The following is a 57671-nucleotide window of genomic DNA, read 5'->3' as shown; positions in this document are numbered from 1 at the left end:
AACTGTTGACAAGGCGGATGCGATAGTCATTACCGCTCAGCATGATGCTATTCCATCTATGTTTCCGAATGAGCAGCAAACACTCGCTTATTTCAAAAAAATGCCTTCAACATCTGTTGCAACCGTTGCAATGGCTTATCCGGAAGAAGCTGTTCAGCTGCCCGCAGATGGAACGGGGTTTGTTGTTTCGAGAAACAGCGGCTATACGATTACTGCTTGTACATGGACCAACAAAAAATGGCCGCATACTGCTCCGAAGGGCAAAACGCTGCTAAGAGCGTATGTTGGAAAAGCAGGAGATGAAGCGGTTGTTGACCAGCCGGATGATGTGATCATTCAAACCGTTTTGGATGACTTAAATCGATTGATGCCGGTAAAAGGAGAACCGATTTTTTCTATTGTTACAAGATTGAAGGAAGCAATGCCTCAATACATTGTCGGACACCTTGACAACATAAGAAATATAAAAAGTATTATGGGACAAAAATACCCCGGAATATATTTAACGGGTGCCTCTTTTGAAGGATTGGGGATCCCGGACTGCATTGATCAAGGTAAAAAAGCGGTGAAAGATGTTCTTCAATTTTTACATTTGGGACAAGCTTAAAAGGCAGGCTTGTCTCTTATTTTTTCAGAGGAGGCATCCATTTTAGCAAGTTTTGACGCTTCCGACTTCTGATCTTTAAAACGCCTTGGTTGGTTCCCATTGTTTAAAGTCCGACAATTCAAATTGAAGAAAATATATATTTGTTGAACAAGTTAGCATTTCTGTTTTTTTTAGAAAAAGCGATCTGGAAAGATATAAAAAATTCATTGCACATCTGTTGACCATTGATCTATAATCAAAAGAAAATCAAGGGATCCCAAAGTTTTTGGAGGAATGAAAGTGGCTACAATTGAAGATGTGGCAAAACTGGCTGGTTTATCGAAAACGACAGTTTCAAGGGTGATAAATAATCAGCCTTACGTATCGGAGGAAAAAAAACAATTAGTGCTAGAAGCAATGAAGCAATTAGGGTATGTACCTAATTCTTCAGCTAGAAGTTTAAGAAATCAAAAAACTGAAATTATTGCTGTCATTATTCCTAGGGTTATGAACCCGTTTTTTGGACAATTTGTTGAATCGCTGGAAATCGTTGCGTCTCAATACCATTATCAATTGATTGTTTGTCAAACGTTATATTCAGCAAAAAAAGAATTAGACTATTTAAACTTGTTAAAAACGAAACAAGTAGATGGAGTGATTATGACGACATTGCTAAATGGCTGGGAGGCTGTTGAGCCGTTTTTAGAATACGGTCCGATTATTTTATGCAACGAATTCGATGAACAGGCAAATGTCCCGATGATTCATATGGATCAAAACTACGGAGGGTATGTTGCAACTAAGCATTTAATCGATCAAGGATACAATAAAATTGCTTTTTGCTGTGGAAATGTAAACAGTAATGTTTCGAGAGCTAGGGAAGAAGGTTTTCGAAAAGCACTTCGTGAAGCGGGATTGTACCTTCCTGAGCAATATATTTTCCGAAATGTATTTACATTTGAAGACGGAAAAAATGTCTTGAGGAAAATGATGGAGATGGTTGAAGCTCCAACGGCGGTCTTCACAGGTTCTGATGAAGTGGCAGCCGGGATGATTTCTGAGTCAAAGAGACTTGGCGTCCGTGTCCCGGAAGAATTAGCGGTCGTCGGGTTTGACAATCAGGCTATAACTGAACTGATGGAGCCTATGATTACGACGGTTAATCAGCCGGTGAAAGAAATGGGTCATTTAGCAATGGAAGTGATGATGGAAAAAATAAAAACGAGACGGTATAAAGAAAGAGAGGTGCATCTTTTGCCTCTTACATTAATTGTAAGGGATTCTTCAAAGCTAGCCAATTACAATGTGTATTAGTACAGGTTAAGAGAAGAGAAAAAATATTCAGGCAATTCTTTTTAGAATTGCCTGAATAAATTTATTTTACATGTAAGCAATGATTGCATTTGTTCCCGTAGCATTCGTGCTGTTCTTCAATTTCTTTTCCGCATTCAATACATTTTTTTCTTGGCAAGTTTCTAAAAAATTCAGTGATTTTTTGTCCTAACATTTATTATCCCCCCGTGCTGTTGTTATTAACATTGTATTATAACAGAATGAAAAATGTCAATACTGTTTTAAAACATTTTTTCTTATTGAGGAGGATAAGGGTGATGAAAGTAACAGTTGTAGGGTTCTGGGGAGGCTATCCAGAAGCGAATGAGGCTACATCAGGCTATTTATTTCAGGAAAAGGGGTTTAACCTGTTAGTTGATTGCGGAAGTGCTGTATTATCACAGCTGCAAAATTTTGTATCACTTTCAGATTTAGATGCTGTGATCCTTTCTCATTATCATCATGATCATATTGCAGATATTGGACCGCTGCAATATGCAAGACAAATTACCGGCATGTTGCAAAAATCAAACAAAATTTTGCCCATTTACGGACATAGCCTTGATACAAAAGAATTTGACAGACTCACACATTTGAATGTGACAAAAGGAATTTCATACGATCCTGATCAATCGATTTCGATCGGTCCGTTTACGATTACATTTTTAAAAACAGATCATCCTGTTGACTGTTTTGCCATGAGATTTACTTCAGGACATAAAACGGTTGTATACACGGCAGATTCAAGCTTTAAAAATGAATTCATTCCATTCAGCCAAAATGCGGACTTGCTTATATGCGAATGCAATATGTATGCGAATGAAGACGGCAAAAAGTTTGGGCATATGAATTCCCACGAAGCTGCGACAATTGCTAAGGAAGCAAATGTAAAAGAACTTTTGCTGACTCATTTGCCTCATAAAGGCAATCATGAAGAATTGATAGAAGAAGCTAAAACGATTTTTAATGGATCGATCAAGCTGGCGAAAACAGGGTTGTCGTTACATATTGATTAAAGAGAAATTATATTAGCAAAATTATGGGACAGCCTTTTGCCGAACATTTCATAAACTTAAAGCTACTTGCAAACTTCATTTTGACAGAATAGTGTTCCATTTTCTGTAAGGGTGCAGTATGTTGGCATCCTTATTTTTTTGGAAAATTCGTCAGAAAATAATTGAAAATCAAAAATATATTGTTATAATTTAAAGCATAAAAGTAAAAAAGGGGGAAGAAAATTTTGAAAACTAGGATAGGAGCAATCGGAGGAATTTTTTTGATGGCGCTCCTCGTGCTGTCAGGTTGTGGAAGCAGCAAAGGGTCCAGCAGCGAAAGCAATAGTGAAGAAGGAAAGAAAGAAACATTTAAAATTGGTATCACTCAATTTGTAGCGCACCCGTCGCTGGATGAGGCATTGAAGGGATTTCAACAAGCAATTAAAGATAAAGGGTTAAATGTAGATTATGATATTCAAAACGCTCAAGGGGATCAATCGAATACCCAAACGATTGCGAATAACTTCGTCGGAGATAACGTCGATTTAATTTTTGCGAATGCAACGCCTAGTGCACTTGCTGCAGCAAATGCTACAAAGGATATTCCAATTGTATTTACATCCGTAACAGATCCTGTCGGCGCCGGGCTTGTGAAAGAGATGGAAAATCCAGGAGGGAATGTAACAGGAACTACTGATACCCATCCTGATGCCATACCGAAAACGGTGAAATTTATTGATCAATATTTAGATGGCAAAAGAATAGGAATGATCTATAATTCAGGCGAACAAAACTCTGTTGCGCAAATTGACCTTGTTAAAAAAGCGACAGAAGGAACGGATTTGAAAATTGTCGAAGCTTCTGTTTCTACTTCAGCTGAAGTGAAACAAGCTGCTGAATCTCTTGTCGGCAAAGTCGATTGCTTTTACATTATCACTGACAATACCGTTGTTTCTGCGCTTGATTCGGTTATTTCCGTTGCAAATGAAAACGATATCCCGCTGTTTGTCGGTGAATTAGATTCAGTCAAAAAAGGCGGTTTTGCTGCGTACGGATTTGAATATTATGACATTGGCTATGAAGCAGGAGAAATGGCTGCAAAAATTTTAACAGAAGGGAAAAAGCCGTCTGAACTGCCTGTTCAATATCCGCAAAACTTAAAGCTTCTTATTAATAAAAAAGCAGCAGCTGAGATGAACGTTAAGATTTTAGACGAGTGGAGCAAAGAAGCAGAGTTTATTGAGTAATTTGGAAGGGTGTTTACATGCTGACAGCAGTATATGGCTCACTTGAGGCGGGACTTATTTACGCAATAATGGCTCTCGGAGTCTATTTATCTTTTAGAATATTAGATTTTCCAGATTTAACGGTTGACGGTAGCTTCGTTACTGGAGCTGCCGTCGCAGCCGTCATGATCATAGACGGAGCTCATCCTGTTATGGCGACGATTGCCGGAATGATTGTCGGCTTTCTAGCTGGGATCTTAACGGGAATTTTGCATTCGTATGGGAAAATTAATCCGTTGTTATCCGGTATATTAATGATGATCGCTCTTTATTCCATTAATTTGCGAATTATGGGAAAATCGAATGTTTCGCTTTTACAGGAGGAAACGCTTTTCTCAAAGCTGGCCGATGCGCTGGCACCGATCGATCAAGCCGTTAAGAGCGTCATTTCTTTTTCCCCGACCACATGGTCAGTCATCATTTCAATGGTGTTATTGGTCGCTTTTTTAAAGCTCATCCTTGATTACTTCTTAAAAACGGAAATCGGACTTGCTATAAGAGCTGTCGGAGATAACGAAGAAATGATTAAAAGTTTTTCGGCGAATACAAACTTTCTTAAAGTATTAGGATTAGGATTGTCAAATGGTTTGGTTGCTTTGTCAGGTGCACTTGTCGCCCAATATAATGGCTTCAGCGATGCCAATATGGGAATTGGAATGATTGTGATCGGGCTTGCTTCCGTTATTATTGGAGAGGCAATTGTCGGCAGCAAGACGATTGTTCGGGCTACCTTAGCTGTTATAATCGGTGCTGTCATTTATCGTTTCATAGTCGCCTTTGCATTTAGATTTAACTTTTTTGAAACAGGCGATATAAAATTAATTACAGCTTGTATCGTCATTTTGGCGTTAATCATCCCGCGATATTTTGAAAAACGGCGTGAGAAAAAAAGAAAATTGGCAAGAAAGCGGGGTGAACAAGTTGCTTCAGCTAAAACACATTCATAAAGTGTTTAACGAAGGGTCATTGGATGAAAAAATCGCCTTAGATGGAATTCATTTAGAGGTCGAAAAAGGCGATTTTATTACGATTATTGGCAGCAACGGCGCAGGGAAATCGACTTTGCTGAACATCATAGCTGGAAAGCTGTTTCCCGATGAGGGGGAAGTCTGGCTTGACGGCGTAAATATAACAACACTTCCTGAGCATAAACGATCAAAATATATCGGCAGAGTGTTTCAAAATCCGTTGTCAGGCACATCGCCGACGTTGACCATTGAAGAAAATTTGGCGATCGCTTACGGCCGTGTTCATAAACGAACTTTGGCCAGAGGTGTAACGAATAAGCGGAAAAATTATTTTAAGGAGCAGCTGTCGCTTTTAGGGCTTGGATTAGAAAACCGTTTAAATGCGAAAGTAGGATTGCTGTCAGGCGGGGAAAGACAGGCGTTGTCGCTTTTGATGGCAACATTTACGAAACCGAAAATATTATTGCTTGATGAGCATACAGCCGCATTAGATCCCGCACGCGCAGAGGTCGTCCTGTCGCTTACGAAAAAATTTATTGAAGAATATAATTTAACAACGATTATGATTACACATAATATGCAGCAGGCGATTGATCTAGGAAACAGATTGCTGATGATGAATCGCGGAAAAATCATTTTTGAGGCATCTGCTGAAGAAAAAGTAAAACTGACCATTCCGAAATTAATGGACGAATTTGCCAAAATTCAAGATGCAGTATCTGACCGGGTGCTCTTAAGCTGATATTCACCTCTTTCCATTCAGGGGAGAGGTTTTTAAGTGCAATTTTGTTCAATATATAAAACAAATGTATGAATAAACAAAACATAAAAAAGGAGGAAAACATGAAGCCGATTCAGCAAATTATTGGGGAAAATTTTTGTAAAATCCGAAAAAGGATGGCGCTAAGCCTCGACAAGGTGTCTGAAAAGACAGGCGTTTCCAAAGCGATTCTGGCACAAATTGAAAGAGGGGAAGCGAATCCGACTGTTACCACGCTGTGGAAAATAGCGAACGGACTTCATGTATCATTTTCCGCTTTGATGAAGGAGGAGGCGCCAAGCGTTCAAAAAATATCTTTATCAAACATACCGGCTATATCTGATGATGATGAAAGGTATAAAGTATACCCGATGTTTACGTTTGAAATCGGCAAGCCGTTTGAGGTGTTTGAAGCACATTTAGAGCCTGGACATGTCCATCAATCGGATGAACATGCGCGCGGGGTGCAAGAAATTTTGATCATTCAAAAGGGAGCTTTAGAAATTGTAATTGATGGATGTTCTTATGTTGTTCGCGAAGGGGAAGCGATCCGATTTGCAGCGGACAAAAAGCATGATTATAAAAATATAACGGATCAAAAAGTTAAATATTATGTGATCATTTATTATCCGGAAAACTAGAAATGGAGGTGATTCCGATTGCATTCGACAGCATTGGCAAAATATAAATCGGAATTAATCCAAGGCATTCAAGCAGGAATCAGCATTGCCATCGGCTATTTCCCCGTTGCCATCGCTTTCGGCCTTCTTGCTGAAAGAACGGGACTTTCGATTGCGGAAACGGTGATGATGAGTGCAATCGTTTTTGCAGGAGCGGCTCAATATATGTCATTAAGCCTAATTGCTGCGCATGTTGGTGCTTGGGAAATTATTATGACAACTTTCATTGTAAACATCCGCCATTTCCTTATGTCAGCATCATTAAATGAGAAAGTGGAGAAAGACTCCATTTGGATAAAAGCTCTGTACGGCTTTGGTGTAACAGATGAAACATATGCAGTTGCGGCTGTCAGACAGGAAATGGTCACAGCACCATATATGTTTGGACTATGCTTGATGGCATATAGCAGCTGGGTGATCAATTCTGGAATCGGTTATATAGTTGGAGAAAATTTGCCCGCTTTCTTACAGGAAAGCATGGGAATTGCTCTATATGCCCTATTCATCGGCTTATTGGTTCCTTCATTAAAAAAACATCGGAAAATTATCGTACTAGCTTTATTATCTGCAGTGATAAATTCCGTTTTATTGACGACCGGACGGCTGTCTATAGGCTGGTCTATTGCATTGTCGTCCTTATTTTCCTCCGTTGTTGTGGAATGTATCTTTAGAAAATTAGAGGTGCAGCAAGATGAATAGCCAAATATTTTGGTTGATTATCGGAATGGGCGTTGTGACATACATACCGCGAATGCTTCCTTTTGTTGTCTTCAGTCAATTACATCTCCCTCCGTTTTGGCAAAATGTATTAAAAAATGTACCATATGCAACATTAGGTGCATTGATCGTGCCTTCGGTCTTTTTTATTCACGAGGATTTCCTGTTTGGAGCAGTCGGTGCATTTACAGCGTTCATTGCTGCTTATTTCGGAGCCAACGTCTTTTTTGTAGTTATGTGTTCAATTGCCGTTTTATCTTTTTACAGCTTCTTTTTCTAAATATTTTGGAAAAGCAGTTCTATTACGATGTTTTTTTATCTAAACTACTAAAGGAGGGAGTTAAGCTCAAGGGGGTATTCGGCTTGAAAAAGAGTCTTCTAACGATCATTTTATTATATGCAGTTTACGGTTTGGTTTTATACTTCTATTTATTCTTCTGGACGGGTTATGAGCTGCCGAAGGGAATTGAAGGTACTGCTGCTGATCCGAAAACGTTTTTAACGGCAGAGGAGCTGCAGCTGTCAGAAAATTATTCGCAATTGAAAAATTTGGTATTTTTCATATCCATTCCGTTAGAGTGGATCATCTTTTTTATTGTGCTAAGCTTTGGGATTTCAAAAACATTTCAGCAATGGGCGGAAACAGCATCCCGTTTTTTTATAGTCCAAACAGCTTTATACTATTTTTGGCTGTCATTGCTTGTCACTTTACTAACATTACCTGTCAGCTGGCTGAACTACAAACTGTCAAAGGATTTTCAAATCTCGACCCAGACGTTGAACTCGTGGCTGAAGGATGAAGTGACCGATTTTCTTGTGAATTATGTTTTAATGGCGGTTGTCGTCACGTTTCTATACATCATTATTCGAAAATTTGAAAAGCGCTGGTGGCTTTGGGCATGGTTTGCATCGATACCATTCACATTGTTTATAATGTTTATTCAGCCGGTAATCATTGATCCGCTGTACAACGATTTTTACCCGTTGAAAAATAAAAAGCTGGAGGAAGAAATTTTACAGCTAGCTTCCAAAGCAGATATTCCCGCGGAGCATGTGTATGAAGTGGATATGTCCACCAAAACAAATGCGTTGAACGCCTATGTGACAGGAATAGGATCAAATTCGAGAATCGTTTTGTGGGATACGACGTTAAATAAATTAAGCGAAGATGAAATATTATTCATTATGGCTCATGAGATGGGACATTATGTGATGAAGCACATCTATATCGGAATAGCCGGGTATTTGCTTCTTTCCTTGGCAGGTTTATATATCATTCATCGGTTAATGATTTTTTGTACAAATCGATGGGGAAAAAGGCTGAACATTCAATCTATACGTGAATTGTCGTCGCTTCCTCTATTTCTTTTGCTGCTGGGGATGTTATCGTTCGCTTCAAGCCCTATATCCGGCATAGTATCAAGGTATCAAGAGAAACAGGCGGATTTATATGCAATTGAAATGACAAAAAACGAGGAAGCGGCTGTAAAAACATTTCAACATTTGGCGAAATTTAGCCGCAGCGAAATAAATCCGCCGAAAATAGTGAAATTTTTACGTTACGATCATCCGCCTCTGATTGAACGAATTATGTATATCGAAAATATAAAAAATAAAGAATAAACTCCTTGTTTATACAGGGAGTCTTATTTATTTTTAAATCTGTGATTTTAGCAATATAATATTAATGTTTGTCATTGCTTTTTAAACTTCCAAAAAGTATTTTTATTGATAAAATATAGGATGAGATTAGAATGAATGAAAGAGTGATCATAGATGAGCTGGTTGTCAAAACTGTTGCGGTTGTTTTTCGATAATCAGGAAGAAGAATATGAAAGAAAGATAGATAAAAACAATTCTACTGAAAAAATAAAAGATCAATCATTAACTGACGATAGATTAGAGATGCAAGCTAGAGTTACATATCAATATCCGAAAGGAAACTTTCGGTTTCCGCTAATATCCGATGATGAAACATTGCGAGAAACGAGACGCCCAGCGGATGCGGCAAAATCAAAAGCAAAAACATCTTCTGAACGCAAGCAGTCTCGACTGAATAGTGCACAAGGCGTACAAAAGGAAAGAAAATCTTTTCAGCCAACGGAAATCCCTTCACCGATTTTTGGATTTGGACCAAGGAATAGAGATGATTTATTTTTCAAAAAAATTGAAGAGCGATATCAGCAACAGACGGACATAGACGTACATGATATTTTCATCAATGATCTGGAAAAACAAAAAGAAGTGCAAAGGGAGTTTGCTGCAGCAGAAGAAATAGAAATAAATGAAATGATAGAATATGAAAACGATTATGAAAAAGAAATATCAAAAACACAAGATCACGAAGCTGAGGATTCATATTTTGAAATAACAGTACCGCCTTCGGAGGATAAACAGCGGGAAGCTGAGGAAGCTCAATCGGTCGAGGCTTCAAAGCTGGAGATGGATTCAAAGCAAGAGACGAATCTAAAACAGTGGACAGGTCTAAACCAGGAGACGGAATCAAAGCAAGAGACGAATCTAAAACAGTGGACGGATCTAAACCAGGAGATGGAATCAAAGCAAGAAACGAATCTAAAACAGTGGACGGATCTAAACCAGGAGACGGGATCAAAGCAAGAGACGAATCTAAAACAGTGGACAGGTCTAAATCAGGAGACGGATCTAAAACAAGAGACAGTTCTAAAGCAGGGGACGAATCTAAAACAGGAGACAGATCTAAAACAAGGAACAGATCTAAATCAGGAGGAGGGTCCAAAACAGGAGACGAGCCTAAAACAGGAAGCGGATCCAAAGCATTTAGAGAAAAAGTCCGATGACAGACGAAAGCCTGTTTCCAGAGGAAAGCTTTCATCAAATCAAAACGAAAAGACAATTATTCCATATAATGTCATTATGTTTGGGCAAGATAAACGAAAGCTTGAAGTAAAGGAAAAACGGCAAAATTATTTGTTTCCGCCGCTCACCCTCCTGAACGTTCAGCCGTTTGAGGAAGAAGCGGATGATCAGTGGATAGAAAAGCAAAAGAATTTGCTCGATCTTACGCTGCAAAATTTTCATGTCAATGCAAAAGTGGTCAATGTGTCACAAGGACCTTCCGTCACGAGGTTTGAGGTTCACCCTGAACCCGGCGTAAAAGTGAGCAAGATAACTAACTTGATAGACGATATTAAATTAAGCTTGTCTGCAAAAGACATCCGGATTGAGGCTCCGATACCGGGGAAAAACACAATAGGGATTGAGGTGCCAAACCGGAAAAGCAAAACGGTTTTTTTAAGAGAGATTTTACGGTCGAAAGCTTTTCAAGCCAACCGCTCTCCGTTAACGGTTGCTCTGGGCCTCAGCATTTCAGGGGAGCCGATTGTGACGGATTTGAAAAAAATGCCGCATGGTTTGATTGCGGGAGCTACAGGGTCAGGAAAAAGCGTTTGTATCAATACGATTTTAGTCAGCCTGCTCTATAAAGCAACTCCAAATGATGTGAAAATGCTCCTCATTGATCCAAAAATGGTGGAGCTTGCACCGTATAACCGCATACCTCATCTCGTCAGCCCTGTTATTACGGATGTAAAAGCAGCTACTGCTGCACTGAAATGGGCGGTAGATGAAATGGAAAGAAGGTATGAATTATTTGCCCATGTAGGCGTTCGAGATATCGAGAAATTTAATGAACGGGTCGGCGACAAGGAAAAGGAGAAACGATTGCCGTACATCGTGATTGTGATTGACGAGCTCGCTGATTTAATGATGGTTTCGCCGAACGATGTGGAGGAGGCGATTTGCCGGATTGCCCAAAAAGCGAGAGCTTGCGGCATCCATTTATTAATTGCCACACAAAGACCGTCTGTTGATGTTATAACCGGTTTAATAAAGGCGAATATTCCTACAAGAATAGCATTTTCCGTATCATCGCAAATAGATTCAAGAACGATTCTTGATACTTCCGGTGCAGAAAGACTCCTAGGAAGAGGAGACATGCTGTTTTTAGAAAACGGTTCTGCAAAACCGGTAAGAGTTCAAGGAACTTTTGTTTCTGATGATGAAATTGATCGCGTCGTTCACCATGTAAAAAACCAGATGGCGCCCAATTATTTGTTTAAACAAGAGGAATTGCTTGCGAAAACAAATTTCCAAGCAGAAGAAGATGATCTTTTTTATGAAGCCTGCGAGTTTGTTGTAGAGCAGGGGCATGCTTCGGCTTCAAGCCTTCAACGCCGTTTTCGAATCGGTTATAATAGAGCGGCCAGATTGATTGATTTAATGGAGGAGCAGGGGATCATTTCCCCGCCGAAAGGAAGCAAGCCGCGAGACGTGCTAGTGTCAGAAGAACAATTGAAAACAATAAAAGAGAGTAGTTGAGATGTACTGAACATGATATTATTAAAATGTTGGGCTGATTTTGGCAATGCCGATTTAAAACGATATACGTTGCTTTCAATTAGGAAACACTAAAAGTATACAATATTGCGTTATGAAGCTTGCAGGAAATAAATATTATAGTTGCAAAACTAGTCATTCGTCATATATTATTTTACAGATAGACGATTGTTGGAGGTTCTTATATGACTGCTTATCATTTTGTTGGCATAAAAGGAACAGGGATGAGTGCTTTAGCTCAAATCCTTCATGATATGAATGAAAATGTACAAGGATCTGATATTGAAAAATATATTTTTACACAAAAAGGCTTGGAGGAACGGGGAATTCAAATATTTCCTTTTTCGAAAAATAACATTCACCCTGGTTTAACTGTAATAGCTGGTAATGCTTTTCCAGATACACACGAGGAGATTGAAGAAGCAAAGAGACTTCAATTGCCGGTTTACCGCTATCACAAATTTTTAGGGGAATTGATGAACAAATTCACAAGCATAGCGGTAACTGGCGTGCACGGTAAAACATCTACAACCGGTTTACTGTCTCATGTTATGCAAGGTGCTTTTCCTACCTCATACTTGATTGGAGACGGAACGGGAAAAGGAGTTCAAAACAGCAAATATTTTGTCTTTGAAGCATGTGAATACCGGCGCCATTTTCTATCCTATCATCCGGATTATGCGATTATGACGAACATTGATTTTGACCACCCTGATTATTATCGTGATCTGGATGATGTTTTTTCAGCATTTCAGCAAATGGCTTTACAAGTGAAAAAAGGAATTATCGCTTGCGGAGATGATGAGCGTTTACAGGAAATACAAGCGAAAGTTCCGGTATTATATTACGGTTTTCATGAGGAAAACGATTTTCAAGCGAGAAATGTGGTGAAAAGCACAACGGGAACTGTATTTGATGTATATATTCGGAATACGTTTTACGGCACGTTTGAAATTCCTGCATTCGGGGATCACAACGTTCTAAATGCGCTGGCGGTTATTACGTTATGCCAATACGAAAATATTGGAATTGATGTTATTCAGGAGCGCGTCAAAACGTTTAAAGGCGTAAAAAGAAGATTCAGCGCCAAAAATTTCGGAGGACAAGTGCTGATTGACGATTACGCCCATCATCCTACGGAAATAAAAGCAACAATTGAAGCTGCGCGGCAAAAATATCCTGACCGGGAAATTGTTGCTGTTTTTCAGCCTCATACCTTTTCAAGAACACAGTCATTTCTTAATGAGTTTGCGGATAGTTTAAAAAGCGCCGACAAAGTATACTTATGCGAAATTTTTGGCTCTGCCCGTGAAAACATAGGGAACCTCACGATTAAAGATTTGCAGGCGCAAATTGAACATTCAGAGTTAATCGATGAGACGAACATTAAAGTTTTGAAAAAGCATGAAAGCAGCGTTATTTTATTCATGGGTGCAGGAGATATTCAAAAATATCAAGATGCCTATGAAAAGCTGTGTGTTTAAAACAAAACGACTGTAACAAAAAATGTTACAGTCGTTTTGTTTTTATAGCGAAGAATGCACTATTTTAAATTCTCAGGATTTAGCTGCTCCAATTCCGGAATGACAAACAGTCCGTCTTTTCGGATCAATACGTCGTCAAAATAAATTTCTCCGCCTCCATATTCCGGACGCTGAATGACGACCAAATCCCAGTGGATATTGGAATGGTTGCCATTATACGCTTCATCGTAGCATTGCCCTGGTGTAAAGTGGAAGCTTCCAGCGATTTTTTCGTCAAACAGAATGTCCTGCATCGGGTGAAGGATGTATGGATTGACACCGATGGCGAATTCACCGATATATCTTGCTCCTTCATCTGTATCCAAAATGCTGTTTAATCGTTTTGTATCATTAGCTGACGCATCAATGATTTTTCCGTCTTTAAATGTTAACCGAACATTTTCAAATGTAAATCCTTGGTACGGAGAAGGCGTATTAAACGTAATGGTACCGTTCACAGAATTTTTAACAGGCGCTGTAAATACTTCACCGTCAGGAATATTCATGCGTCCTGCACATTTAATCGCAGGAATATCTTTGATTGAAAAAGTCAAATCAGTGCCAGGACCTTTAATATGTACTTTGTCAGTTTTGTTCATCAGTTCAACAAGCGCATCCATCGCTTTATCCATTTTTTCGTAATCAAGAGTGCAGACATTAAAATAAAAGTCTTCAAACGCTTCTGTGCTCATTTTTGCAAGCTGTGCCATGGATTCATTCGGGTATCTGAGAACCACCCATTTTGTTTTCGGAACGCGGATTTCACGATGCACCTTTTGCCCGATTGTTCTGCCTTCCAGCTTCATTTTTTCTTCTGGAACGTCAGCAAATTCATTAATGTTTTTGCCTGATCTGAGGCCTATGTATGCGTCCATTTCTTTCATGACATTTGCTTCGAAATCAGCCATCATTTCGAATTGTTCTTCTTGTCCTCCAAGCAATAAAGCTCGGTTTATTTGATGATCTTTAATGGAAACAAACGGATGCCCGCCAGCTTTGTAAGCCTCGCGGATGAGAGCAATCACAAGCTCCTTCTCAAGACCAAAGTTTTCAATAAGCACTTTTTCGCCTTTTTGCAGTTGGCATGAATAATGAATTAAAATTTTTGCCAATTTTTCGATTCTTGGATCTTTCAACTTGCCGGCCTCCTTTTTTTTCGTTATACAATAATATTGTAGCGTTTCCTGATTGGATTTAAAACTTGTTCTATTTTTGATATGATCGAAAGGATTCAATTGACAAAATGTCGAATAGATAAATGATTGCAGATTTTATGTTTGCATTCCGAAAAATTAGGGAATTGTATTATTGGTTTTACTTGGAGGTGCAGCAGTTGGAATTCATATTATATGCAAGCATTGCGCTAATAGCCGTAGCTTTTACAGTGTTAGTTGTTTATTTAGCCAAAACATTAAAATCTCTGCGCATTACACTCGATCAAGTAGCCGGGACGCTTGCGGGCCTTGAAAAGCAGGTGGAGGGCATTACAAAAGAAACAACAGATTTGCTTCATAAAACAAACCAATTGGCGGAAGACATTCAGAAAAAATCTGAGAAGGTCAACTCAGTGGTGGATGCCGTAAAAGAGATTGGAACATCCATTCAACAATTTAATCGGTCTATGAAAAAAGTTTCAGCGAGTGTAACTGGACAATTGGAAAAAAATGAAGAAAAAGTTGCTCAAGCCATCCAGTGGACAAATGCTGTGATGGAATTGATTGATAAAGTAAAGCAGAGAAAACGATCAAAGAAGCAAACTGATTAATTAATTTTACTTAAAAAACAGGAGGCGCAAACATGTCAAAAAAAAGCACGAATAAAAAAGGGTTCATAATAGGTTCTATTATAGGCGCTGTTGTTGGGGCAGCTTCCGCATTATTGCTTACGCCAAAGTCAGGAAAAGAGCTTCGCGAAAATTTTAATGGTCAGGCGGGAAAAGTGAAGGAAAAAACATCAAAAATTACAAGCGAAGCATATGAAAAAGGAGTACAGTTTATCAGCTTGGCAAAAGAAAAATCACAAAATATTCAACAGAAAATCCAAGAGCAGTCTGAGGGCTTGGTAAAAAAAATAAAGGAACGAAGCAATGAAAATGAAATTTCTGAAAAAGAAAATCCTTCAGAATCCGCTGACACCGAGCTTGACGACGAACAAAGTCAGAAAACAGAAAATTTGACTGACACTTCACAAGCCTCAGATGAAGAGCTTCAAAGCGAAAACAATAAAGAAACAAAGTCATAGGTTTGGCAAGACAATCATCATCGGCAAACAAGCCGATGATTTTCGTTTACAGGAAAATAGGCAGCGAATAGAGGAAAAGAGCGTGAAAATTTTCATGGGGAATATTTTTCGAACAGTGTTACAAGTCCATCAGCCGGCAAGGTTTTCAAGAATTTTAAGCTTTTGCTGCTGATTGCCAAAGCCCAAATCATTTAGTTTACATGTACAAGAATTGTCCGATTCCATAACTGAAACATAATATAAATGAAACATAAATCCCCCAAAAATTGTATAATAATTTTATCTGGCATGATGATCATTGGGAAATGACTTGTGAAGAACTGAAGAAAATATTTTGAAAAAAATAAACACTTTACCGCTTAAAAGCGTTTAATCGATAAAGAAATTTTTAGTGACATTTCAAGGAATATGGTTTATAATAAACCCTAATTAAAATCAAATGCTTAAAATTTTGACGGATGTGAAAGGGTGGAAAAAATGAGCAATACAGAATTAGAAGCGCTTAGGGAACGGGTTGATGAAATCAATTTGCAAATTTTAAAATTAATTAACGAGCGAGGCAAGCTTGTTCAAGAAATTGGGAAAGCGAAAGAAGCGCAAGGAGTTAACCGATATGATCCTGTCCGTGAACGAAAAATGCTCGATTTGATAAAAGAACATAATAATGGTCCATTTGAAGATTCCACTTTACAGCATATTTTTAAGGAAATATTTAAAGCGGCATTAGAGCTTCAAGAGGACGATCATCGCAAAGCATTGTTAGTATCAAGAAAGAAAAAGAAAGAGAATACAATCGTTGACGTCAAAGGCGAAAAAATCGGAGATGGCAGCCAATACTTTGTTGTCGGTCCTTGTGCGGTAGAAAGCTATGAGCAAGTAGCTGCTGTTGCGGAAGCAGCGAAGAAACAAGGCTTGAAGCTTCTAAGAGGCGGTGCATTTAAACCTAGAACATCACCATATGATTTCCAAGGTTTAGGCATTGAAGGCTTAAAAATTTTAAAAAGAATTGCTGATGAGTTTGATATGGCAGTTATTAGTGAAATTGTGTCGCCTCAAGATATTGATGTGGCCCTTGATTACATCGATGTCATCCAAATCGGGGCACGGAACATGCAAAACTTTGAATTGTTAAAAGCAGCAGGATCTGTTCGCAAGCCTGTATTGTTAAAACGCGGTCTTTCTGCAACGTTATCAGAATTTATGAATGCTGCGGAATACATTATTTCTCGAGGTAACGATCAAATCATTCTTTGTGAACGCGGAATTCGCACGTATGAACGCGCTACAAGAAACACGCTGGACATTACAGCAGTTCCGATTTTAAAACAGGAAACACATTTGCCTGTATTAGTTGATGTCACTCATTCAACAGGCCGGAAAGACCTTCTAATTCCTGCTGCAAAAGCTGCTCTTGCTATTGGGGCAGACGGTATTATGGCTGAAGTTCATCCGGATCCGGAAGTAGCTTTGTCAGATTCTGCGCAGCAAATGAATATTGAGCAATTCAATCAGTTTATTTCTGAATTAAGACCATTAGCGAAAGTAAATGCCTAATTGAATATCGTCTATTTTTAAAAAAGGAGCCTTTTAAGGTTCCTTTTTTTGCGTAGATCGTTTACATTATTTAATGAAGGATATACTTTAATGAACATATTTTTTTAACGAAAAAGGTAAAAATATAAGAAAACACGCCAAGCACATTGCGGACGAATGCTTTGTATCGTATGATAAGAGTTATACGGAAGAGACTGTACTTATTTGATATAGATCATTTAGATGAGGAGTGTTGATCATGAATAATGTGACGATATATGATGTTGCACGTGAAGCGAACGTTTCAATGGCGACAGTTTCACGAGTTGTAAACGGCAACCCGAATGTAAAGCCGACAACTAGAAAGAAAGTATTGGAAGCGATTGAGCGTCTCGGCTATCGGCCAAATGCGGTCGCAAGAGGGCTGGCTAGCAAAAAGACGACGACTGTAGGTGTTGTTATACCGGATGTATCAAGCACATTTTATTCAGAATTGGCTCGCGGGATTGAAGACATCGCAACGATGTATAAATATAATATTATTTTAAGCAATTCTGACCAAAATAAAGAAAAAGAATTGCATTTGCTTAACACCCTTTTAGGGAAACAAGTGGATGGAATTGTATTTATGAGCGGCAATATTACAGAGGAGCATGTGGAAGAATTTAAACGTTCACCGGTTCCTATTGTGCTTGCATCAACTTTTGATGAGAACAATGAACTGCCTTCTGTTAATATCAATTATGAACAGGCAGCCTATGATGCGGTTAAGTTTTTAATCGATAAAGGACACAAACATATTGCCTATGTATCCGGGCCGATGGAAGAGCCTGTGAATAAAGTGAAAAAACTTAAAGGATACATACGTGCACTTGAAGAGGCAGGGATCAAATACGATGAACAATTTGTAGTAGAAGGAGATTATTCCTACGAATCCGGGATTGAAGCATTTGACAAAGTGTTGGAGCTGTCGCCAAAACCGACTGCAATCTTTGTTGGAACGGACGAAATGGCATTGGGCGTGATTCATGCCGCTCAAGATAAAGGCTATGAAATTCCGAAAGATTTTGATGTCATCGGCTTTGACAATACTCGTTTGGCGACTATGGTTCGTCCGCGATTAACAACCGTTGTCCAACCGTCTTACGATATCGGTGCGGTTGCGATGCGCCTGTTAACAAAATTGATGAACAAAGAGGAAGTAGATAATCATATTGTTGAACTCCCGCATCGTATTGAAATTCGGCAATCGACAAAATCATAATCTTTTTAAGCTGAAGAAAAAACGGCCAAGCTTTTTTAAAAAGTTTGGCCGTTAACATTTTTTTTTGCATTATATTCCCTTTGCTGCCGGATGAATTGCAGAGCCAATTCAAGAGTGTGATTGTTTTTTTCTTCAATTTCTTTTTTCCTTGGAATCGGTTGATATAACGGATCGGGATCTTCCCATGTTGGGATTAATTCAACGGGAGATTTCTCCTGCCATTTTTCCAGCCATTCTTTCGGAAGAGCCCCTTGTGCTTTGCAGCTTAAATTTTTCATCTCCAGCCAAATGAGCGACCAAGCTCTTGGAACAACCCGCCAAATATCGTAGCCTCCTCCGCCGACAGCTATCCATTTTCCATCGCAGTAGCTATGGGCAATTTCATGTGCAAGCTTCGGAATTTCCCGGTAAATATTGATGCTGGCGTGAAGATGAGTTAGTGGATCAAAATAGTGGGCATCAGCTCCGTTTTGAGTGACGATGACATCAGGCTTAAAGTACTCTGCAACTTCTGTAACGGCCTCTTTGTAAACTTTTAGCCATGATTCATCTTCGGTAAATGCATCTAACGGAATATTAAAGGCAAAACCGTATCCAGAACCTTGTCCCCGCTCATGAACTGTTCCTGTCCCAGGAAATAAATATCGCCCAGTTTCATGAATAGATAGTGTGCAAACGTTTGGCTCATCATAAAACGACCATTGAACACCATCTCCGTGATGCGCATCCGTGTCAATGTACAGCACCCTTGCCCCATATTTTTCGATAATATATTTAATCGCCACTGCGCTGTCATTATATATACAAAATCCAGACGCTTTCCCCCTGAAGCCGTGATGAAGACCTCCGCCTAAATTTAAAGCATGCTTCGATTTTTCCATCATGACATGATCAACTGCTGTTAATGTCGCGCCAACAATAAGAGAACTGGCCTGATGCATGTTTTGAAAAATAGGTGTATCTTCCGTACCAAGTCCGTAGTTTAAAGCTTCATGCTCAGACAGCTTTCCTTCCCCTGCCTGTTTTACTGCACGAATATAGCTGGCATCATGAATAAGCTCCAGCTCCTCATCTGTTGCAAATCTTGGTTCAACTATTTCATCATCTTCAAGCGCTTTCAATTTTTTTAGCAAATCAACTGTTAATTCTACTCGCAGCTGGTTGAATGGGTGCTTATTACTAAATTTATAATTTAAAAATAAAGGGGAATAAATAAACACGCTGTCTTTCATGTTATTCCCCCATCATATGAGGCCATACAACGGTATAACCTTTTTTCTCAAGCTCAGTAATAAGCCCCATTGGATTCATCGTCTGCACCCGAAAAACTAGTGTTTTGAATTTTTCGTTTTCTTCTGGATACACAAAAACGCTGGAAATGTTTACTTTTGCATTATGAAATACTGTTGCGACTTCTGAAAGCATTCCGGTTATATTGGGAACTCTTACTTCAATTCGGGAGCTGGGCTGATGGGATCCAGTCAACTTTACAAACGTATGCAAAACATCTGTTTTGGTAATAATTCCGACAAGCTTTCCATTTGTAGTAATGGGGAGGCAGCTGATTTTATGCTCATAAAAAATCGTAGCAGCATCTTCAACAAAATCAAGAGGGTGTCCGGTTATGACATCGGTTTTCATAATGTCTTTAACTGGCTTGTATAAAAGCGCATCCAATTTTTCATTTTTACTTAATATAGAAGGAGCAGCATCGCGAATATCTCTGTCTGATATAATGCCAATAAGGGTATTCTCTTCGCTGATGATCGGAATATGCTTGATTCTAGCTTTTTTAATTAAGTTTATAGCATCTTGGATCGAGTGATCCGGAGAAAGCGTGAGTACGTTTTTTTGCATGATTTTTTCAATAATCATGTTATCCATCCCCTTTCCAAGAATAGCATGGCGATTAATACAAAAATCTGTTTGTAAACCTTAATTGGTCGAATTTCTGAATCGATTCGTTATCTACCCTTTTTCCAATACGAACCATTAGACAGTTTGCAGGATGAGAGCAAATTTCTGGATCATCTGTTGCATACCATTCAAGACCGCCTGCATTCATCATTTTTTCCATCATTTTTCTATACTCCCATACATTTAAGCCAGTTCCCTTTAAATCCCAATGCCAATAATATTCCGTTGTAATAATGATGTAATCTTCCATTGCATCATCCATCATCGAAACAATCAATAAATTTTTTCCGATTTCACATCCGCGAAATTCTGGAATCACTTCAATGGCTCCTAGCTCAATTAAATTTTCCATCTTTCCTTCAGACCATCGTTCTAGAGGATCAGGGTATAAAAATGTAACATACCCGATGATTGTTTCGTCTTTTCTGGCAATAATAATCCGTCCTTCAGGAAGCTTGGCAATTTCTACAAGCGCTTTGTGCTGCCTTGGTGCAGGACGGAAAGCTGTTAAATCCTCATGAAATTTATAGCCTGCCAGTTTATCGGGGGGAATTGGCCCTTCGACAATCACCGTTCCATTTGGAGTTTCAATTTCTTTGGCATGATATGTTTTTTTATGTTCCATTCATTACACCGCCTACCAATCTAATAACCTATTCATATTATACAGGAATTGTCGAACATAATCGGATTTGTTTTGTAAAAAATTTTTACAAAATTGCGAAATGGAATAAAAAGTTATATAATGATAAACAAATATACTAATTTTTAGGGGGGTACTTCGATGAAAGTGGAAGCGCTACCAGCAATAAAAGGAAACCACAACTTAGCAAACTATGAGGAAGCATATGCAAGCTTTGACTGGAAAGAAGTAGAGGAGAATTTTTCATGGAGTAAAACTGGGAAAATCAATGCGGCTTATGAGGCGATTGACCGTCATGCAGATGGGGCCAAAAAAAATAAAGTCGCACTTTATTATCGCGATGCGAATCGTGACGAAAAGTATACGTTTGAAGAGATGAAAGAGCTCTCCAATAAAGCTGCGAATGTTTTAAAACAGTATACCGACCTTCAAAAAGGTGATCGGGTTTTCGTATTTATGCCTAGAAGTCCAGAGCTTTATTTTGTCATTTTGGGCGCAATTAAACTGGGAGCTATTGTAGGCCCTTTATTTGAAGCGTTTATGGAGAGCGCGGTAAAGGATCGTTTGGAAGATAGTGAGGCAAAAGTGATTGTAACAACAAAAGAGCTGCTGCCAAGAGTTCCAATTGATGAATTGCCTGCGCTCAAACATGTGGTGGTTGTTGGAGAAGATGTAAAAGAAGAAGGAAAAATAATCGATTTCTTTGCTCATTTTGAAAATGCAAGCAAAGATTTGGAAATTGAATGGGTGGATCGGAGAGACGGACTTCTTTTGCTTTATACTTCCGGATCAACAGGAAAACCGAAAGGCGTTCTCCATGTCCATAATGCGATGATTCAGCATTATCAAACAGCAAAATGGGTTCTTGACTTGAAGGAAGAAGATATTTATTGGTGTACGGCAGACCCTGGATGGGTAACCGGGACAGTTTATGGTATTTTTGGTCCGTGGCTCCTAGGTGTTACAAATGTTATTGTTGGAGGCAGATTCAGCCCTGATTATTGGTATGAAACAATCGAAAAATACGGTGTCACTGTCTGGTACAGCGCTCCAACAGCGTTTCGGATGCTGATGAGTGCAGGAGACGAATTGGTGAAAAAATATAATTTAAGCTCTCTGCGCCATATTTTAAGTGTCGGAGAACCTTTAAATCCTGAAGTTATTCGCTGGGGAATGAAAGTATTTAATAAGCGCATTCATGATACTTGGTGGATGACGGAAACAGGCGGGCATCTTATTTGCAACTATCCGTGTATGGATATCCGGCCTGGATCAATGGGCAAGCCGATCCCCGGCGTAAAAGCAGCAATTATTGACGATCATGGAAATGAATTGCCTCCAAACCGAATGGGGAATCTAGCAATTAAAAAAGGCTGGCCTTCCATGATGCAAGCAATTTGGAATAATCCTGAAAAATATGAATCTTATTTTATCGGCGACTGGTATGTATCTGGGGACTCCGCTTATATGGATGAAGATGGATATTTTTGGTTCCAGGGACGGGTTGATGACGTCATTATGACTTCCGGCGAACGGGTCGGACCGTTCGAAGTAGAAAGCAAGCTTGTTGAACATCCTGCTGTAGCGGAAGCTGGAGTTATCGGCAAGCCGGACCCTGTTCGAGGAGAAATTATTAAAGCGTTCGTTGCATTGCGCAGCGGCTATGAAGCATCAGAAGATTTGAAAGAGGATATTCGCCAGTTTGTTAAAAAAGGGCTGGCAGCACATGCAGCGCCACGGGAAATAGAATTTTGCGAAAAACTGCCGAAAACTCGAAGCGGAAAAATTATGCGCCGCGTTTTGAAAGCATGGGAGCTTAACTTGCCAACAGGTGACTTGTCGACGTTGGAAGATTAAAAATAATAGAAGCCGTAAGTCTAGTAAATAGGCTTGCGGCTTTGTTATTGGCGGTTCAGGCATTAATAATAGATTGATAAAATAAACGCTAAAAATGGAAATAGGAGAGAGGCTTATGGAATCATCCCTTTTATTGAAAGAATTGCGAACGAAAGAGGAAATTTTAGAAGGATTTTCAGTGATGAAACATTTGTGGACTCATCTTGATGAACAATCATTTCTTGAATTGGTGCTTGAAGCTAAACAAAAGGAAGGATATCAATTAGTTGCTCTTTACGATCATAATAAAATGGTTGCCATCATCGGATTTATGCCAATGATCACTTTATACTACGGGCGTTTCTTTTGGGTTTGTGATTTAGTGACATTGCCTGAAGAACGATCAAAAGGATACGGTGAAAAGCTTTTAACGTATGTTCATCAATATGCTGTAGAAAATGGCTATAATATTGTTTCTTTATCTTCCGGCTTGCAGCGCGTTGACGCACACCGCTTCTATGAAGAAAAAATGCGATACAATAAAGTAAGCTATGTTTTCTTAAAAAAGCTGCCGTCACACTAGCCAGTAAAAGATAAAAAGGACCACGTGCGGTCCTTTTTAAATATTTATTGGGTGAAAGCAAGTTTTGCTGGGCTGTTTTTTCTGTTTCGTCTACTTTATTGATCGTTTAATGCATCTTTTCCATTCGCCTATTGTCTTGCATTTGCCGTCTGCTTCGGTTTTTGCTGCGGCTCTGTTTTTCCAGATTGCGCCGTTTTTACAATGGCTGAAGGAGGAGACGCTTTTCCTGCCACATCAACTGCAACGACGTAATAGGAGGCAGGAGATTTTCCGACTGAGATGCTTAAGTTATTTTTTGCAGGTATACTGGCAATTTTTTTGAAACTATTTGAATTAGATGGAGCTGCATAAACCCTGTACCCGATAACATCATATTCACCGCTTTTGCTCCAGGATAATGTTGTTCCGCTAAGCTTTACAGCGGGCACTTTAGAAGGAGCTTTGCCATTATCCTGAAGAACCCTATTGCCGGTCAACGTCAAAGCCTCTAAATTAACTCCGCTAGGCAGAAGTTTAGTCAATTGGGACACGTCTGAAATCCCAAGATTATTCAATACTTCTTTTTTCAGCAGAGGCCCTTCCTGGACGAATTCAGCCGGTGCATTTGCCGGCACTTGATAGGCTACGTTGTCTACTAAAACAAATTTGCCGTACGCCAAGCTTTTATCCACTTTATTCGGCAGAAATTTAGCGTTATACAAGTCAGTTTGAACGAGTCCAGCTTTCTTACATAATTCAGAAGGCAGATCCCCAGAGAGGGCGCAATACGATCTTGAAACAATTCCTTTAGGCATTTTAAAGGAAGTGTTAGGATCTATTAAGTCAGGTTTGACGCTGTATGCGGCGTTCATTAATTTTGCCCAAAGCAATATATTTCTATTACTGTAGGTCAAACCTTTGTAGGTCGTTTCCAGCCTTTTCGGCGTGTCATAACCGATCCATGTGCCGAAGGATACATTAGGATTTACAGCAACAAACCATGCATCCCGATAATCCTGCCCAGTTCCTGTTTTTCCAGCCCAATCAGATTGAAATGATAGATACCTTTTTAAAGAGGAAGCCGTTCCGCTTTGAATGACATCCCGCATCATATCAATCATTAAATAGGCTGTTTGAGGGGAAAAGACCTTCTCTTTCTTGCTGTTATGTTGATATATAACTTTTCCGTCTTGTGTTTCAATTTTTTCAATCATGTAGGCGTCGACAAATTCACCGTTATTGGCAAATGTTGAAAAGGCGTTTACGTTTTCCTCCACGGTTACTCCGTAAGTCATTGCCCCAAGAGCGAGGGAGAATGAACTGTAATCTTCTTGAGCAAGTGAACTAAATCCCATTTTTTCTAAATAGGATACCGGATTTTGCGAAATAATTTTTGCATAGGTTTTTACCGCCGGAATGTTATATGAATGTTTCAATGCTGTTCGAATACTTGTTAATCCGTGATAGCCGCCTCCATAGTTTTTCGGCTGATATTTCCCGATTGAAAATGGAAGATCTGCCACAACAGTTCCCGGCTGGACGATGCCCATTTCCATCGCGGGTGCATAGACAGCGAGCGGTTTCATTGTTGAACCGTTTGGTCTTAATGCTCTTGTAGCATGGTTTGTCTGCTCCCTGTTATGATCACGGCCGCCAACAAAGGAGATAATTTTTCCAGTTTTGTTTTCGATTAAAACAGCGCCGACTTCAACCGGTTCCTCGATGGTTACGGTCTTGCCTGTTTCAGGATCTTTTTTCTTTTCAAGCTTTGGACTTCCGTAATACTTGTAGTTTTTGACAACCTCTTGCATTTTGTCATAAATTTTCTTGTCAATGGTCGTATGAATGTTGTAGCCGTTTTGTCTCATGTCTTGATCGGCCAGCGCCATGTATCGATTAAACAGCTCTTTATTATTTTTTCGGAGATCCTCCAGCTTGTGACCGTCTTTTTTCGCTAGCTGCTCAGCCAGTATATCCTTCACTCTTTTTTCAACTTCGTATATAATCCAAGGATATTGCTCAATATCAGGTTTTTTCTTTTTGGCTAAATGAGCCTTTAAATCAAACTTAAGTGCTTCTTCATATTCTTTTTTTGTAATATATCCTTCTGCAAACATTTTTCTTAGGACGGTTTTCATTCGGTTTATACCAGGCTGTAAATCTTCTTTTACTTCTCCGTCCTTTGTGAACGGTGTATAAGCAAAAGGATTTTGAGGGAGACCAGCGATAAAAGCTGCCTGCGGTATCGATAAGTCTTTCGCATCTATGCCAAAAATCCCCTGCGCTGCAGCCTGCACGCCTGCAATGTTTCTTCCGGAGCTGTTTCGTCCAAATGATGATACATTTAAATAGGCTTCTAATATTTGATCTTTCGTAAAATATTTTTCTAATCTCAATGCTAGCAGGATTTCTTTTGCTTTTCTTTCAAATGACACTTCGTTGGTCAATATTTGGTTTTTAATTAATTGCTGTGTGAGGGTGCTTCCGCCGGTTCTGACAGAAGAGTTTGAGAACTCCTGGAAAATCGCCCGCATGATCGCCTTTGGGACAATCCCTTTATGCTCGTAAAAATATTCGTCCTCCACTGCAACAATTGCATGTTTTAAATGCTCGGAAATTTGATCAATTTTGATTTTTTCACGTTCAAGATCTGTGCGAATTTTCCCTAAATAGACATTGTCTGCAAAGTACACTTTCGTTGTTTCAGAATAATCGTAAATGTCTTTTTCCAATTCTTTTTCGGAACGGATCGGCTCATCTTTTACAAGCGATGCAAAATAACCAGCTCCTAATCCTCCGATAAAGGAGAAGCCTATTAAACCGATAACTAATAGTAAAAGAAATAAGTTCCATGTTACGTTATAGGCAATGACCATTTTTTGCTGGTGCTTATGATAAAAGGAGCTTACCTTCCTAAAAAATTCGTACCATTTCTCCATTTTTCATCATCCCTCTACAAAATCTAGTTTATTATAGCATATTTTTTTCTCCGGTTGACGCCCTCTGTTCTAATCTTAGTTGACAAAGGATGTCAATTATGCTAAAAATGTTTATTAATGAAAAAAATACTTGAGCGTTGATTGGAGAAAGTAGCAGGCATTTCCCTGTTTCAGAGAGCTGATGGCCGGTGCGAATCAGCACATAAATGCTTTGTGAATTACCTCCATGAGCATTCTTTGTGAAAGTGAAGTAGCAAAGGACGGTTTTAGCCGTTATCAGAATGAGTGAAGAACATGCAAATGTTCTTAAGCAGGGTGGTACCGCGTAATTATACGTCCCTTCATGAAGGGGCGTTTTTTATTTGGATAAAATTTGAAAAGGAGTGGGTTTGATGAATGCTTTGCTAGAAGATTTAAAATATCGCGGACTCATTAATCAAGTAACGGATGAAGAAGGATTAGATAAATTGTTGTCAGAGGAACAGGTGAAGCTGTACTGCGGTTTTGACCCGACGGCAGACAGCCTTCATATCGGGCATTTGCTGCCGATTTTAACGTTAAAAAGATTTCAAGAGGCAGGTCATCAACCGATTGCTCTTGTTGGCGGCGCAACAGGCTTGATCGGCGATCCAAGCGGAAAAAAACAGGAAAGAACATTAAATGAAAAAGAAACGGTGAAGCAGTGGTCAGAACGCATTAAGGAACAGCTTTCCCGCTTTTTGGATTTTGAAAAAGAAGGGAATCCGGCCATTTTGGCCAACAACTACGATTGGATCGGGCCATTGGATGTCATCACATTTTTGCGCGATATCGGCAAAAGCTTTGGCATAAACTATATGCTGGCGAAAGAAACCGTGCAGTCAAGAATTGAAACGGGCATTTCCTTTACGGAATTCAGCTACATGATTTTGCAATCGTACGATTTTTTAAAGCTGTACCAAACCTATGATTGCCGCTTGCAAATCGGCGGAAGCGACCAATGGGGAAATATTACGTCAGGACTTGAACTAATTCGAAAAACGGAAGAAAATGCGAAAGCATACGGTCTTACACTCCAGCTCGTCACGAAAGCCGACGGCACAAAATTCGGCAAAACGGAAGGAGGAGCCATCTGGCTCGATAAAGAAAAAACATCGCCTTACGAATTTTATCAATTTTGGATCAATACCGATGACCGGGATGTCATCAAATATTTAAAATATTTTACTTTCTTATCAAAAGAAGAAATTGAACAATTGGCAGAAGAAGTGAAAAATACTCCTGAAAAACGGTCTGCGCAAAAAGCGTTAGCGGAAGAAGTGACAAAGCTTGTCCATGGCGAAGAAGCACTCAAACAGGCAGTCAAAATTTCCGAAGCGCTGTTCAGCGGCAATATAAAAGCTTTAACAGCAGAAGAAATAAAACAAGGCTTTAAAGATGTGCCTTCGTATGAAACGACCGAAAATGAAATCGGATTAGTCGATTTATTGGTTCAGGCGAAAATTTCTCCATCGAAACGGCAGGCAAGAGAAGACATCGGAAACGGTGCGATTTACATTAACGGCGAACGGGTGCAGGAGCTTGATTATATTGTGTCTGAAAAAGACATCATCGAAGGTCAATTTGCTGTGATCCGCCGGGGCAAAAAGAAATATTTCTTAATTCATTTCAAATAATCATATGCCTCTGCTCACACTTTAGGGGCCTATTAAAATCAATTGGAAAATATACGGGCGAGTGATTCTAAACGACCACCGCTCATACCCGTATTCTATTAAATAAGTCAAAAGCACCCCCCTTCAATTGAATGGAATTAATTTATTCATTGAAGGGGGGTTTTTTCGTACAAAAGAAGCAAAATTTGTCGAAAAATACAGAATTTTGTATGTCAAAAAATGTACCTAAATCTAGTTTTTATAAAGTATACCTGAATCCGTGATGAATTGAAATCGACTTTGATTTTGTTGTAATTTTGATGGATTGATAATCCATAAAACCCTTTTTATGCTTATGACCTATGTCATCTCTATTTCCGAAAATGGAACAAATCTCTTTTTTAGGTATACGAACCAAAAAAATAGACAAAAAAGCACAGGGAGTGACGTTGGACATCAGTGCCCGAACATTCGTTCGTTATCTTACCTCTCTCCATTTCTGATAGACGTTCAGTAGGGGCTCGCTATAGCCACTCCTTCGCGTCAGTTTCATCCAGATCTGTCGTGATCGACGGACGAGTCGCCCTGCCATCGTGATCACCGTCTGAATAATCGTCTTGATGCGGCGGCGTTTCACTTTGTGGTGCAACGGATGTCTCGGATCGCTTAATAGATCTTGTCCAATCAGACGAAGAAGATTGTAAACGAAGGCTCCCATGACCAACACGAGCGCATTCGTTTTCATCTTCCCAGATGGAAGCCGCTCTAAATCTAAGTCGCTCTTCAGTTCGCTATGAAACTGTTCGCATGTCGCATGGTCATGATACAACGCGAGCACATCGCTCATTCGAACATGCTCGTATCCTTTGAGCCGCACCCAATAGCTTTCCACTTCATAATCAGGAACGAGCATCAGCTGTCCATTGCGTTCCATCGTCCGTTCCGTCACTTGGGTGACTTGAACGTACGTATACGTGTTTCCATCGATCGCTGCCTTCTGTGGAAGGCATAGCTCATAGGTTTGTACTCCTTCGCTTTGTCCATCATCGACACGTTTGCCCTTTTGCGAAGCGATCTGGAACCAAAGCGCTTTCGATTCTCGGCGTAAGTTTCGCTTGATGACAAAGTCCACGTCTTCCTTTAGGCATACGTGCACATTCGCTTCTGCATCGTTTCCTGCATCCATGCGAACAAGCAGACGAGATGAAGTCAGTTGACGAGCTCGACGGATAGCGGTGACTAAAAACGAGGGCATGTTGTCTTGCACATGTTGTTTCCCTGGACGCAACTCGGCATGAACGAGATACCCTTCCTTCCCTGCATACGCAAACAACGGTGTAAAACCGTCAAATCCTTTATACGTTCGACTGACTCCTTCTTTTTTCGTATCGGAGTTGTCAAATGGGGAACCATCTATATCAAGGGGAAGCCATGTCGTCTTTCCTTTGGTCCAACAAGGGGACAAAGTGGCATGTCGTTGAATCAACAGACGTATGGACTCCTCCCAAAGAATCGTTTCGGTCATCGGAAGACAAGCGAGCTGATCGAGTCGTTGTCGCAAGGTTGGAGAGGAAGGCACGTGCTGAATCCCCATCGATGCCGAAAAGATATCGTCCTGACGATACGCTTCGATATGATCGAAATCCGTTTTTCCTGTGGCAAGCAAGCCAATCATCGAGCGAATGACATCGCTATGGGAAATGTGCACTTCTCGACGAACCGTTGGAAGCCGAAGTGCGTTTACCCGTTTATCCAGTTTCGTTCGATGGAGTAAGTAGCCAACGAGAGCAAGCCCAGCACTTGGGGTAATCGCTTCATCTGTCAATACAAACCGAATCGGGAAATCTTTCATCACATCACCTACTTGATGAAGAATCGTCAACGTCGTTTTCCCTTATCGTATCAACGGTTTGCGACCATTGTAAAGATGTTTTGTCACGGATTCAGGGTATAATCAATTTAACAAATTATTGAAAAGGAGGAATTATATGAAAATTAGTCGTTTAAAAAAATGGTTGATATGGGCAATTGTGAATCTGTTATTTTTCTCATCCGTTCCTTTAGACGTTTTCGCAGAAACCATTCATTCTAAAGACAACAACTCTACTGAAAGTCATTTACCGTCAAAAGTCCCGACCCCTAAAATTAACCTTAAACGAGGGGAAATCATTGAGGAACGGACAGAGAATACAAAAGTTTTTTACAATGGTGATGGCACATTTACCAAAAAGATTTATTTTGAGCCGATCCATATAAGGAAAAAGAAGGGGAAGCCATTTGAGGAAATTTCTCTAAATCTAAAATCGATAAATTTCTATTTCATCAACATTTATGAAGAAGATACGAAACTTTATTTACTTTCCATATAAACATAAACAGTGTTTCGTTTTCTTTTTCAAAATAAAGTTACAATCCATCCGAAATGATGTAAACGATCAGTAAATGTCACCTTATGATTTTGTGTCCATATTAAATTTTGGAATGTGTTATGGCCAAATCAGAGAATACCTATCTTTTTCTTTTGGTCTAGCAAAATGCTTTACACAAAGTTTTAAACATTATTTGTTATTTAATAAAAATATTTACATATTTGGAAAAATAATTATAATTATTTTTGAAAGTGCTATGATGGAATATTTTAATAAATAAATTGTGTAATTCTGATTTGTAAGTGTAATACTATAGCATTCTAGCAGACAACTGTATAAGTTAATTTTATTAATGTAATTAATCTGACTTGCTTTATGTCATTATATTTGCGTTAGGTCTGCTCAACTATTTTATATAATTGAGCGGATCCGCATCTTATTTTTGAGTGCCTCCACATAATTTATAGATTAATGAATAACGAATGAATTGAATATAATGGAGAAAGTTTTGATTAGACAACTTACAGGTGTTAGTTTAAGCACTGCAGGGGTTATTCTGGATTATTTGGATTGGATTTCTTACGCATCATTATTACTGACTCTAACTGGACTTGGAGCTACTGCATCAGCAGCAGTTTGGTCTTATCGTGCTACAATTTTGGCACTATCCAGATCGGGTAAAAGAGCAGCAGCAAAAGCACTTTAATGGAAATATAGTAAAGAAGGTAGTGTGTGGGGCACTAACTTCTTTATATGAAGGGGATAAATATGTTGCTTATATTAAAACGTCAAGGATTAATCAATACGCTTTCTTTTTTTCTATTGTCTCTGATATTGGTTGCCAATACTTTTTTTTCAATCAGGCAATTTGGGATCATTGAACAATTTAACGAAATCCAAAAAAACTTACCTTTATTTACCGAAGCATTTGTTATTGTCTTTATAACTTCGGTGCAATTGATAGCGGGTATAACAGTTGTAATAATGGAAACACTATTTGTTACTTTTGTAGCAAATTTCATGACTAAAAAGAAATTAAAATTTAGCAACTATATATTTCCAATCCTTTTAGCGAATATCTTTTCAACACTATTAAATATGACTATTATTAAGGCTATCGGTCTTAATGATATGCAAAACATTCCATGGCTGATCTGGTCGCCAGTCTCACAAATATTGTTGGCAGTTTTTATTTATATATTTTTTTCGATTATTGATAAGTCTATATCGAACAACGTAAAAATCAAATTAGGGGTTCTTATATTTTCGGTATTGTATGGTGTGCCACTTATTATACATACATTGATAAATGCTACATTTTTTCAATAATTTGGGAAAGGTGTAAAAGAATATGGAAAAATATTTTAAGTTGAAGATGATGGTCGTATTCGCCATTTCAGTTATTTTTTTATTGGTAGGCGTTATCACATTGATAAGAATCATCGGGAAAATGTTAGGGAATTGAGGACAGATGAAGTATTTCAAATATAAACGTTTAATAAAAAAAAGAAAAGCAATTTCCAATATAGAGATTTTCTACAGATCTATTTTCAATGAGTTTTCTGAAGCAGATAAAAAAATATTGCTGTCTGTATTATACAAAATAAATCAGGTTATTAATTTTATTTCAAAAATAGCACCAATTTTTGTTTACTCGCTCATTTATTATTTTCATTCCTATTTAGAACCTTTTATAAATCCTTTGTATGTCGCAACAATCTATTTAATTTTTAGCCTTTGGTCCACAGATATCAATAATGATGATTATGATCCTCAGGAAATGGAAAATGTTTCCGAATGGATGTATAAAGCCCGAAAAAATAAATTCAAGTTGCTAATCCTGGAAAGATTGGCATTAACATTTGGAACAAGCATTCTTTTTTACTGCATTTTTATCTTTATTTATATGGAAAAAATGAATGTTAGCTACGTAATAATCTTTTTATATGAGGTTTTCGGAATCATTGCTGCCATTCTTACAATTCTTTTAAAATTCTATTGGAGTAATCATCAGATTTTATTTTTATTTTTTCACGGTCCAAACGATATGAAGCGGAAAGAACATTTCATAAGATATCAATATGATTCGCAATTAGATAAGTACCTGATTGCTTTGTCCCGGTCCGTTCAAAATAGAACCTACTATTTATATATATTTTATATTTATCTATTCGCAGCAATTTTACCATTTATAATATGGTTTATAACTTATCATTTTGGTGTTCATAAGTTTATTATCCTAACTGTTTATTTAGCAGTTGAAAGCGTGATGATCAGTTTTATATCCCAGGGAATCATAAATAGTTCAAAGATGTTAAATAACTCAAATTTAAGTGATTACTATTATATAAAGAAGTTTGATAAGAAAAAATACTATGAGAATTTACTTTCTAAATTTCTTTCCAGAAAACTCTTTGTTATCCTGCTCAGCTATTATCTTGGTTTACTCGTACTTTACGGATTTTCGTCCGTTACTGCCATCATTGGATTATGTTCAACCGTTATCTACTTCAGCACAATACAGATCATTACAAAAAGAGTCTTTCGATTTAAAAAATTATCATTAGAAGAAATCAAAGACAATTTTTTTATTTATTTTTTCAATCCAATAGAAGATCTGTTTATAATTGGATTTCCTTTAATTATTAGCAGTGCTGTCGCTATTTATTCGATAAAATCAGGAAGTGTCTATCATATAATCATTTGCTTTTTTATATACTCTATTTTTTTATTATTTTATAACTTTCTTAAAGAGAGGTAAAAAATGCTTGAGTTAATAAACATTAAGAAAAGATATGGAGATTCAGCTTATATTTTTGATGGTATAAATTTGAAAATTGATAAAAAAAGTATTGTGGAATTACTGGGTGAAAATGGTATCGGTAAATCAACTTTACTGAATACCATTGGCGGAATGACCAAATTCGAGGGTGACATCAAGTTAAATGGAATTTCATTAAATGACAATTTCAAAAAGTATATGGAAGGAGTTTCATTAATTGGTAATACACCTTTTTTATATGAATATTTAACTCCTTCCGAAACTATAGATATGATCTTGTCCTTCTTGAATAAAAAAAGATTAGACGAGACTCTTGGTGCTCTCATGGAAGAAATTGGGCTCCATAAATATAAAGATACACTAACACGGGAACTATCATTGGGTACAAGACAAAAACTGTCATTAATACTTGCACTTCTTTCTTCGCCTGATTTGATTCTGCTTGATGAACCTTTTGTAAATTTAGATGTTCGTTCTAGAAAAGTCATTCTCGATTTTTTGAAGAATTACGTCGTTCAAAACAAAGCAATTTTAATTTATGCAACTCATTCAACAGACATATATTTATCTGATTTTTCAAATAAAACGATAAGGTTAAGAAGAGATGATCTGTTTGATAAGGTGGTATTAGAGAGTGGTACCCGTGAAATTTAAAATATTTAGTATTTGTTTTTTAGTTAGTTCGTTAACGGGAATCATATTTTTCTTTTTAGGTTTTTTGTTATTACCTAATGAGCAGTTTAACCCGGACTTGCATCCTTCTTTTAAAAAGATTTTTTTTACGAACTTTGAAATACATATTCATACCATTTTTTTCTCAATCATTAGTTTCGGATTGTTTTCTTTGATTTTTCTCTTCCAGCAGTTTTTTTATTTAGGATTTATTTTCCATAGCTTGGTAGAAAAAACTAGCTTAAAAACAGCATATTCCTTTTTCGCCGGGCATGGAATAATCGAAGTTATAAATATGTTTTTTACGGCATCAATAGGTTTATATGTTACTGTAAACATTTTTAATATGATAAAAAAAAAGGAATTTGGTAGGAAGTCATTTATCAGTTTGGGAAAAAATCTTTTTATACTTTTGATCATAGATGTATTGCTTTTATTAATTGCCGCACTGTTGGAAACATATTTATCTCCGTTATTAGTCGATAAAAGTAATATAAATCATCTTTACCATCATTAAATTGGCATTGGTAACATCAAAGATTTCGTATGAACCTTCATATGCAAGCAACTGGTATTGAGGGAAGAGGCAAAGGTGGCGCGACTTTCCTAAACCAAGAATATTTTAGTGGAATGAGAAGATCCATCTGGCTCCTCAGTTGGATGCTAGGGAACTGTGCAGCCTGTGCTTCATTGGCAATTGCGAGAATGTCATCCTGCCTGCTCCTCGGCACAGGGAAAACCCATTTAGCAACATGTCTGCACCCAGTTTTAACATTAACTTCCTTATATCTTTTGAACCTTTGCATTTGTAGTATGTCATCAACGGTGATAAAATCCCCAATAACAGCGGTTTAAAATTCCCCAAAAATGACAGATAATCGTTTCAAAACGACATCTTGGATGAGGGGAGAAACGATGCTGAAGATTGGGGAGTTTTTTATGATTCGAGAGTTGTATCAGAACTTTAGGTAACGAATTGAGAGATATTGTAAATGAAGAGTTTTTGGAAAAAGGATTAAATGATGATGAACCAAATGAGCTGGGGATAAAATTAGAGAGATTAATAGACGAAATTGGAAGGTGTTTTATGTAAGTATGTCTGTTTAAAAGGTGAAATTTCTCAGATTTACGATTTATAATCGTGAATAATCCTTAGAAGACAAATTCTCTTGAGGTTTTTCGATTAGGGTAATAGGTATGTGTCGAAAGAAAACGTGGCATGAGACTGTGGATCATAATGGTAGAATTAGACAGGTTAGACCTGATACTAAATTTACTGGTGGTGCCAAGGTTCACTATCGTTTTGATAAGAATGGGAACTATATTGGAAAGTGGTGAAAAAATGAGACAACCAACAAAAGAGGAAGTGGTTGATAAACTGAAAATGATTTTACAAGGAAAGCTAACAAGAGAGGAAACAGCAGATTGGGTTTCAGAATATGTCATGCAGGATGAGCCAAATATATCAGATGAAACTGTTTGGGAACTTTTACAAATTGTTTCCGGAGTTGATTTAAAAGATGATCCGGATGAATACCTACATGTAGATCAAGACATTATGGATTGGATAACCAAGTATAGCGATTAAAAATGTTAAAAAACCTTGATTGGCTATGCGCCTTTCAAGGTTTTTATGTGCGCCCGGCATGGGTGTAATCTCTAGGGTGAAAGTCCCGAGCCACGAAGGCAGAAGTAGTGGTTAGCCTAACGCAAGCTCAAGTTTGACACCATTTCACTACATGTGGATAACTAAAGGTGATTATACCAATAGTTATCCACTTTTTTTATCGAAAATATAATCATTATGTAGTGTTATGTGGATAACTTTTGTATATCCAATAATATGTAATATATGTTATACTATTAGTGCTATGTATATTCGAATTAATAAGCAAAAAAATAAAAATGGTTCTGTTCGTCAATATCTACAAATATGTCGTACATTTCGTGTAGACAATAAAGTTCGGCAACAAACGCTTTGTAATCTAGGGAGGTTAGAACATTTATTAGAGAATGGCTCTGTCGATAACATAATCGAGGGATTAGCCAAATTTTCAGAGCGTTACTTTGACCGAATTCACGGGCAAGGGTCTTCCTCTTCTGTCTCCGTGCTTTGGACAAAAGAGTTTGGGCCGGTTTATCTGTTCCGAAAGGTATGGGAAAAGTTAGGGCTTGGTCGGCTATTACGTAAAATCATGGATGATTCCGAGGCTGCTTCTCAGTATGACGAAGCCATTTTTGCCATGGTGTTAAACCGTCTCATGGATCCCAATAGTAAGCATTATATCTTCAAACAATGGATCGACACGATTTATGCAGAAGGTCTTTCAGACATCCAACTCCATCACTACTATCGTGCATTAGACTTCTTAAGTGAACAAAAAGAAAAAATTGAGGAACAACTTTATGGACATTTAACCGATTTAACCTCATTAGAAGTAGATATCGTGTTTTACGACACGACAAGCACCTATTTCGAAGGAGAGGAAGCAGACGAACTGCTGGCTCACTATGGTTACTCCAAAGATCATCGTGGAGATCGAAAACAAGTCGTGATTGGCTTATTAATGACCAAAACAGGGATTCCGATTGGGCATCAAGTCTTCCCTGGAAACATGCATGATACGAAGACATTTGGCATGGTGGTTGGAGACCTGAAGAAGCGCTATCCTATTCAGAAAGTCATTCTAGTGGGAGACCGCGGAATGGTTAGTGAAGCCAACTTAGATCAAATTCGTGAACTGGGCATGGAATATATTGTGGGTGTCAAATTACGAAAGTCGAAGAAAGCCCAAGAGCTATTATCCATCCGTGGGCCATATAAGAAGGTTCTTCCGAATCTAAAAGTGAAGTCAAAGAAAATCGATGGCGAAACGTATGTACTCTGTTACAATCCGGACGCTGAAGAACGTGATCGAGCGAGTCGTCAAGTCGTGTTAGAAAACCTTCAATCGAAGCTTGATGAACTCGGTCCATCTGGACTCGTCAAAAACCGTGCGTATTCCAAGTTTTTAACGATAGAAAAAGCATCGGCCAAAATTGATGAAGAGAAGGTATCCAATGACGAAAAGTTTGACGGAAAGTACGCCATTCGGACCAACTCGTCATTAACGGATGAAGAGGCAGCACTTGCCTATAAAGAGTTGTGGAGAGTGGAACAAGCCTTTCGTAACCTGAAGTCGAATCTAGAACTTCGCCCGATGTACCATCGAGTGGAATCTCGTATTCGAGGCCATATCATGGTTTGTTTCCTTGCGCTTGTCATGGAATCCTTTTTGGCCTATAAGCTAAAAGAAATAGGATGCCAAACAAGTGTAAAGGATATTTTGCATGATGTAAGCCAGATGAAGGCCTCGAAAATACGCGTGAATGGTGAAGAGCAAATCGTTCGTACAGAATTACAAGGTCAAGCAAATCTAGCATTTGAAGCACTTGTCACACAAGCGCCTCCTAGAGTATTAGAAAAAAACACGTGCCACTAACAAGTGTAGTGGTACGTGTTGTGGGTAAAGTCCAAAACACCAGTATTTTCGGGCTTTTCTTTAGTGTACTCTGTCAAACTTGAGGCAAGGGTGTCCGTGGTGACGCGGAATCTGAAGGAAGCGAGCGGCGAACTTTAAGGTCTCTCGGAACACGAACTTCATATAAGGCTAGGTATCATTGGATGAGTTTGCATAACAAAACAAAGTCCTTTCTGCCAAAGGTGATATAGAGTAAATGAAGCAGATAGATGGAAGGAAAGATTACACTCTTACCCGGGGATGATGCTAGTATAGTTTCATGGACACCCTTTAGTGAAATATAATATTAACGAAGGGATGTGTCCTGATATGGGTAACACAAGCGAAAAACGTAAAAGTTATCATGCTGAATTTAAGGAAATGGTGGTTGAGCTTTATCAAACTGGAACACCAGTAAAACAGATCTGCAGCGAATATGGCCTGTCTGAAACGACAATCTACAAATGGATCAGAAAACAAAAACCGGTTAAGCTGGATGACGGGGGCTCTTTTACCCCGGAAGAATTTCTGAACCTGCAAAAAGAATTGCACCGGCTGAAAGAGGAAAACGAAATCTTAAAAAAAGCTATGGCCATATTCGCAAAGAAGTAGATCAAACCACTGTTATATCCATGATTGACGAGATAAGAGCCAAACACCATTATGACCTTAAAACCATGTGTACGGTCCTTGGCGTGCCGAGAAGTACTGATATTAGGTCAATAAAGTAGACACAAAAATTTATAGATTTTTTTCGCAGCTACCGCGCTATCGCTTGGTGGCCTTTTAAAAATAATTACGACGTTGTCCTAATTATTTTTAAAAGGTAAATTTTCGGGTCTAACTATTCTATTAATATGTTCATTAAGCTCCCTTTTTATAGTACATACGTTCGTATTCAGGTGGCGAAAAATACTCTGTTGCGGAGTGAATACGTTTATTATTGTAAAATATTTCTATATACTCAAATATGCTCTTTTTTGCTTCCTCCCTTGTTTTATAACGAGTCTGATAGATTAGTTCTTTTTTTATAACCCCATGAAATGATTCAATACAAGCGTTGTCATAACAATTTCCTTTGCGGCTCATGCTACATTTCATTCCGTATTCCATTAGCTTAGCTTGATAGTCATTTGAAGCATATTGACTCCCTCGATCAGAATGATGGAGGATAGAACCCTGTGGTTGTTGACGCTGATAGGCTTGCTTTAAAGCACTTAACACTAGCTCCTTTTTCATGGAACAGTCTATATGCCAGCCGACTATTTTCCTTGAATACAAATCCATCATACTAGCTAGATAAAGCCAACCTTCATCCGTTGGAATGTAGGTAATATCAGCTACCCATACTTCATTTGGCTTCATAACAGTAACATGTTGGTTTAAGACATTTTCCTGGACCGGATGGTTATGTTTTGAGTTAGTGGGAGCCTTATGCTTTTTCACGGTACGAGGCTTCATTCCCTCTTTGTTCATTATGCGGAAAACCGTCTTCTGTGAAACCTTAATGCCTTCATGATTAAGCTTTTTGGCAACCTTTGGACTCCCATACAGTTGGCGAGATTCGATATACACACGACGCACTTCCTGCGTCAATTCTTCTCGACGCTCTTGTCTAGCACTTTTGGGACGATCACGCCATTTATAATAACCGCTTCGAGAAACTTTCAATACTTCGCACATCTTCTCCAATCGGTAATCGAAGCGATGCTCATGGATAAATGAATATTTTACCGTTGGTCTTTCGCGAAGAAGTGCATCGCCTTTTTTAAGATGGAGTTTTCCTCCTCCAGATCCCGAATACGTTTCTTCAGTTCACGAACTTCGTGGTCTTCGGATCGAAACGTTTGGGTTTCTGTTATTTCAGGTTCTTGCTTATATTTTTTCATCCAGCCGTGAAGAGTATTTTCGTTAATTTTGAGCTCACGAGCCACTTGTGCAACGGATTTCGCTTCCTCCAAAATATAACGAACAGTTTGACGCTTAAAGTCTTCCTCGTACCGCCTTTGTTTTTTTGTCATGTAGACACCTCATTTTTCAGTCTATTATTACTATAATAATCTGTGTCTACTTTTTAGTCTAACATCAGGAACGAGTTTTGTAGGTTCAGGCAACATCAAACCACAAAATCAAGAAATCATCGAATTACGCCTGTCGCAATCAAGAGTTGGAGGAGGAATTAGCCATCCTAAAAAAGGCGTTAGGCATCTTCACCAGAAACCAGAAGTCATTTACGCCTTCATTTTTCAACACCGAAATGAATTTCTTGTTGTGAAGATGTGTCAAGTGCTCGGTGTTTCAAGAAGTGAGGATTACGCCTGGCTTAAGCGGGCGAAAAGTAAACAGAAAGAACAAAAAGAACAACTCACTCAACAGATTCGAAATGAGTATCTAAAGTCCCGTAAGATTTATGGAAGTCCGAAAATTACGCAAGAACTACGTAAACAAGGGATTCGTGTGTCCCAAAAGACAGTAGCCCGAATCATGAGTGAAGAAGGATTGAGATCGATTACTGTGCGTAAATACAAAGCAACGACTAATAGTAATCATCCTTACAACGTATATGTCAATCTATTGGAACAAAACTTTCAAGCAACTGCTCCGAATGAAGTATGGATGGCCGATATCACGTATATTCCTACTGATGAAGGATGGTTATATTTAGCGAGTATCATGGATTTGTATACACGAAAAATCGTAGGTTGGTATATCGATACACGAATGACCAAAGAGTTAGTCATTAAAGCGTTACAACGGGCTTTAAACAGCGAAAAACCAATGGAACGAGTGATTCATCACCCGGATCGTGGGAGCCAATATGCTTCGAATAACTATCAGCAGCTTTTACAGGAACATCATTTTCAAGTGAGCATGTCGAGACGTGGGAACTGTTACGACAACGCTTGTATGGAGTCGTTTCATAGCTTAATCAAAAAAGAGTGTATCTATCCGAATCGATTCCATACGCGGAAAGAAGCGAAACAAGCCATTTTTGAGTACATCGAATCCTTCTACAACCGAAAAAGAAGTCATTCCGCTCTTGGCTATGTATCGCCATGTGAATTTGAAGAAACATACTACGCTAATCAGAGAAAAGTAGCTGCATAGGTTCAGCTATTTCTCTCTGTTTAACGTGTCCGTTTTCTTGACATAACACCATTATTATACTAAATATTCAGGTGGTGCCAGGCACCTATACCAACATTATTTTACATATTTTCTTAATAGAAGTTAAGACTTGTTAAAAATTAATGAGATACAGAAGAAGAAAGATACCAACAAACAGTGAAAAGTATAGATCATGATTACATTTGGTATTATAATCACAAACGTATACAAGGGGCTTTAAGTTATCAAACACCGGTTCAATAGGCAAAAGCAAGTTAAATAACGAGCACAGAAGGGCTATGTTTTCTCCTTCTTATCTTGATCACCATTCACAAAAAGATAAGAAGAGAAAAGGAACCAGGGCGGTTTAACCTTGATTCCTTCTACTCTAGCCGATTTTATACTGTCTACTTTTGGGAGCGCAATGCATAGGCACTTATAAATGAATTTATTGTAGGTGTTAATTTTGTAACTGTTATATTTTTTAAAATTATCCAATCAAAAAAGGCGTACCATATAGGGTACACCTTCTTTATGAAGAGCTATATTGCAATTGCTTTTTCAAATTCTCTTCTTTTATTATCTGTTTAATCATCTGATCGATCCGTTCTATTTCGGCAGTAGAATTTTTCCACCAGTTTCGGCTCCAAATTCTTGTGATTGTCCAACCTTTAGATTCCAAGAAGCGTTGTCTGTAAACATCTCTTTCTTTTGCTGAAGCGGAACTATGATACATTGCGCCGTCACATTCAATACCCAAAATATATTTTTGCGGGTTGTTAGGATGGACAACTGCTAGGTCAATCCGATATCCTGACATCCCTACTTGAGTGTCTACTTTATATCCTATTTTCGTTAGTTGATTGTATACTTGTTCTTCAAAAGGAGAATCAAACACTATATTTGTATTTTGCTTCTTTGTATTTTTGTTTTCGTTTAACTCCATTAGAATTCTTTCGATTTCTTCCCTATTTAATAAAGAAACTGCCTTTGCATATTCTAGATAACTTTTCAGCAACTTAGGGCCATCGTGCTTTGTATTAGAAACATTTAATTCATTAGGCTCAATACTAGATACTACATGGATTTGTTCTTTGGCACGTGTAATGGCAACATTTAGACGATTTTCTCCACCTTGTTGGCCAAGAGTTCCAAATCGATTATATACTCTTCCTTCCTCATTTTTGGCATAAGCGATTGAAAAGATAATAATATCCCGCTCGTCCCCTTGGACGTTTTCAATATTTTTTACAAATAGTCTCTCATCTAATTCTTTAGCCATGTTTTGTTGATATAAAACAGCGAATTCTTTGTCTTCTTCAATGTTGCGATCAATAATATCAAGTATTTTATCTTGTTGTTTTGCATTGAATGTGATAATCCCTACGGATGTTGATGGGTCAGACTTAAACAAATTCTTTAGTAATTCAACTACAGCAATTGCTTCAACTTCATTACACTGATTGATCCATCTGCCATCGACTTTATGCCACTGAATAGCAGCAGGTTTTTTTAATGGTTCTACATTCGGTGCTATTTGTATGTTGCCATTATAAAAAGCATGGTTTGAAAAGTTTATCAGCTCTTCAGATTTTGAACGGTAATGCCATTGTAACATTTTTTCAGGTAATATTCTTTTTGCTAAATTCAAAAGGCTTTCTGATTCATCTAACTCCATATGCTCTTCATCATCTTCATCACTTTGAACTTCACCTTTAAATAAGTTGGAAGGTGGAAGCTGTTTTTCATCTCCAGCAACCACGATTTTCGCTCCACGATAAATTGAAGGTAAACCGTTTTCCACCGTACATTGTGAAGCTTCATCAAAAATGACGACATCAAATAAATCTTTTTCTAATGGAAAAATGGCTGAAGCCGTTTCTGGTGATGTAAGCCAAATAGGAATTACGTCAAGTAAACCATTTAAAGAGAACTGTCTAACCAATTTTCGTACTGGCCAGATCATTCTTTTCTTTCCAACTTGATGTTTTAATTCTTTCATCGCTTTACTATTCATTTGTTTAACATTTTGCATCCTCTTTAACAATCGATGCATAAGGACCTTTATTGTTAGATCCCTTTTTTGGATTAATAGTTCTTTAAAATCCTTACGTATTTTTTCAAACTCATCTGTCCCGATTTTTGTTAGAATAGGATGTTTTTTTTCAATTTGATCGATCCAGTGAATATAAGCTGATTGCCTTACAATATCAACCCATTCATCAGCAATCTGTTTATGAATATTATCTCCGGTCTTTTCTTTCAGCATCTCTATGATGGTTTTAATGAAAGTTAAACTTTCTTCATAAATCCGATCCATATTTCTAAGTTCTTCAAAATCTTGTATAACAAATTCTTGTTGTTGTTGAAATTCTTTTAATGGTATATCACCTTTTGTAATTCTGGCATTAAATTGATCAATTGCTTCTTTTGAAAAATAGGTTTTAAGTGTTTCCACTTCTTTAGACATTTTTTCTGAAACCATTGAAAGTTCATAAAGGATACGCAGACTTTCTCTTAATTTTGGCCACTCTTTTGATGAAATCCCTTTGAATTTTTCACCGTTTAAAAGTTCTTCAACGATGGTTCTTCCTGTAAAAGATGTCCACCACCAAAGTCTTAGTTTTTGCAAGGTTTTCTTTTCATTCGGATTTAAGTCATCGTAAATTTTTTCTAATTTATCACTAACAAGCCAGCTATATTCTGGAGTAATGTCTTTTTGATCAAAGGAATCCAAATACTCAATGCTTTTTTCTGCTTTTTCAATCACATTTTTTAATATTTCAACAATTGTTAACCGATCTTTTAAATCTAAATGTGCGAAAGATTTTCTATTTTTTAGAGGATAGCTGTTCGATCCAAACCGTGCATAATAACTTCCATATGAAAATATTTTCATTAATACATCTTCAAGATTATCTTTATTTAAAGAAGATAAAACACTTTCTAGCTCTAAAATTGTATCAATTTCTGATATTGGCTTTCCAAGTCCGTATAAATCATATGCCTTAAACCCGTGATCTTGAACTTCATATAACCCTTTTGCGATAGCATTCAGTTCGGATTCATATTTTTCAATTTTGGCGGAAACTTGTTTTAGCTCTTCTTCATATTCCTCAATCGATTTATTCTCTTCAAGTAAAGTAAACAATTTGCGATATAAAGTTTTTCGATCATTTTTCTCATCATGTAAAAGGGCTACATGAGAAGATAATCCTAACAAATCTAGACGCTGGTAAACGACATCTAATGCCGCTCTTTTTTGACAAACTAACAAAACTCTTTTATTTTGTGCTATGGAGTTTGCGATTAAGTTAACGATTACTTGAGATTTACCGGTTCCTGGTGGACCATGAACAACTAGTCCCTTCTGATAATCAATTTCTTCAATAATTTCTTCTTGGGATGCATCAGAATCTAAGACATAAAACTTTTCATTTTCTCTTTTTTCTTGTTTTTTATTTATTTCCAATTCGTCGTTTTCCATGGATTCTTCATAAAAATTCTCACCAACCCCCAAAAGCTCTCCTAATATTCCAAAATCAGTATTATAATTTTCTGCGAGTGCTATTAATTCATCATAATCTTTTAGGAGCGCAGAGTTACCTTGAGGAAAATTACCTAATATTGCTATATTTTCGAGTTCAAATTCGCCTTTTTTATATTGAGGTATTGTATCTTTCGTATAATTTTTGAAAGACTGTAAAGTGGTTTGATTTGACCAAAGAATGTTTAATGAATGATTTTTTAACCAAGAAATCCACTTTAAGAAATTTACCGTTTTTGCCTGTTCTTCAGCTTCATCAAAAATATCTTCTGTTACATTAATCCCGTTAAATTTTTTAAATGCTAAGAATAATGTTCGATTTAGTTGTGGATCCCCTTCTTCCAAAAATAATTTCCATTGAATACCGCTTGCTTTTGTTTTTTCTAATTTTACTGGGTATAAAAATAAAGGCGCTCGAATAAAAGTTCCGTCTAACATATAACCAGTTATGTAAGGATACCCTACATACAAATCATAAAGCCCTGTTTCTTCTTCAATTCCTTTAATATTGCGGTAAAGAGTTGTTAATTTATTAGATAAAATTAAACTATCTTCATTATTTACATCTTGTTTTAATAAAGTTACATTACCTTTCTGATCAACAATCTTTTCCAAAATCGTTTCCGGATTAATCTGATTAAGTTTATTAATATAACTGATCAGTAGCGTTGCATAAAAAAATTTAATGTTTGTCAAGCTCAATAAAAATTCCAGTTATTTCATGTAACTGAATATTCAGACATACAATCTTTCTAAGCAAGCTTAAAAGGACAATGACGTCTTAATCGGCAGTCCATTTCCACAATTTGGTAATATATTACAGAAACATTGGATCATAAACTAAATCGTCTAGGTGTTCCACCTCCCCTTCTTCAAATTGGTACACGATGGTTTCAAAATCTTTTTCCCAATGGTATTTTTTCCGACCGTTGGACGTTCGAATTGGCTTTTTAAAAAGGGAGCGAACAAAACAGTCAAAACCTTTAAAAAGCAGATTCTGTAAAGTTCGCTTGATCTCTAATAAAGGACCATCGTGATTCACTTTTAATTGGAGCATGGCCTGTAAGCAATAGGTGATTAGGGCGATCCAAATTTGATTGTAAACGGCATTTTGACTTTTTCCATAAAATCTTTTTATCTTAAGGTGCTGTTTCATCCATTTAAAGAAGGTCTCTATCTTCCAGCGATATCGGTATAAATCTGCAATCTCTTCCGCAGAAAGATCAAAGCAATTGGTTATGATGATCACGGGATTCCCTTCGCTGTCGACCGTTTCGATCAATCGGAGAGGATGAGTCATTTTGGTATGATTACGGTCATTTCCTAAAATGACAATCTGATCCCTATAAATCAAACGTTCTGGATTGGGAATCCGTTCCGATAAAACTTCAATCTCTGCGTTCTTTTTAAGCCGGGTAATGAATCGCACCCCTTCTCGGCATAAGCGGTCGAACTGTTTGTAATCGACATACCCTCGATCAAACAAGTAAATCGCATTTGGATCGATTTCAATGAGTTCGTCCATCTGTGTGCGATCGGCATGTTTCGCGGGTAAGATAATCCCTTGATCCGGAACAGTGATATCCTTCGTTACAACAACCTTTAAATGGAGTCGAACACCAGCCTTTGTCTTACGAAAAGTTGCCCATGGATATTGGCTCAAACTCATGCTCATCGTGGTAGAATCAATGACCAGAAGACGACCAATGTTTCGGATGATCGGGGCATTTTTCATTTGCCCTTGGATCTTTAAGACCAGATATTTAAATACTTTTTCAAACAGTTGAGGGGATAATTGGCCTAATTTGCGAGAAAGTTGCGAAGTACTAATTGCATCAAATTCCAGATATGTCTGCAACTCTTCCTTGTCTTTCAAATGTTTGGCCAATTTTGTTAAGCTTTCCAATTCGTTTAACTGAGCGATGATACAAAGTTGTAAAAACTTATACGCCGTTAATTTTTTAATGTATTTGTCAACGTCAATCACATTAATTAGTTTTGAAAAAGTTATTGGATCGATCTCTTTAAATAGTTCATTTATTGTGGATTCTGTGGTATTCTTATCCATAATGGTTTCTCCTTATTCTTAGGATTTGGATAGGACTGCCAATCCTAATTATAAGGAGTTTTTTTATATCCAAAAAGATGAAATTTAACATAAAATTGGGCTTGACAAATTAAAATTAACTTAATGCAATGCTACTGATAACTGATATCAAAAGCCCATTTATCGTAAAGTTTCAACATTCGTATAGATCGATTCCGTCTACTTAGATCGTTAAGTCGATCTTTCAAATGTATAAGCTTTTGTTTCATACGATCACCTTTGATAAATTTTCTTAACTATTTATATTGAAAAGCATCATTTTTATACTTAAAAATCTATTTTTCATTATAACCTTCAGTATTTTACATTAAAAGACAAAATACGACTTTTATCAAAGAATTATTTAAAAATTAAAAAGTAAAATAACAATCAATGGAGTTAATATAGTTTTCCAGGACACATCTTAGTTAAGTCTCTACAATAAAATCGAGAGGATGTATCTCTGTGGAACGTAAACCAACAGGTAAAAATATAATGATACGTTTTTATCAGTTAGGTTGTTAAAGCTGATGATAAAATCGCCAATATAGCTGTGATAAAATTCCCCACTTACAATAGAACCATAGTGTCCATAAGAGGAGCTATGGTTCGTGATAGCGCGGGGGAATTTTTTGTGATCAAAGAAATGTTTGAGAAAGGAATGAATTGTCGAATCATGTCACAAAAACAAAAAGCAGAAGCCCAAACAGCTTCTGTGGTAAACATTCTTCATCAACTCAACATCATTAACGTAAACTCACCATCATCTTTTTTCTCTGGTCCAACGAAATGATTTATAAGCTCAGCTATAATGCCCTACACTATTCATGTTAGTTTTAAAAAAATTTCAATATAATCCTTTAAAGTCTCTAAACAATGCATTGGTAGCGGTAATTTTGTTGAAGCGTCATAGGTTAAATTAGCTCTTCTTAAATTATGGCACATAAGAGCTAAGCGATCCCTTTCTTCCTGTGAATGCCCCCCGCTTATAATCAATTCTACATTTTTTTGCTTTCCGATTAATTGATGTGGGATATCAACTTTTACAGCGTCATTTTTTGACTGTAAAGATTCCGGTCTTATTCCAATACTGTAGTAAACTCCTTTTTCATCTCGAAAAAGACCCGATTTTTTCGTAAATTCCTTCTTATCGTCTGTAATATCATAGTAAGGGACTTCCTCTGTAGTATTAATCCGGATTACTTTTATCCGATTATTGTACTTTAATAGATCACTTTGGAAAGGAAGTTCATAAAGGCTTACATTTTCGTTTCGAAGCTCGGCCCATTTCTGATTATAACGAAATACAGAATCTAGTAATAAAATGATTGTTTTATCTGGATATTCCTCTAATAAAAGTTCTATTTCTTGTTCAATCCAAGAGCGTATACTTGTTTTTACAATGGACTTTTGAATCGTTTCAGTATTTAGCGATATAATCGATTGATCAATCGGCAACCACCCTTTATCAATAAAGAAAAGCTTGTCAAATTTTATTTTAATTGTAAAATACTAGTTATATAGGTAATTATCCTGAATCCGTGATGAATTGAAATCGACTTTGATTTTGTTGTAATTTTGATGGATTGATAATCCATAAAACCCCTTTTATGCTTATGACCTATGTCATCTCTATTTCCGAAAATGGAACAAATCTCTTTTTTAGGTATACGAACCAAAAAAATAGACAAAAAAGCACAGGGAGTGACGTTGGACATCAGTTCCCGAACATTCGTTCGTTATCTTGCCTCTCTCCATTTCTGATAGACGTTCAGTAGGGGCTCGCTATAGCCACTCCTTCGCGTCAGTTTCATCCAGATCTGTCGTGATCGACGGACGAGTCGCCCTGCCATCGTGATCACCGTCTGAATAATCGTCTTGATGCGGCGGCGTTTCACTTTGTGGTGCAACGGATGTCTCGGATCGCTTAATAGATCTTGTCCAATCAGACGAAGAAGATTGTAAACGAAGGCTCCCATGACCAACACGAGCGCATTCGTTTTCATCTTCCCAGATGGAAGCCGCTCTAAATCTAAGTCGCTCTTCAGTTCGCTATGAAACTGTTCGCATGTCGCATGGTCATGATACAACGCGAGCACATCGCTCATTCGAACATGCTCGTATCCTTTGAGCCGCACCCAATAGCTTTCCACTTCATAATCAGGAACGAGCATCAGCTGTCCATTGCGTTCCATCGTCCGTTCCGTCACTTGGGTGACTTGAACGTACGTATACGTGTTTCCATCGATCGCTGCCTTCTGTGGAAGGCATAGCTCATAGGTTTGTACTCCTTCGCTTTGTCCATCATCGACACGTTTGCCCTTTTGCGAAGCGATCTGGAACCAAAGCGCTTTCGATTCTCGGCGTAAGTTTCGCTTGATGACAAAGTCCACGTCTTCCTTTAGGCATACGTGCACATTCGCTTCTGCATCGTTTCCTGCATCCATGCGAACAAGCAGACGAGATGAAGTCAGTTGACGAGCTCGACGGATAGCGGTGACTAAAAACGAGGGCATGTTGTCTTGCACATGTTGTTTCCCTGGACGCAACTCGGCATGAACGAGATACCCTTCCTTCCCTGCATACGCAAACAACGGTGTAAAACCGTCAAATCCTTTATACGTTCGACTGACTCCTTCTTTTTTCGTATCGGAGTTGTCAAATGGGGAACCATCTATATCAAGGGGAAGCCATGTCGTCTTTCCTTTGGTCCAACAAGGGGACAAAGTGGCATGTCGTTGAATCAACAGACGTATGGACTCCTCCCAAAGAATCGTTTCGGTCATCGGAAGACAAGCGAGCTGATCGAGTCGTTGTCGCAAGGTTGGAGAGGAAGGCACGTGCTGAATCCCCATCGATGCCGAAAAGATATCGTCCTGACGATACGCTTCGATATGATCGAAATCCGTTTTTCCTGTGGCAAGCAAGCCAATCATCGAGCGAATGACATCGCTATGGGAAATGTGCACTTCTCGACGAACCGTTGGAAGCCGAAGTGCGTTTACCCGTTTATCCAGTTTCGTTCGATGGAGTAAGTAGCCAACGAGAGCAAGCCCAGCACTTGGGGTAATCGCTTCATCTGTCAATACAAACCGAATCGGGAAATCTTTCATCACATCACCTACTTGATGAAGAATCGTCAACGTCGTTTTCCCTTATCGTATCAACGGTTTGCGACCATTGTAAAGATGTTTTGTCACGGATTCAGGTAATTATATGAAAATTAAAAATATTTGTTTGGTTTCATTGCACTTTTTTGCCCTTATTTTTATACGAGTTTTCCAGTAAATGCACAAAGTAATCTTCAGACAATTATCATCGCCTGTATATATGACGAATTGCCCTGTGATTTAATTGAAGATTTAGAAACAGTTCCGACTGCGGAGAAGGGGGAAGAGGTGATCTCTCGGCAAGATGGATTTGAAGTGAAAATTGACATAGACGATCAAGAAGCGGGCTCGGAGCTATCGGTTTCTGTCGATGCCCCAAACTTAGAGAATGATGGAACACTTTTGTTTGTGAGAAGGAGTGTAGATGATTATGAATGTTATGGAACCAAGTGTTTATGAACCTACATATATATCCATCTTGTTAATCTTACTCGGTTTAGGTTATTTATTTTTAATAGGATTAGCTATTTCCAAATATCAATTTAAGATTTCCGGTAAAATTTTTTTGGTAATATCCATTGTAATTTATTTATTGGTCGGAGCTTATATGGTAGGAACAGGATATTATATCGATGAGGAGGCACCTGATGCGCTTGTTTTTCATAAATTTGGCTTTTTGGAATTAATCATCCTGTCCTATGCGTACATTTTTTTAGGACTTGCAGTAGGGTTTGGGAAAAGGAAAGAGAATTGAAATTGGAAATCCCCAAGGAATTTGGAGCCGTGGAGACGGGATATAAGGATGTAATCCATAATAAAGGAATCAAGGAGAACGATAACAATGAAAATTAGTGAATTGGCTGTTTACGAGCCATATTATATTTCAATTTTTTTAGTCTTACTTGGATTAGGATATTGGATGATAATTGCGTTAGTTGTTTCTAAATTTCGTTTTACTATATTCGGTAAATTATTTTTGGCAATATCCATTGTGATCTATCTCTTGGTCGGGGTTTATATGGTTGGCAAGGGGGATTATATCGATGAAAAAGCTCCGGATTCACTTATTTTTCATAAATTTGGCTTTTTGGAATTAATCATCCTGTCCTATGCGTATATTTTTCTAGGACTTGCAGTAGGGTTTGGGAAAAGGAAAGACAATTGAATGTTAAATCTTGGATTTTTCAATATTCCACTTGTTTTTTCATAACACGGTTATGCAAAAAAGATTGGCCAAATTTTATGGTCAATCTTTGCATTTATCTATTCAAATACTTTTGTTGAAGAGGAAGATCTTATCGTTTTATTTTCTCTCCGCTCTTATTTCTTTTTTTAAGAAACCAGAACAGGACTGTAAGTGAAAATAATAAAATTGGTATATATCCAACTAACCGCCATGCGTTTAACGCACCGAGAAAATAATATGCAACTGGTAAAAATGTTACAGTACTAATAAGCATAAACAGCCAAGAACGATGGAGTAAACCAATTATAAATGTAATTATTGAAATAACAAATGAAGTTCTCCATAAGAATATAATCAAATTAAAATCATCCAATATATCGTCCCCCCCTGCGTGAAATACTGTAATATTCAAAGAAACTAGGAGCTGTCGAAAAAGTCAGGGTTAACTGACTTTTTCGAGCCCCTTCATTTTAGGGACTTATCGGGCAGACCATTTTTTCTATCTTTTTATATCCTTCAGAAGTCTTATGAAGGACTTTTCTTATGCTCCCTCTTTCTGAATTGGTTCTTCAAAAGTTTTCTGACGGACATTCAGCACATACAATTGCTTCTTGTTGGGCTTCATTGCCTCTATGAAGAACATTTACAAATTTTATTCAATTATTTTTGTCCTTCACAGTAGTATTTCTCCAAAATCTTTCATTTTAGAAACTCATCGGACAGCCCCTTTAAAAAATTGATTTCTTACTCATCATCAACTTTTAATTTTAAATTTGAGTAAAGAACTAAATTCCTACTTCAAATTTTGCTTCGTCATCCGATGTATCAGCATCTATTTCATTAGAAGATCGTTAATCGATATTATTTCACCAGCTGTAGAAAGCATTTGTTATTGGGATTTTACAAATAAATCTAATAGAATATTGCCGTATATAAATATTCTTCATTATGCACTCAATTCCTTTTTTGTTTTAAGAAGTGAGTCTTCAAGCTTTTTTCTGCAACGATATGGCATGCAGGCACAAAACTAAATAATTTTTGTAAGGTGTTTGTGTTTAAATTCAATAGAGCAAATGTCCCGTGTATTTTATGTGATTAAAAAGAATTGGTTAAAAATAGGGAAAATTTTAAGTTATAAAACGTTTTACTATGCACATACATTTTATGAATCGTGATAGATCTGAATTTACTGATACGATTTCAAGATTTCCACAGGTTCTAAATCTCATTTTGGTACTTTCGTGTATATAAAAATAATTCAGCATCTGTCCGCATTTTTATAAAAAGTAGCTCCAAAAGCTTCCCCACTTGCCCCAAAATAATACATTATGATCAAATTATGATAAAACCTAAATTGAAACAAAAAAACCCTGAAATCCTTGCTTCTCAAGGGTTTCAGGGTTTTAAATACTGAATTATACAATCTAATTTTATTAACGAGAGTAGAACTCGACGATGAGCGATTCGTTAATTTCCGCAGGCAATTCAGAGCGTTCAGGCAGACGAGTGTATGTTCCTTCAAGCTTTTCCGGATCAAATGTTAAATATTCAGGAACAAAGTTGTTTAATTCAACCGCTTCTTTAATGATTTGAAGGTTGCGGGATTTTTCACGGACAGAAATCGTTTGGCCTGGTTTTACTTGGTAAGACGGAATGTCCACGCGGCTTCCATCCACTAAAATATGGCCGTGGTTAACCAATTGGCGTGCTTGACGGCGAGTGCGAGCCAAGCCAAGACGATAAACAATGTTATCTAAACGAGACTCTAAAAGGATCATGAAGTTTTCACCGTGAATACCCGGCATTTTGCCCGCCTTTACGAAAGTATTGCGGAATTGACGTTCGTTAACTCCGTACATATGGCGAAGCTTTTGTTTTTCTTGCAATTGTAAGCCGTATTCAGAAAGTTTTTTCCGTTGGCCTGGACCATGCTGACCAGGTGCATACGGGCGTTTTTCAAGCTCTTTGCCTGTGCCGCTCAAAGAAATGCCTAAACGGCGGGAAATTTTCCATGTAGGACCTGTATAACGAGACATATTGCTCCTCCTTTTGTATTTTCGATTGTAAAATACAAACAGACTGATTCTCTCAATTATGCACATTTTGTTTTCATGTACCTTCGCTCCAGCAGCAGAGAGTTACACGGTACACCTCAGATTTGAGGAACAAAATGACATCATAATTGTCGAATCCTTAGGCTGCTATATTTTACACAACGATCATTATATGATTTTAAATGAGCGGTGTCAAGATTATTTCCTTTGCTGTCAGCGAAAAGGAATATTTAATCCGACGAACTTCACACATTCATTTCTATTTTTTGTGAAAAAAATACCAATTTTTTCACAAAAAAAAAAATGTGCTTCATGTTATAATACTATTAAAGTAATAAGGTCTATTTTCCCGGTTATAGGTGGTGGAGTATGGATTGGGATCATTTTGAAAACTTATTTTTCCGATTACTTATGAATGATTCGGACAGGCAGCATTTCGATGAATTTATTAATGAAATGTTTGCAATTTTAATCAAAGCATTTAATCTTCAAAATGTGTCGATTTGGAAAGAGATCGGTTCGAATCTTTTTTTATGCCAATACTCGAGCAATGACGATGTAAAAGGTGCTTCGAAATCATTTAGCTTCAAAGACGATGAACAATTTGTAGTTTACAAAGAAAAAGGACGATTGTTTTTGCAGTATTCGGCAGAATCCTCTCCAAAAATGCTGTTGGAATTCAGAGGAGGCCGTGTACTTCACAAACTTTCTAATCAACAACTAGAAAAAATTTCTAAAATATGTTTTGCCATGTTTTTTCACGGAAAAAAATTATATTTGCAAAAAACGCTTAAAGAAAAATATTATCAATTGTTTTTATTAACTGATGAACTTTATTCCATTATGAAAGAAGAAGAAGTGTTAAACAAGCTTTATAACACTTTGAGGCAAATGTATCCCGACCTATTATGCCATTTCATTTTGCCAATGGATTATTCATTAGGACATGAAATTCCTGTGAAAAATTTGGAGCAGGAAATAGATCAGTATGAGGAAGCTATGACAGCCTTTTTGAAAGGCGATATGGTCGTAAGAAGCTCGTCAAACGGGCTCTATATTTATGTCCCGATTGCAGGAAGACAGGGTGTTTATGGATTAATTGATGTACATATCCCACTTCATATTGAACAAATCGATGACGTAATCGATATGATCGAAAAAGTGGCAAAGGCCGGCGGCAAAGCGCTGGAAAATGCCAAGCTGTATGAACAGTCGAAGCAGCATGTAAACGATTTGCAGCTCATTAATGATACGGCTCGAAAAATTAATAAAAACTTGCGGATTTCAGATACGATGAAATACATGGTTAAAAGAATGCTTCGTTCATTTTCTGCAGATGAGGCCGCTTTTTTTATTTTTGATGAAAATAAAAAATGGAACATGCTTTCAGAAAGTACATCGTTTTTCCATTCAGATGAATCGAAGGCTTACGTTGATTGGGTTGCACAAAATATATTGGAGCAAAATAGTGTATTCACTGGCGATATTTCCAATTCCATTCTCGGGGAAGCCGTTTATAAATCAATAATGGCCGTTCCGATGATCGACAGTGAAAAAATCATCGGATTTGCTGTTGTGCTGCGTAAAGAACCGTATTCCTTCACGTTTGATATGTACAAATTAATGGAATCGCTTGTGTCTCATTCTACACTCGCCTTTACGAACTCCATGCTTCGGGAAAAGCTGGAATTGCTCGTGATCACAGATCCGCTTACAAATCTTTTTAATAGAAAATATTTTGACGAGGTTGTTCATCAATCGTTTAAAGAAGACCAAAGAGGCACATTAATTTTAATAGACGTAGACAATTTTAAACAAATCAATGATACGTATGGCCACCAAGTAGGCGATAAAGTGCTTATTCAAATTGCTAAAACTATAGGGAACAACATACGGGAGGAAGATGTAGGAGCTAGATGGGGCGGAGAAGAGCTGGCCATTTATCTTCCTAAAGTGGGTTTAAAAATCGGATGTGAAGTGGCAAACAGAATTGTTTCAGCTGTGCGGAAATCAACGAAACCGCCTGTAACAGTTTCATGCGGTGTTTCCTGTTGGGATGCAGCCCATAAAAATGATTCGCCTGCCCTTCTTTTTAAAAGAGCAGATGATGCCTTGTATCAGGCAAAGCGCAATGGAAAAAATCAAGTATCGGTTTTAGACCAAAAAAGAGCATAAAGGGTTCCTAGGTATTGCTTTGATTTGTTAAAATCGTTTGACAGATCGTAACTAGGGACCCTTTTTTATATCATTTGAAAGGGTTCAAAAGTTGAATGCTCATTTCCACCTGTTCACGACTTCCGGCGTTTGAAAAACAAGGCTATTAAAGGTATTCTGTAAGAATATTCGTAAATTTTTCTAAATATCTTTGGTCTATTTCATCAAATCGGTTTTTAATCGGGCTGTCAATATCTAACACACCGATTACCTCATCGTTCTTAATAAGCGGGACAACGATTTCCGATTGTGATCGCGCGTCGCAGGCGATGTGTCCAGGGAACTCATTTACATCAGCCACTCTCACCGTTCTTTTTTCGAAAGCAGCCGTTCCGCATACACCTTTGCCAATAGGAATTCGGACGCATGCCGGCAGCCCCTGAAAAGGTCCGAGAACAAGCTCATCTCCGTCTTTTACATAAAAACCAACCCAATTGATTTCTGACAAAAATTGATTCAACAAGGCGGATGCATTAGCTAAATTCGCTATGACATTTTGTTCCCCTTCAATCAATGCTGTAAGCTGTTTTAACACAAGCTCATAATTTTCTTCTTTTGTTCCATTATAGCTTTCGACGACAAACATGGAAATTCCTCACTTTCTTTTTCAAAATGACAAGTAAGTACGAACTTTGTCGAGAAATTATAGCAGGAAAATATCGTTGCGGGTAGAAAACTTCTAACAGCCATCAACAAAAGGAGTGATCCACTTGCAAACGAAAACGAACACTGTTACGAAAGAAAATATCGTTGATGCAGCAATTTTCCTTTTTAATACAAAAGGTTACACCGGAACATCGGTTAGGGAAATTGCCAAACGGGCCAATGCAAATATCGCCCATATTTCTTACTATTTTAAAGGAAAAAACGGATTATTGGAACATTTAGTGTCCAAGTTTTATGAAGGTTATTTAGACGTAATCGATCAATGCTATCAAAAATGTACAGAATCTCCAAAACTCTCTCTTATGGCAATCGTTGAAGAACTTCTCCGCTATCAATATGAAAACCGCCGGCTTGCCCGTTTTGTCCACCGAGAAGTAACGCTTGATTCGACTCTCATTCGCCAGGTGATGATGACTTATTTAGCGAAAGAAAAATATTATTTGCTTAACCTGCTTGAACGAGGGATGCGAGCGAACCAATTTAAACAAGTAGACATTCCCCATTTTTTAGTACAATTCAAAAGCTTAATAAATATGCCGTTTTTACAGCCTCAATACATGTATGAAGTTTTGCATATTAATCCGTACGAAGATTATTTTGTCAAGCAATATAGTAAACAGCTGGTTTCATGGCTGGAACAAATACTTTTTCAGAAAAACGAAAAACAATCAAATGACTAAACCATTTTTTCAAAAAGTGGAAAATCGCTGCCTACATCCTTCGCGCTATGGGCATCAGAACCATAAACGAGAGGGATGCTTTGTTTTTTGGCCGCTTGTATAATATCCTCTGGCGGGTAAATTTCTCCGCAAAAGGCTTTTCGTAAACCGGAAGTGTTGACGTCGAGTTCCATCCCCCTTTTGTTCATTTCAGCAAAAATCTGTTCAATATAAGGCTTTTCATCAAATGTGGCTTGGAAAAGCTTTTGAAATTTGTGTATTAGCGTAATATGTCCAAGCCGCTTCGGCTTATACTTTCCAAGATCTGAAACAACCCCTTTTAATACTGCCGCATAATATAATTCGTATAAATGATTGATGCCGCCTGAAAGCTCCGCCATTTTTTGAAACGTATGTTCATCAAAATCTACACAATAATATTGTCCATTTAATTTTAAAAAATGTACGGACAAAATGCTGTCATCAAGAAAAGGACCGTATTTGTCCAAAAATTGCGCTGTTTCTCTTTCAAAACCGTTAATATAGTCTACTTCTAAACCGATATGAATATCGATATCGCGTTTATATTGTTTTTTTAAGTCTAGCAAAATAGACAAGTAGCGGTCGATATCACTGAAGGGCATTGCGCTGTCCTTATCGGGAGTTGGATCAACAAACCCTTCCGGCAATGGAGCATGTTCTGTAAAGGTTATAGCAGAAAATCCTTTTTTTATGGCAGTTTCAATATACAATTCAAATGAATCGTCCGTACCGTGGGGACAAAAAGGGGTGTGAACATGTCCATCTTTTTTCATAGAAATCACCTCAAGTTTGTCGAGATTTATGTGAAAAAATTAAAAATTTTGCTCAAAAAATGTCGTTATCATGGTATCATAAATACATTGAGAACACATTATTTTCTTTTGAAAGTTTTTTCGACAACGTCGTTTAAAATATATATATACCCTTTAAGAAAGTGAAACGGACCGAGGGGGCTCATAATGGAAGTTGTGATTGTATTAATTTTATTGATTTTCCTTCTATTTGGAATCGGTTATGGATTTCGAAAAAATATTTATAAAGAAGTAGACCGTCTTGAAGCTTGGAAAATAGACATTATGAATCAGTCCATAACAGATGAACTGTCCAAAGTAAAAGAATTAATCATGAGTGGAGAAACAGAAGAATTGTTTGAACGCTGGCGAAAAGATTGGGATGATATCGTCACTAGCAGGCTTCCGAATGTGGAAGAGCTTCTGTTTGAAGCGGAGGAATATGCTGAAAAATACCGCTTTAAAAAGTCAAAAGAAGTTTTATTACATATTGAATTGGTTTTAAAAGAAATAGAAGAACAAATAGCCGGCATTGTTCAGCACATTAACGATCTTGTTGCAACAGAAAGCAATAATAAGACAGAAGGTGAAGCAGTCAAACAGCAGCTAAAAGAGTTGAAAAAAACACTGCTCTCCCATCGCCATACATTTGGAACTGCGTATGAACGGCTGGAAAAAGAGTTATATGAAATGTTACATACAATGGAAAAATTTGATGAGGAAATGAACTCAGGAAATTACGTAACAGCGAAGGAAATTTTGGATGAACAAAAACAGAAGCTTGAAGCACTCCAATTAAAAGTAGAGGAGATTCCAAAGCTTTTAACTGAATGTCAAATGATTGTGCCGAACGAGATTTCCGAATTGAAAGAAGGGTATAAAAAACTGCTCGAGGATGGCTACAAGCTTGAGCATTTGGAAGTTGAAAAAGAAATTTCGCATATCGAGGAAAAAATGCAGGGCTTGAAAAAGAAGCTAAGTGAAGCAGAGACAGAAGACGTGAAAATGGGTCTTGATTCCATAAAAGAAACGATTGATAACATTTACGAAATGCTTGAGAAGGAAGTGTATGCGAGCCAATATGTAAGACAA

The 57671-nt window shown here is 37.7% G+C and carries 51 protein-coding genes and 1 other annotated feature (2 of these 52 only partly in view); of the genes, 36 read left to right on the top strand and 15 right to left on the bottom strand.

All coding sequences use genetic code 11. The features are described from left to right. Window positions 1-607 carry the end of a protoporphyrinogen oxidase gene (hemY, locus tag NSU02_RS15215; RefSeq protein ID WP_063387322.1) on the top strand. It extends 812 nt beyond the left edge of the window, so the window shows 607 of its 1419 coding nt (coding positions 813-1419); its start codon lies off the left edge, out of view; it ends in the stop codon at window positions 605-607. A gap of 279 nt (window positions 608-886) precedes the next feature. Beyond that, window positions 887-1900 carry a LacI family DNA-binding transcriptional regulator gene (locus tag NSU02_RS15210; protein ID WP_063387323.1) on the top strand — a complete coding sequence of 338 codons (1014 nt, stop codon included), beginning with the start codon at window positions 887-889 and terminating at the stop codon, window positions 1898-1900. Window positions 1901-1961: 61 nt separating this feature from the next. Here NSU02_RS15210 and yhfH read toward each other — a convergent pair whose 3' ends face one another. Further along, window positions 1962-2093, bottom strand: a complete 132-nt coding sequence (gene yhfH / locus NSU02_RS15205; RefSeq protein ID WP_065095529.1) for a protein YhfH — start codon at window positions 2091-2093, stop codon at window positions 1962-1964. Window positions 2094-2196: 103 nt separating this feature from the next. Here yhfH and NSU02_RS15200 point away from each other — a divergent pair, with 103 nt between their 5' ends. The 10 genes from NSU02_RS15200 to murC all read left to right on the top strand — a co-directional run bounded on the left by NSU02_RS15200 (window position 2197) and on the right by murC (window position 13185). After that, window positions 2197-2934, top strand: coding sequence for an MBL fold metallo-hydrolase (locus NSU02_RS15200; RefSeq protein WP_063387324.1), 738 nt, complete (start codon window positions 2197-2199; stop codon window positions 2932-2934). A gap of 263 nt (window positions 2935-3197) precedes the next feature. Further along, window positions 3198-4160, top strand: coding sequence for an ABC transporter substrate-binding protein (locus tag NSU02_RS15195; RefSeq protein WP_063387481.1), 963 nt, complete (start codon window positions 3198-3200; stop codon window positions 4158-4160). A 17-nt stretch (window positions 4161-4177) separates the two neighbouring features. Beyond that, complete coding sequence (locus NSU02_RS15190; protein ID WP_094244634.1) at window positions 4178-5146, top strand: ABC transporter permease; 969 nt, start codon at window positions 4178-4180, stop codon at window positions 5144-5146. Next, window positions 5121-5909 carry an ABC transporter ATP-binding protein gene (locus tag NSU02_RS15185; RefSeq protein WP_063387326.1) on the top strand — a complete coding sequence of 263 codons (789 nt, stop codon included), beginning with the start codon at window positions 5121-5123 and terminating at the stop codon, window positions 5907-5909. The genes NSU02_RS15190 and NSU02_RS15185 overlap by 26 nt, the downstream gene beginning before the upstream one ends. A 101-nt stretch (window positions 5910-6010) precedes the next feature. Continuing rightward, the gene (locus NSU02_RS15180; RefSeq protein WP_339193237.1) at window positions 6011-6568 is read left to right on the top strand and encodes an XRE family transcriptional regulator; all 558 of its coding nucleotides are present in this window, start codon (window positions 6011-6013) and stop codon (window positions 6566-6568) included. Window positions 6569-6586: 18 nt separating this feature from the next. After that, a complete protein-coding gene (locus NSU02_RS15175) occupies window positions 6587-7306 on the top strand; it encodes an AzlC family ABC transporter permease (protein WP_094244637.1) in 720 nt (239 codons plus the stop codon). Further along, window positions 7299-7604 carry an AzlD domain-containing protein gene (locus tag NSU02_RS15170; protein WP_311066410.1) on the top strand — a complete coding sequence of 102 codons (306 nt, stop codon included), beginning with the start codon at window positions 7299-7301 and terminating at the stop codon, window positions 7602-7604. Before NSU02_RS15175 ends, NSU02_RS15170 begins: the two co-directional genes overlap by 8 nt. Before the next feature lie 83 nt (window positions 7605-7687). Then, complete coding sequence (locus NSU02_RS15165) at window positions 7688-8947, top strand: M48 family metallopeptidase (protein WP_063387330.1); 1260 nt, start codon at window positions 7688-7690, stop codon at window positions 8945-8947. Window positions 8948-9100: 153 nt separating this feature from the next. After that, on the top strand, window positions 9101-11683 hold the full coding sequence (locus NSU02_RS15160; protein WP_339193236.1) for a DNA translocase FtsK: 2583 nt from the start codon (window positions 9101-9103) through the stop codon (window positions 11681-11683). A gap of 203 nt (window positions 11684-11886) precedes the next feature. Then, window positions 11887-13185, top strand: a complete 1299-nt coding sequence (gene murC / locus NSU02_RS15155) for a UDP-N-acetylmuramate--L-alanine ligase (RefSeq protein WP_063387332.1) — start codon at window positions 11887-11889, stop codon at window positions 13183-13185. A 59-nt stretch (window positions 13186-13244) separates the two neighbouring features. Here the strand turns inward: murC and NSU02_RS15150 are convergent, their stop codons facing one another. Further along, on the bottom strand, window positions 13245-14360 hold the full coding sequence (locus NSU02_RS15150; RefSeq protein ID WP_066248885.1) for an aminopeptidase: 1116 nt from the start codon (window positions 14358-14360) through the stop codon (window positions 13245-13247). A 197-nt stretch (window positions 14361-14557) separates the two neighbouring features. Between NSU02_RS15150 and NSU02_RS15145 the strand changes: the two genes are divergently transcribed. From NSU02_RS15145 to ccpA, 4 genes are all read left to right on the top strand, one after another. After that, window positions 14558-14989, top strand: coding sequence for a DUF948 domain-containing protein (locus tag NSU02_RS15145; RefSeq protein WP_063387334.1), 432 nt, complete (start codon window positions 14558-14560; stop codon window positions 14987-14989). A gap of 32 nt (window positions 14990-15021) precedes the next feature. Continuing rightward, on the top strand, window positions 15022-15465 hold the full coding sequence (locus NSU02_RS15140; protein ID WP_339193235.1) for a YtxH domain-containing protein: 444 nt from the start codon (window positions 15022-15024) through the stop codon (window positions 15463-15465). Between the two features lie 477 nt (window positions 15466-15942). Beyond that, a complete protein-coding gene (locus tag NSU02_RS15135) occupies window positions 15943-17019 on the top strand; it encodes a bifunctional 3-deoxy-7-phosphoheptulonate synthase/chorismate mutase (protein ID WP_063387336.1) in 1077 nt (358 codons plus the stop codon). 238 nt (window positions 17020-17257) lie between these two features. Next, on the top strand, window positions 17258-18262 hold the full coding sequence (gene ccpA, locus NSU02_RS15130; RefSeq protein WP_066248881.1) for a catabolite control protein A: 1005 nt from the start codon (window positions 17258-17260) through the stop codon (window positions 18260-18262). Between the two features lie 35 nt (window positions 18263-18297). On the opposite strand, the gene NSU02_RS15125 is transcribed toward ccpA, so the two are convergent. Genes NSU02_RS15125 through NSU02_RS15115 form a run of 3 tightly spaced genes read right to left on the bottom strand, consistent with a single transcriptional unit; the run spans window position 18298 to window position 20804 of the window. Continuing rightward, on the bottom strand, window positions 18298-19494 hold the full coding sequence (locus NSU02_RS15125; RefSeq protein WP_339193234.1) for an acetoin utilization protein AcuC: 1197 nt from the start codon (window positions 19492-19494) through the stop codon (window positions 18298-18300). Window position 19495: 1 nt separating this feature from the next. Further along, window positions 19496-20137 (bottom strand): acetoin utilization AcuB family protein, encoded by a 642-nt coding sequence (locus NSU02_RS15120; RefSeq protein WP_339193233.1) that lies wholly within the window; start codon window positions 20135-20137, stop codon window positions 19496-19498. Between the two features lie 34 nt (window positions 20138-20171). Next, window positions 20172-20804 carry a GNAT family N-acetyltransferase gene (locus tag NSU02_RS15115; protein ID WP_066248879.1) on the bottom strand — a complete coding sequence of 211 codons (633 nt, stop codon included), beginning with the start codon at window positions 20802-20804 and terminating at the stop codon, window positions 20172-20174. Window positions 20805-20963: 159 nt separating this feature from the next. Between NSU02_RS15115 and acsA the strand changes: the two genes are divergently transcribed. Then, window positions 20964-22679, top strand: a complete 1716-nt coding sequence (gene acsA, locus NSU02_RS15110; protein WP_339193232.1) for an acetate--CoA ligase — start codon at window positions 20964-20966, stop codon at window positions 22677-22679. A 115-nt stretch (window positions 22680-22794) separates the two neighbouring features. After that, window positions 22795-23241, top strand: a complete 447-nt coding sequence (locus NSU02_RS15105; RefSeq protein ID WP_339193231.1) for a GNAT family N-acetyltransferase — start codon at window positions 22795-22797, stop codon at window positions 23239-23241. A 128-nt stretch (window positions 23242-23369) separates the two neighbouring features. On the opposite strand, the gene NSU02_RS15100 is transcribed toward NSU02_RS15105, so the two are convergent. Next, window positions 23370-26159, bottom strand: a complete 2790-nt coding sequence (locus NSU02_RS15100; RefSeq protein ID WP_311066403.1) for a transglycosylase domain-containing protein — start codon at window positions 26157-26159, stop codon at window positions 23370-23372. A gap of 128 nt (window positions 26160-26287) precedes the next feature. Beyond that, window positions 26288-26503 (top strand) — a binding site (T-box leader). A 48-nt stretch (window positions 26504-26551) separates the two neighbouring features. Between NSU02_RS15100 and tyrS the strand changes: the two genes are divergently transcribed. Further along, window positions 26552-27814, top strand: coding sequence for a tyrosine--tRNA ligase (gene tyrS, locus NSU02_RS15095; RefSeq protein ID WP_339193230.1), 1263 nt, complete (start codon window positions 26552-26554; stop codon window positions 27812-27814). A gap of 457 nt (window positions 27815-28271) precedes the next feature. Here tyrS and NSU02_RS15090 read toward each other — a convergent pair whose 3' ends face one another. Continuing rightward, a complete protein-coding gene (locus NSU02_RS15090; RefSeq protein WP_339195758.1) occupies window positions 28272-29645 on the bottom strand; it encodes an IS1380-like element ISGsp2 family transposase in 1374 nt (457 codons plus the stop codon). 136 nt (window positions 29646-29781) lie between these two features. Here NSU02_RS15090 and NSU02_RS15085 point away from each other — a divergent pair, with 136 nt between their 5' ends. From NSU02_RS15085 to NSU02_RS15045, 9 genes are all read left to right on the top strand, one after another. Further along, window positions 29782-30162 (top strand): hypothetical protein, encoded by a 381-nt coding sequence (locus NSU02_RS15085; RefSeq protein ID WP_339193229.1) that lies wholly within the window; start codon window positions 29782-29784, stop codon window positions 30160-30162. Between the two features lie 508 nt (window positions 30163-30670). Next, window positions 30671-30868 carry a hypothetical protein gene (locus NSU02_RS15080; RefSeq protein WP_339193228.1) on the top strand — a complete coding sequence of 66 codons (198 nt, stop codon included), beginning with the start codon at window positions 30671-30673 and terminating at the stop codon, window positions 30866-30868. Between the two features lie 62 nt (window positions 30869-30930). Beyond that, window positions 30931-31491, top strand: a complete 561-nt coding sequence (locus NSU02_RS15075) for a hypothetical protein (protein ID WP_339193227.1) — start codon at window positions 30931-30933, stop codon at window positions 31489-31491. Between the two features lie 142 nt (window positions 31492-31633). Next, window positions 31634-32923: a sugar transporter gene (locus NSU02_RS15070; RefSeq protein ID WP_327856388.1), complete on the top strand. Its 1290-nt coding sequence runs from the start codon at window positions 31634-31636 to the stop codon at window positions 32921-32923. Between the two features lie 3 nt (window positions 32924-32926). Beyond that, complete coding sequence (locus tag NSU02_RS15065; RefSeq protein WP_339193226.1) at window positions 32927-33598, top strand: ABC transporter ATP-binding protein; 672 nt, start codon at window positions 32927-32929, stop codon at window positions 33596-33598. Beyond that, entirely contained in the window at window positions 33588-34133 is a 546-nt protein-coding gene (locus NSU02_RS15060; RefSeq protein ID WP_130158306.1) for a stage II sporulation protein M, read from the top strand. Before NSU02_RS15065 ends, NSU02_RS15060 begins: the two co-directional genes overlap by 11 nt. Before the next feature lie 825 nt (window positions 34134-34958). Next, window positions 34959-35204 carry a DNA-binding protein gene (locus NSU02_RS15055; protein WP_339193225.1) on the top strand — a complete coding sequence of 82 codons (246 nt, stop codon included), beginning with the start codon at window positions 34959-34961 and terminating at the stop codon, window positions 35202-35204. A gap of 283 nt (window positions 35205-35487) precedes the next feature. Then, on the top strand, window positions 35488-37098 hold the full coding sequence (locus NSU02_RS15050) for an IS1634 family transposase (protein ID WP_339192846.1): 1611 nt from the start codon (window positions 35488-35490) through the stop codon (window positions 37096-37098). Between the two features lie 348 nt (window positions 37099-37446). Further along, complete coding sequence (locus NSU02_RS15045) at window positions 37447-37728, top strand: transposase (RefSeq protein WP_339193224.1); 282 nt, start codon at window positions 37447-37449, stop codon at window positions 37726-37728. A 252-nt stretch (window positions 37729-37980) separates the two neighbouring features. Here NSU02_RS15045 and NSU02_RS15040 read toward each other — a convergent pair. Continuing rightward, window positions 37981-39137, bottom strand: a protein-coding gene (locus NSU02_RS15040; RefSeq protein WP_339193223.1) for an IS3 family transposase whose coding sequence is annotated in 2 segments (ribosomal slippage) — window positions 37981-38879 and window positions 38879-39137 — 1158 coding nt in all. Because the reading frame shifts where the segments join, the coding sequence is not laid out codon by codon here. 40 nt (window positions 39138-39177) lie between these two features. Between NSU02_RS15040 and NSU02_RS15035 the strand changes: the two genes are divergently transcribed. Next, window positions 39178-40224, top strand: a complete 1047-nt coding sequence (locus tag NSU02_RS15035) for an IS3 family transposase (RefSeq protein ID WP_339195815.1) — start codon at window positions 39178-39180, stop codon at window positions 40222-40224. 532 nt (window positions 40225-40756) lie between these two features. On the opposite strand, the gene NSU02_RS15030 is transcribed toward NSU02_RS15035, so the two are convergent. Together NSU02_RS15030 and NSU02_RS15025 are read right to left on the bottom strand one after the other, a co-directional pair. Beyond that, window positions 40757-44467, bottom strand: coding sequence for an AAA domain-containing protein (locus NSU02_RS15030; RefSeq protein ID WP_339193222.1), 3711 nt, complete (start codon window positions 44465-44467; stop codon window positions 40757-40759). Window positions 44468-44588: 121 nt separating this feature from the next. After that, window positions 44589-45839: an IS4 family transposase gene (locus NSU02_RS15025; RefSeq protein WP_339192832.1), complete on the bottom strand. Its 1251-nt coding sequence runs from the start codon at window positions 45837-45839 to the stop codon at window positions 44589-44591. A 622-nt stretch (window positions 45840-46461) separates the two neighbouring features. On the opposite strand from NSU02_RS15025, the gene NSU02_RS15020 reads away from it, so the two are divergent. After that, window positions 46462-46650 (top strand): hypothetical protein, encoded by a 189-nt coding sequence (locus tag NSU02_RS15020; protein ID WP_339193221.1) that lies wholly within the window; start codon window positions 46462-46464, stop codon window positions 46648-46650. A 32-nt stretch (window positions 46651-46682) separates the two neighbouring features. Here NSU02_RS15020 and NSU02_RS15015 read toward each other — a convergent pair whose 3' ends face one another. Both NSU02_RS15015 and NSU02_RS15010 read right to left on the bottom strand, forming a co-directional pair. Next, on the bottom strand, window positions 46683-47315 hold the full coding sequence (locus tag NSU02_RS15015) for an RNaseH domain-containing protein (RefSeq protein WP_339193220.1): 633 nt from the start codon (window positions 47313-47315) through the stop codon (window positions 46683-46685). Between the two features lie 281 nt (window positions 47316-47596). Further along, window positions 47597-48970 (bottom strand): IS1380-like element ISGsp2 family transposase, encoded by a 1374-nt coding sequence (locus tag NSU02_RS15010; protein WP_044899598.1) that lies wholly within the window; start codon window positions 48968-48970, stop codon window positions 47597-47599. 285 nt (window positions 48971-49255) lie between these two features. Here NSU02_RS15010 and NSU02_RS15005 point away from each other — a divergent pair, with 285 nt between their 5' ends. From NSU02_RS15005 to NSU02_RS14995, 3 genes are all read left to right on the top strand, one after another. Next, window positions 49256-49426, top strand: coding sequence for a hypothetical protein (locus NSU02_RS15005; protein WP_339193219.1), 171 nt, complete (start codon window positions 49256-49258; stop codon window positions 49424-49426). Then, window positions 49398-49721, top strand: coding sequence for a hypothetical protein (locus tag NSU02_RS15000; RefSeq protein ID WP_339193218.1), 324 nt, complete (start codon window positions 49398-49400; stop codon window positions 49719-49721). Before NSU02_RS15005 ends, NSU02_RS15000 begins: the two co-directional genes overlap by 29 nt. A gap of 87 nt (window positions 49722-49808) precedes the next feature. After that, window positions 49809-50132: a hypothetical protein gene (locus NSU02_RS14995; protein ID WP_144597833.1), complete on the top strand. Its 324-nt coding sequence runs from the start codon at window positions 49809-49811 to the stop codon at window positions 50130-50132. Window positions 50133-51586: 1454 nt separating this feature from the next. Here NSU02_RS14995 and rpsD read toward each other — a convergent pair. Beyond that, window positions 51587-52189 carry a 30S ribosomal protein S4 gene (gene rpsD / locus NSU02_RS14990; RefSeq protein ID WP_063387361.1) on the bottom strand — a complete coding sequence of 201 codons (603 nt, stop codon included), beginning with the start codon at window positions 52187-52189 and terminating at the stop codon, window positions 51587-51589. 387 nt (window positions 52190-52576) lie between these two features. Between rpsD and NSU02_RS14985 the strand changes: the two genes are divergently transcribed. Continuing rightward, window positions 52577-54382, top strand: coding sequence for a sensor domain-containing diguanylate cyclase (locus tag NSU02_RS14985; RefSeq protein WP_339193217.1), 1806 nt, complete (start codon window positions 52577-52579; stop codon window positions 54380-54382). A gap of 145 nt (window positions 54383-54527) precedes the next feature. Here NSU02_RS14985 and NSU02_RS14980 read toward each other — a convergent pair whose 3' ends face one another. Further along, window positions 54528-55007: a GAF domain-containing protein gene (locus tag NSU02_RS14980; protein WP_144597835.1), complete on the bottom strand. Its 480-nt coding sequence runs from the start codon at window positions 55005-55007 to the stop codon at window positions 54528-54530. Window positions 55008-55131: 124 nt separating this feature from the next. Between NSU02_RS14980 and refZ the strand changes: the two genes are divergently transcribed. After that, window positions 55132-55767: a forespore capture DNA-binding protein RefZ gene (gene refZ / locus NSU02_RS14975; RefSeq protein WP_327856529.1), complete on the top strand. Its 636-nt coding sequence runs from the start codon at window positions 55132-55134 to the stop codon at window positions 55765-55767. Here refZ and hisJ read toward each other — a convergent pair. After that, window positions 55764-56561 (bottom strand): histidinol-phosphatase HisJ, encoded by a 798-nt coding sequence (gene hisJ / locus NSU02_RS14970; protein WP_339193216.1) that lies wholly within the window; start codon window positions 56559-56561, stop codon window positions 55764-55766. The genes refZ and hisJ overlap by 4 nt on opposite strands. Window positions 56562-56747: 186 nt before the next feature. Here hisJ and ezrA point away from each other — a divergent pair, with 186 nt between their 5' ends. Next, window positions 56748-57671 carry the 5' portion of a septation ring formation regulator EzrA gene (gene ezrA / locus NSU02_RS14965; RefSeq protein ID WP_339193215.1) on the top strand. It continues 777 nt past the right edge of the window, so 924 of the gene's 1701 nt are visible here — the first part of the coding sequence; its start codon is at window positions 56748-56750; its stop codon lies beyond the right edge, outside the window.

The organism is Aeribacillus sp. FSL W8-0870 (genome assembly GCF_037963755.1).
In the GTDB taxonomy this organism is placed as follows: domain Bacteria; phylum Bacillota; class Bacilli; order Bacillales; family Aeribacillaceae; genus Aeribacillus; species Aeribacillus composti.
The sequence above is the reverse complement of the archived record's forward strand: the minus strand, read 5'-3'. Positions and strand labels throughout refer to the sequence as shown.

What these genes read in the sequence shown, in the direction of transcription:
- NSU02_RS15195 (WP_063387481.1), top strand. Translation starts at nt 3,198, where the DNA reads ATGGCGCTCCTCGTGCTGTCAGGTTGTGGAAGCAGCAAAGGGTCCAGC.
- NSU02_RS15055 (WP_339193225.1), top strand. Translation starts at nt 34,959, where the DNA reads ATGAGACAACCAACAAAAGAGGAAGTGGTTGATAAACTGAAAATGATT.
- NSU02_RS15115 (WP_066248879.1), bottom strand. Translation starts at nt 20,804, where the DNA reads ATGGAACATAAAAAAACATATCATGCCAAAGAAATTGAAACTCCAAAT.
- NSU02_RS15135 (WP_063387336.1), top strand. Translation starts at nt 15,943, where the DNA reads ATGAGCAATACAGAATTAGAAGCGCTTAGGGAACGGGTTGATGAAATC.
- NSU02_RS15160 (WP_339193236.1), top strand. Translation starts at nt 9,101, where the DNA reads ATGAGCTGGTTGTCAAAACTGTTGCGGTTGTTTTTCGATAATCAGGAA.
- NSU02_RS15050 (WP_339192846.1), top strand. Translation starts at nt 35,488, where the DNA reads ATGTATATTCGAATTAATAAGCAAAAAAATAAAAATGGTTCTGTTCGT.
- NSU02_RS15125 (WP_339193234.1), bottom strand. Translation starts at nt 19,494, where the DNA reads ATGAAAGACAGCGTGTTTATTTATTCCCCTTTATTTTTAAATTATAAA.
- acsA (WP_339193232.1), top strand. Translation starts at nt 20,964, where the DNA reads ATGAAAGTGGAAGCGCTACCAGCAATAAAAGGAAACCACAACTTAGCA.
- NSU02_RS15120 (WP_339193233.1), bottom strand. Translation starts at nt 20,137, where the DNA reads ATGATTATTGAAAAAATCATGCAAAAAAACGTACTCACGCTTTCTCCG.
- NSU02_RS15045 (WP_339193224.1), top strand. Translation starts at nt 37,447, where the DNA reads ATGGGTAACACAAGCGAAAAACGTAAAAGTTATCATGCTGAATTTAAG.
- yhfH (WP_065095529.1), bottom strand. Translation starts at nt 2,093, where the DNA reads ATGTTAGGACAAAAAATCACTGAATTTTTTAGAAACTTGCCAAGAAAA.
- NSU02_RS15140 (WP_339193235.1), top strand. Translation starts at nt 15,022, where the DNA reads ATGTCAAAAAAAAGCACGAATAAAAAAGGGTTCATAATAGGTTCTATT.
- rpsD (WP_063387361.1), bottom strand. Translation starts at nt 52,189, where the DNA reads ATGTCTCGTTATACAGGTCCTACATGGAAAATTTCCCGCCGTTTAGGC.
- NSU02_RS14980 (WP_144597835.1), bottom strand. Translation starts at nt 55,007, where the DNA reads ATGTTTGTCGTCGAAAGCTATAATGGAACAAAAGAAGAAAATTATGAG.
- NSU02_RS15105 (WP_339193231.1), top strand. Translation starts at nt 22,795, where the DNA reads ATGGAATCATCCCTTTTATTGAAAGAATTGCGAACGAAAGAGGAAATT.
- NSU02_RS15075 (WP_339193227.1), top strand. Translation starts at nt 30,931, where the DNA reads ATGTTGCTTATATTAAAACGTCAAGGATTAATCAATACGCTTTCTTTT.
- NSU02_RS15085 (WP_339193229.1), top strand. Translation starts at nt 29,782, where the DNA reads ATGAAAATTAGTCGTTTAAAAAAATGGTTGATATGGGCAATTGTGAAT.
- NSU02_RS15180 (WP_339193237.1), top strand. Translation starts at nt 6,011, where the DNA reads ATGAAGCCGATTCAGCAAATTATTGGGGAAAATTTTTGTAAAATCCGA.
- NSU02_RS15070 (WP_327856388.1), top strand. Translation starts at nt 31,634, where the DNA reads ATGAAGTATTTCAAATATAAACGTTTAATAAAAAAAAGAAAAGCAATT.
- NSU02_RS15100 (WP_311066403.1), bottom strand. Translation starts at nt 26,159, where the DNA reads ATGGAGAAATGGTACGAATTTTTTAGGAAGGTAAGCTCCTTTTATCAT.
- NSU02_RS15065 (WP_339193226.1), top strand. Translation starts at nt 32,927, where the DNA reads ATGCTTGAGTTAATAAACATTAAGAAAAGATATGGAGATTCAGCTTAT.
- NSU02_RS14985 (WP_339193217.1), top strand. Translation starts at nt 52,577, where the DNA reads ATGGATTGGGATCATTTTGAAAACTTATTTTTCCGATTACTTATGAAT.
- NSU02_RS15000 (WP_339193218.1), top strand. Translation starts at nt 49,398, where the DNA reads ATGAATGTTATGGAACCAAGTGTTTATGAACCTACATATATATCCATC.
- NSU02_RS15170 (WP_311066410.1), top strand. Translation starts at nt 7,299, where the DNA reads ATGAATAGCCAAATATTTTGGTTGATTATCGGAATGGGCGTTGTGACA.
- NSU02_RS15020 (WP_339193221.1), top strand. Translation starts at nt 46,462, where the DNA reads ATGGTTCGTGATAGCGCGGGGGAATTTTTTGTGATCAAAGAAATGTTT.
- NSU02_RS15090 (WP_339195758.1), bottom strand. Translation starts at nt 29,645, where the DNA reads ATGAAAGATTTCCCGATTCGGTTTGTATTGACAGATGAAGCGATTACC.
- NSU02_RS14995 (WP_144597833.1), top strand. Translation starts at nt 49,809, where the DNA reads ATGAAAATTAGTGAATTGGCTGTTTACGAGCCATATTATATTTCAATT.
- NSU02_RS15010 (WP_044899598.1), bottom strand. Translation starts at nt 48,970, where the DNA reads ATGAAAGATTTCCCGATTCGGTTTGTATTGACAGATGAAGCGATTACC.
- murC (WP_063387332.1), top strand. Translation starts at nt 11,887, where the DNA reads ATGACTGCTTATCATTTTGTTGGCATAAAAGGAACAGGGATGAGTGCT.
- hisJ (WP_339193216.1), bottom strand. Translation starts at nt 56,561, where the DNA reads ATGAAAAAAGATGGACATGTTCACACCCCTTTTTGTCCCCACGGTACG.
- NSU02_RS15190 (WP_094244634.1), top strand. Translation starts at nt 4,178, where the DNA reads ATGCTGACAGCAGTATATGGCTCACTTGAGGCGGGACTTATTTACGCA.
- NSU02_RS15025 (WP_339192832.1), bottom strand. Translation starts at nt 45,839, where the DNA reads ATGGATAAGAATACCACAGAATCCACAATAAATGAACTATTTAAAGAG.
- tyrS (WP_339193230.1), top strand. Translation starts at nt 26,552, where the DNA reads ATGAATGCTTTGCTAGAAGATTTAAAATATCGCGGACTCATTAATCAA.
- NSU02_RS15200 (WP_063387324.1), top strand. Translation starts at nt 2,197, where the DNA reads ATGAAAGTAACAGTTGTAGGGTTCTGGGGAGGCTATCCAGAAGCGAAT.
- ccpA (WP_066248881.1), top strand. Translation starts at nt 17,258, where the DNA reads ATGAATAATGTGACGATATATGATGTTGCACGTGAAGCGAACGTTTCA.